General features: G+C 44.1%; 50 protein-coding genes and 7 tRNA genes (2 of these 57 running past the window's edge). 17 read left to right on the top strand and 40 right to left on the bottom strand.

Translation table 11 applies throughout. The annotated features are described in order from the left end of the window. The 4 genes in view from miaA to tsaE are tightly spaced (at most 14 nt apart) and all read right to left on the bottom strand, a layout consistent with a single transcriptional unit that may run on beyond the window. Positions 1 to 586, bottom strand: the 5' portion of a protein-coding gene (gene miaA / locus QS795_RS16085; protein ID WP_286269998.1) for a tRNA (adenosine(37)-N6)-dimethylallyltransferase MiaA. 356 nt of this gene lie to the left of the window's left edge; 586 of the gene's 942 nt are visible here — the first part of the coding sequence; its start codon is at positions 584 to 586; its stop codon lies beyond the left edge, outside the window. Next, positions 579 to 2,543 (bottom strand): DNA mismatch repair endonuclease MutL, encoded by a 1,965-nt coding sequence (gene mutL / locus QS795_RS16090; RefSeq protein WP_318626634.1) that lies wholly within the window; start codon positions 2,541 to 2,543, stop codon positions 579 to 581. The genes miaA and mutL overlap by 8 nt, the downstream gene beginning before the upstream one ends. Before the next feature lie 12 nt (positions 2,544 to 2,555). Then, positions 2,556 to 3,893 (bottom strand): N-acetylmuramoyl-L-alanine amidase AmiB, encoded by a 1,338-nt coding sequence (gene amiB, locus QS795_RS16095; protein WP_286270001.1) that lies wholly within the window; start codon positions 3,891 to 3,893, stop codon positions 2,556 to 2,558. 14 nt (positions 3,894 to 3,907) lie between these two features. Continuing rightward, the gene (gene tsaE / locus QS795_RS16100) at positions 3,908 to 4,372 is read right to left on the bottom strand and encodes a tRNA (adenosine(37)-N6)-threonylcarbamoyltransferase complex ATPase subunit type 1 TsaE (RefSeq protein WP_036948926.1); all 465 of its coding nucleotides are present in this window, start codon (positions 4,370 to 4,372) and stop codon (positions 3,908 to 3,910) included. Between the two features lie 214 nt (positions 4,373 to 4,586). Between tsaE and queG the strand changes: the two genes are divergently transcribed. After that, the gene (queG, locus tag QS795_RS16105; protein WP_286270004.1) at positions 4,587 to 5,744 is read left to right on the top strand and encodes a tRNA epoxyqueuosine(34) reductase QueG; all 1,158 of its coding nucleotides are present in this window, start codon (positions 4,587 to 4,589) and stop codon (positions 5,742 to 5,744) included. Between the two features lie 701 nt (positions 5,745 to 6,445). On the opposite strand, the gene QS795_RS16110 is transcribed toward queG, so the two are convergent. The 6 genes from QS795_RS16110 to orn form a co-directional block, all read right to left on the bottom strand. Then, a tRNA-Gly gene (locus QS795_RS16110) sits at positions 6,446 to 6,521 on the bottom strand. Between the two features lie 40 nt (positions 6,522 to 6,561). Continuing rightward, positions 6,562 to 6,637 (bottom strand) — tRNA-Gly (locus tag QS795_RS16115). Positions 6,638 to 6,677: 40 nt separating this feature from the next. After that, a tRNA-Gly gene (locus QS795_RS16120) sits at positions 6,678 to 6,753 on the bottom strand. 221 nt (positions 6,754 to 6,974) lie between these two features. Next, positions 6,975 to 7,382, bottom strand: coding sequence for a type II toxin-antitoxin system tRNA(fMet)-specific endonuclease VapC (gene vapC, locus QS795_RS16125; RefSeq protein WP_154603060.1), 408 nt, complete (start codon positions 7,380 to 7,382; stop codon positions 6,975 to 6,977). Next, positions 7,375 to 7,617, bottom strand: a complete 243-nt coding sequence (gene vapB, locus QS795_RS16130) for a type II toxin-antitoxin system VapB family antitoxin (RefSeq protein WP_036948919.1) — start codon at positions 7,615 to 7,617, stop codon at positions 7,375 to 7,377. The genes vapC and vapB overlap by 8 nt, the downstream gene beginning before the upstream one ends. 83 nt (positions 7,618 to 7,700) lie before the next feature. Then, positions 7,701 to 8,243 carry an oligoribonuclease gene (gene orn, locus QS795_RS16135; protein WP_036948917.1) on the bottom strand — a complete coding sequence of 181 codons (543 nt, stop codon included), beginning with the start codon at positions 8,241 to 8,243 and terminating at the stop codon, positions 7,701 to 7,703. A 137-nt stretch (positions 8,244 to 8,380) separates the two neighbouring features. Here orn and rsgA point away from each other — a divergent pair, with 137 nt between their 5' ends. The 4 genes from rsgA to QS795_RS16155 all read left to right on the top strand — a co-directional run bounded on the left by rsgA (position 8,381) and on the right by QS795_RS16155 (position 14,246). Further along, positions 8,381 to 9,433 carry a small ribosomal subunit biogenesis GTPase RsgA gene (gene rsgA, locus QS795_RS16140; protein WP_286270007.1) on the top strand — a complete coding sequence of 351 codons (1,053 nt, stop codon included), beginning with the start codon at positions 8,381 to 8,383 and terminating at the stop codon, positions 9,431 to 9,433. A 144-nt stretch (positions 9,434 to 9,577) separates the two neighbouring features. Then, entirely contained in the window at positions 9,578 to 10,471 is an 894-nt protein-coding gene (asd, locus tag QS795_RS16145) for an archaetidylserine decarboxylase (protein ID WP_286270009.1), read from the top strand. 49 nt (positions 10,472 to 10,520) lie between these two features. Next, positions 10,521 to 13,862, top strand: coding sequence for a miniconductance mechanosensitive channel MscM (gene mscM / locus QS795_RS16150; RefSeq protein WP_286270011.1), 3,342 nt, complete (start codon positions 10,521 to 10,523; stop codon positions 13,860 to 13,862). A 54-nt stretch (positions 13,863 to 13,916) separates the two neighbouring features. After that, positions 13,917 to 14,246: a hypothetical protein gene (locus tag QS795_RS16155; protein WP_154603062.1), complete on the top strand. Its 330-nt coding sequence runs from the start codon at positions 13,917 to 13,919 to the stop codon at positions 14,244 to 14,246. Between the two features lie 16 nt (positions 14,247 to 14,262). Here the strand turns inward: QS795_RS16155 and QS795_RS16160 are convergent, their stop codons facing one another. From QS795_RS16160 to pldA, 5 genes are all read right to left on the bottom strand, one after another. Continuing rightward, on the bottom strand, positions 14,263 to 15,060 hold the full coding sequence (locus QS795_RS16160) for a tetratricopeptide repeat protein (RefSeq protein WP_286270013.1): 798 nt from the start codon (positions 15,058 to 15,060) through the stop codon (positions 14,263 to 14,265). A 262-nt stretch (positions 15,061 to 15,322) separates the two neighbouring features. Beyond that, the gene (yigL, locus tag QS795_RS16165; protein ID WP_108478802.1) at positions 15,323 to 16,135 is read right to left on the bottom strand and encodes a sugar/pyridoxal phosphate phosphatase YigL; all 813 of its coding nucleotides are present in this window, start codon (positions 16,133 to 16,135) and stop codon (positions 15,323 to 15,325) included. Between the two features lie 19 nt (positions 16,136 to 16,154). Beyond that, the gene (gene pldB, locus QS795_RS16170) at positions 16,155 to 17,150 is read right to left on the bottom strand and encodes a lysophospholipase L2 (protein ID WP_286270074.1); all 996 of its coding nucleotides are present in this window, start codon (positions 17,148 to 17,150) and stop codon (positions 16,155 to 16,157) included. A 9-nt stretch (positions 17,151 to 17,159) separates the two neighbouring features. Then, entirely contained in the window at positions 17,160 to 18,986 is a 1,827-nt protein-coding gene (gene recQ, locus QS795_RS16175; protein ID WP_132496325.1) for an ATP-dependent DNA helicase RecQ, read from the bottom strand. A gap of 92 nt (positions 18,987 to 19,078) precedes the next feature. After that, positions 19,079 to 19,972 (bottom strand): phospholipase A, encoded by an 894-nt coding sequence (gene pldA, locus QS795_RS16180; protein ID WP_318626640.1) that lies wholly within the window; start codon positions 19,970 to 19,972, stop codon positions 19,079 to 19,081. Positions 19,973 to 20,122: 150 nt separating this feature from the next. Here pldA and QS795_RS16185 point away from each other — a divergent pair, with 150 nt between their 5' ends. From QS795_RS16185 to prfH, 6 genes are all read left to right on the top strand, one after another. After that, a complete protein-coding gene (locus QS795_RS16185) occupies positions 20,123 to 20,593 on the top strand; it encodes a thioesterase family protein (protein WP_154638075.1) in 471 nt (156 codons plus the stop codon). A gap of 167 nt (positions 20,594 to 20,760) precedes the next feature. Next, a complete protein-coding gene (gene rarD / locus QS795_RS16190; RefSeq protein ID WP_286270016.1) occupies positions 20,761 to 21,654 on the top strand; it encodes an EamA family transporter RarD in 894 nt (297 codons plus the stop codon). A gap of 683 nt (positions 21,655 to 22,337) precedes the next feature. Beyond that, positions 22,338 to 23,711, top strand: coding sequence for an APC family permease (locus tag QS795_RS16195; protein ID WP_286270018.1), 1,374 nt, complete (start codon positions 22,338 to 22,340; stop codon positions 23,709 to 23,711). A 95-nt stretch (positions 23,712 to 23,806) separates the two neighbouring features. Then, positions 23,807 to 25,528: an amidohydrolase gene (locus tag QS795_RS16200; protein WP_286270020.1), complete on the top strand. Its 1,722-nt coding sequence runs from the start codon at positions 23,807 to 23,809 to the stop codon at positions 25,526 to 25,528. 780 nt (positions 25,529 to 26,308) lie between these two features. Next, entirely contained in the window at positions 26,309 to 27,442 is a 1,134-nt protein-coding gene (locus tag QS795_RS16205) for an RNA ligase RtcB family protein (RefSeq protein ID WP_286270023.1), read from the top strand. Continuing rightward, positions 27,442 to 28,053 (top strand): peptide chain release factor H, encoded by a 612-nt coding sequence (gene prfH / locus QS795_RS16210; RefSeq protein ID WP_286270024.1) that lies wholly within the window; start codon positions 27,442 to 27,444, stop codon positions 28,051 to 28,053. The genes QS795_RS16205 and prfH overlap by 1 nt, the downstream gene beginning before the upstream one ends. Positions 28,054 to 28,097: 44 nt before the next feature. Here prfH and QS795_RS16215 read toward each other — a convergent pair whose 3' ends face one another. The 9 genes from QS795_RS16215 to lptM form a co-directional block, all read right to left on the bottom strand. Continuing rightward, the gene (locus tag QS795_RS16215; protein WP_286270027.1) at positions 28,098 to 28,352 is read right to left on the bottom strand and encodes a hypothetical protein; all 255 of its coding nucleotides are present in this window, start codon (positions 28,350 to 28,352) and stop codon (positions 28,098 to 28,100) included. Positions 28,353 to 28,543: 191 nt separating this feature from the next. After that, the gene (locus QS795_RS16220; protein WP_286270028.1) at positions 28,544 to 29,128 is read right to left on the bottom strand and encodes a 2OG-Fe(II) oxygenase; all 585 of its coding nucleotides are present in this window, start codon (positions 29,126 to 29,128) and stop codon (positions 28,544 to 28,546) included. Positions 29,129 to 29,382: 254 nt separating this feature from the next. Continuing rightward, a complete protein-coding gene (locus QS795_RS16225) occupies positions 29,383 to 30,171 on the bottom strand; it encodes a hypothetical protein (protein ID WP_286270030.1) in 789 nt (262 codons plus the stop codon). Between the two features lie 213 nt (positions 30,172 to 30,384). Continuing rightward, the gene (gene uvrD, locus QS795_RS16230; protein ID WP_286270032.1) at positions 30,385 to 32,547 is read right to left on the bottom strand and encodes a DNA helicase II; all 2,163 of its coding nucleotides are present in this window, start codon (positions 32,545 to 32,547) and stop codon (positions 30,385 to 30,387) included. A gap of 64 nt (positions 32,548 to 32,611) precedes the next feature. Next, the gene (gene yigB, locus QS795_RS16235; RefSeq protein ID WP_181477687.1) at positions 32,612 to 33,328 is read right to left on the bottom strand and encodes a 5-amino-6-(5-phospho-D-ribitylamino)uracil phosphatase YigB; all 717 of its coding nucleotides are present in this window, start codon (positions 33,326 to 33,328) and stop codon (positions 32,612 to 32,614) included. Continuing rightward, a complete protein-coding gene (xerC, locus tag QS795_RS16240; protein ID WP_286270033.1) occupies positions 33,328 to 34,257 on the bottom strand; it encodes a tyrosine recombinase XerC in 930 nt (309 codons plus the stop codon). The genes yigB and xerC overlap by 1 nt, the downstream gene beginning before the upstream one ends. Continuing rightward, positions 34,239 to 34,943, bottom strand: a complete 705-nt coding sequence (locus QS795_RS16245; RefSeq protein ID WP_154603078.1) for a DUF484 family protein — start codon at positions 34,941 to 34,943, stop codon at positions 34,239 to 34,241. Before QS795_RS16245 ends, xerC begins: the two co-directional genes overlap by 19 nt. A 27-nt stretch (positions 34,944 to 34,970) precedes the next feature. Further along, the gene (dapF, locus tag QS795_RS16250; protein ID WP_181478845.1) at positions 34,971 to 35,795 is read right to left on the bottom strand and encodes a diaminopimelate epimerase; all 825 of its coding nucleotides are present in this window, start codon (positions 35,793 to 35,795) and stop codon (positions 34,971 to 34,973) included. 21 nt (positions 35,796 to 35,816) lie between these two features. Next, positions 35,817 to 35,996, bottom strand: a complete 180-nt coding sequence (lptM, locus tag QS795_RS16255; protein ID WP_036948849.1) for an LPS translocon maturation chaperone LptM — start codon at positions 35,994 to 35,996, stop codon at positions 35,817 to 35,819. 217 nt (positions 35,997 to 36,213) lie between these two features. Here lptM and cyaY point away from each other — a divergent pair, with 217 nt between their 5' ends. After that, positions 36,214 to 36,531, top strand: coding sequence for an iron donor protein CyaY (gene cyaY, locus QS795_RS16260; protein ID WP_006658190.1), 318 nt, complete (start codon positions 36,214 to 36,216; stop codon positions 36,529 to 36,531). 80 nt (positions 36,532 to 36,611) lie between these two features. Here cyaY and QS795_RS16265 read toward each other — a convergent pair whose 3' ends face one another. After that, complete coding sequence (locus QS795_RS16265; RefSeq protein ID WP_286270036.1) at positions 36,612 to 39,203, bottom strand: class I adenylate cyclase; 2,592 nt, start codon at positions 39,201 to 39,203, stop codon at positions 36,612 to 36,614. A 615-nt stretch (positions 39,204 to 39,818) separates the two neighbouring features. Between QS795_RS16265 and hemC the strand changes: the two genes are divergently transcribed. The 5 genes from hemC to QS795_RS16290 all read left to right on the top strand — a co-directional run bounded on the left by hemC (position 39,819) and on the right by QS795_RS16290 (position 44,440). After that, on the top strand, positions 39,819 to 40,763 hold the full coding sequence (hemC, locus tag QS795_RS16270) for a hydroxymethylbilane synthase (protein ID WP_272522583.1): 945 nt from the start codon (positions 39,819 to 39,821) through the stop codon (positions 40,761 to 40,763). Continuing rightward, positions 40,760 to 41,515 carry a uroporphyrinogen-III synthase gene (locus QS795_RS16275; protein WP_286270040.1) on the top strand — a complete coding sequence of 252 codons (756 nt, stop codon included), beginning with the start codon at positions 40,760 to 40,762 and terminating at the stop codon, positions 41,513 to 41,515. The genes hemC and QS795_RS16275 overlap by 4 nt, the downstream gene beginning before the upstream one ends. 3 nt (positions 41,516 to 41,518) lie before the next feature. Next, positions 41,519 to 42,784, top strand: a complete 1,266-nt coding sequence (gene hemX, locus QS795_RS16280; RefSeq protein WP_318626641.1) for a uroporphyrinogen-III C-methyltransferase — start codon at positions 41,519 to 41,521, stop codon at positions 42,782 to 42,784. Between the two features lie 2 nt (positions 42,785 to 42,786). Then, entirely contained in the window at positions 42,787 to 43,986 is a 1,200-nt protein-coding gene (gene hemY / locus QS795_RS16285; protein WP_286270042.1) for a protoheme IX biogenesis protein HemY, read from the top strand. A gap of 223 nt (positions 43,987 to 44,209) precedes the next feature. Beyond that, positions 44,210 to 44,440 (top strand): hypothetical protein, encoded by a 231-nt coding sequence (locus tag QS795_RS16290; RefSeq protein WP_286270044.1) that lies wholly within the window; start codon positions 44,210 to 44,212, stop codon positions 44,438 to 44,440. A 771-nt stretch (positions 44,441 to 45,211) separates the two neighbouring features. On the opposite strand, the gene QS795_RS16295 is transcribed toward QS795_RS16290, so the two are convergent. The 15 genes from QS795_RS16295 to wecB form a co-directional block, all read right to left on the bottom strand. Further along, a tRNA-Pro gene (locus tag QS795_RS16295) sits at positions 45,212 to 45,288 on the bottom strand. A 43-nt stretch (positions 45,289 to 45,331) separates the two neighbouring features. Further along, positions 45,332 to 45,417: transfer RNA gene (locus QS795_RS16300), tRNA-Leu, on the bottom strand. A 16-nt stretch (positions 45,418 to 45,433) separates the two neighbouring features. Further along, positions 45,434 to 45,509 (bottom strand) — tRNA-His (locus QS795_RS16305). Between the two features lie 79 nt (positions 45,510 to 45,588). Continuing rightward, positions 45,589 to 45,665 (bottom strand) — tRNA-Arg (locus tag QS795_RS16310). Positions 45,666 to 45,829: 164 nt separating this feature from the next. Next, positions 45,830 to 47,209, bottom strand: a complete 1,380-nt coding sequence (thrP, locus tag QS795_RS16315) for a bifunctional threonine/serine APC transporter ThrP (protein ID WP_286270076.1) — start codon at positions 47,207 to 47,209, stop codon at positions 45,830 to 45,832. A gap of 233 nt (positions 47,210 to 47,442) precedes the next feature. Continuing rightward, positions 47,443 to 48,180, bottom strand: coding sequence for a lipopolysaccharide N-acetylmannosaminouronosyltransferase (wecG, locus tag QS795_RS16320; protein WP_036948834.1), 738 nt, complete (start codon positions 48,178 to 48,180; stop codon positions 47,443 to 47,445). A 10-nt stretch (positions 48,181 to 48,190) separates the two neighbouring features. After that, complete coding sequence (gene wzyE, locus QS795_RS16325) at positions 48,191 to 49,546, bottom strand: ECA oligosaccharide polymerase (RefSeq protein ID WP_154603085.1); 1,356 nt, start codon at positions 49,544 to 49,546, stop codon at positions 48,191 to 48,193. Further along, positions 49,543 to 50,625 (bottom strand): TDP-N-acetylfucosamine:lipid II N-acetylfucosaminyltransferase, encoded by a 1,083-nt coding sequence (locus QS795_RS16330; protein ID WP_108478783.1) that lies wholly within the window; start codon positions 50,623 to 50,625, stop codon positions 49,543 to 49,545. The genes wzyE and QS795_RS16330 overlap by 4 nt, the downstream gene beginning before the upstream one ends. After that, complete coding sequence (gene wzxE / locus QS795_RS16335) at positions 50,622 to 51,872, bottom strand: lipid III flippase WzxE (protein WP_181477691.1); 1,251 nt, start codon at positions 51,870 to 51,872, stop codon at positions 50,622 to 50,624. Before wzxE ends, QS795_RS16330 begins: the two co-directional genes overlap by 4 nt. Then, positions 51,872 to 53,002: a dTDP-4-amino-4,6-dideoxygalactose transaminase gene (rffA, locus tag QS795_RS16340; RefSeq protein WP_286270048.1), complete on the bottom strand. Its 1,131-nt coding sequence runs from the start codon at positions 53,000 to 53,002 to the stop codon at positions 51,872 to 51,874. The genes wzxE and rffA overlap by 1 nt, the downstream gene beginning before the upstream one ends. Beyond that, a complete protein-coding gene (gene rffC, locus QS795_RS16345; protein ID WP_286270049.1) occupies positions 52,989 to 53,729 on the bottom strand; it encodes a dTDP-4-amino-4,6-dideoxy-D-galactose acyltransferase in 741 nt (246 codons plus the stop codon). Before rffC ends, rffA begins: the two co-directional genes overlap by 14 nt. Then, positions 53,707 to 54,588: a glucose-1-phosphate thymidylyltransferase RfbA gene (gene rfbA / locus QS795_RS16350; RefSeq protein WP_154603089.1), complete on the bottom strand. Its 882-nt coding sequence runs from the start codon at positions 54,586 to 54,588 to the stop codon at positions 53,707 to 53,709. The genes rffC and rfbA overlap by 23 nt, the downstream gene beginning before the upstream one ends. An 8-nt stretch (positions 54,589 to 54,596) precedes the next feature. Then, on the bottom strand, positions 54,597 to 55,670 hold the full coding sequence (gene rffG / locus QS795_RS16355; protein ID WP_181477694.1) for a dTDP-glucose 4,6-dehydratase: 1,074 nt from the start codon (positions 55,668 to 55,670) through the stop codon (positions 54,597 to 54,599). Continuing rightward, positions 55,661 to 56,923, bottom strand: a complete 1,263-nt coding sequence (gene wecC / locus QS795_RS16360) for a UDP-N-acetyl-D-mannosamine dehydrogenase (protein ID WP_036948818.1) — start codon at positions 56,921 to 56,923, stop codon at positions 55,661 to 55,663. The genes rffG and wecC overlap by 10 nt, the downstream gene beginning before the upstream one ends. Then, a protein-coding gene (gene wecB / locus QS795_RS16365) for a non-hydrolyzing UDP-N-acetylglucosamine 2-epimerase (protein ID WP_006658208.1) crosses the window boundary here: on the bottom strand, positions 56,920 to 57,671 show its 3' portion. It continues 379 nt past the right edge of the window; the window shows 752 of its 1,131 coding nt (coding positions 380-1,131); the start codon falls outside the window, past its right edge — the gene reads right to left on this strand; it ends in the stop codon at positions 56,920 to 56,922. The genes wecC and wecB overlap by 4 nt, the downstream gene beginning before the upstream one ends.

Raw genomic sequence — 57,671 nt, forward strand, 5'->3', positions numbered from 1 at the left:
TATAAGGCAATTCTGTGCCTGCTGTTTGAGTCATTTCAGTCAAAGTTTGTCCCGAAATGAGATATACCTCTAAAGCTCGGGATAATCTTTGTGGATCATTAGGATGAATACGTGCCGCAGAGATGGGATCGACCTCAGCCAAACGACGATGTACTTCAGCCCAACCTTGTTCTTTTGCTATGCTCTCAATTGCCTCACGCACTTCAGGAGAGGCCGATGGTAGCGGTGACAAGCCTTCTAATAAGGCTTTAAAATAGAGCATGGTGCCGCCAACCAGTAATGGAATCTTACCTTGAGACGAAATTTCATCCATTACATTTAATGCGTCACGACGAAAATCGGCCGCAGAATAAGGCTGAGATGGATCGAGGATATCTATCAAACGATGCGGGGCTTGGCTCAGCTCTTCTTGATTAGGCTTCGCGGTACCAATATCCATTCCTCGATAAATCAATGCCGAATCGACACTAATGATCTCCACAGGCAAATGCTTGCGTAATTCGATGGCCAATGCCGTTTTGCCCGAAGCCGTTGGCCCCATTAAGAAGATGGCATTAGGTTTTTGTTGAGTTACTAAATCACTCATTTGTCAGTGTAGCTACCACAGGTTGTAAATTAATTAATTGTAATAATGTTGGCGGTGGATTTGCCACCCACTGCGGACAGATCCGCTCAACATCAGCCAGTAATTGAACTGCCTGCGCCAAACTCCAACTTTCCTCGTTTTTTGTCTGAGAAATCGCATTTGCTAGCCATTGCGCGATATTTTCATTCGAGACACTCTCTTTTGCTGACAAAAACACGATTAAATCAGAAAAAAGCTGCGATAAATTTTGCGTTCTTAGCGGTAACGATACCGTATGAATTGTTACTTTTCCATGAAATATCGAGGCATCGATACCAAATAGTGTCAATTGTTCCTTATAACGTTGCAAAACCTCTATTTCGTCACTTTTTAGTGACAATTTTAAGGGAATTAACAACGGTTGAGGTTTTAATCCACCATTTTCTGGCGTTAATTGAGCCAGCTTGAGTAAGTAATTCGCTTCATTCAAGGATAACAGGATTATCCCTAATGAAGACTCAATTAATGCAAAGTTTTTTGCGTAAATTGTCAATACTTTACCGAATTGGTAGTTATCCGCACTTTTCGCTACAGATTGGCTATCTACAGGATTGACACTCAACGGCTTTCTGTCTGGGAATAACGGTTTTTTATCTTCAGGCGCAACGGGAATCGACATCAAACGTTGATACAGCTCTCCCGCTTTGCGCTCATAGCTTGGCTCTGAGCGGTTATAGCTTGATATTGGACTAGACTTGCCTGCGTGGTCTGAAGTAAAAGTGTTATTTTTACCTGCTACTGACGCATTTCGTGGCTCACTATAAGAAAGAGGAGGCTCTTGAGCATGACTCCGTTGAGTGCCTTGTGGTTTCTCTATTTCCGGTGAAGCCGGAGATGCAAAGTAGTTATCTCCTGCAGATGCTCGGTTTTCAACTTCGTTGGATACCGGTTCTATTCCCGGAAGTTCACTTTCAGTTAGCGCATTAAGCAATACAGTGCGTACCGCTTGATAGATAAAATCATGCACTAATCTGGCTTGATGAAAACGCACTTCATGTTTGGCGGGATGGACGTTCACATCCACTTGCTTAGGGTCAATGGTCAAATACAGCACATAAGCGGGTTGTTGATTTTCATCCAGATGGCCTTCATACGCTTGGCGGATCGCATGGTTGATCAGCTTATCGCGCATCATACGACCATTCACATAGCAATACTGAATATCACTGACTCCGCTCGATGTCGTTGATGGTGCAACCACCCAGCCTTTGATCCCTAAATCACTGTGCTCCCATGAAAGCGCTAACGCGCCTTGCATAAAACCCGTTCCGCAAATTGTACCTAAACGGCGCTCTTGCTGATTGGCATCCTGCGCGGCACGATACTGCTTAACTAATTTGCCATTGTGCGACAAATTAATCGCCACATCAGGGCGAGAAAGCGCAATTCGGCGCACGATTTCATCAATATGCCCAAACTCGGTTTTTTCTGTACGCATAAATTTGCGACGAGCGGGCGTATTGTAAAAGAGATCCAGCACTTCGACCGTTGTGCCATTGGGGTGTGCTGCAGGTTTTACCGTCACCTGCATGTCACGACCTTCTGCATAGGATTGCCATGCTTCAGTTTGCTCAGCGGGTTTGGAGGTTAATGTCAGGCGGGAAACAGAGCTAATACTGGCAAGGGCTTCACCGCGGAAACCCATGCTCATGATCGCTTCAAGGTCATCTAATGTGGCAATTTTACTGGTGGCATGGCGCGCTAGAGCAAGGATCAACTCATCTTTGTTGATCCCACAGCCATTATCCCGAATACGGATCAGCTTTTCTCCCCCTCGCTCAATCTCGATATCGATGCGAGTTGCCCCTGAGTCAAGGCTATTTTCGACTAACTCTTTAACCACGGAGGCGGGTCTTTCGACCACTTCACCCGCCGCTATTTGGTTCGCTAATTGAGGAGAAAGGATCTGGATTGCCATAACCTAATTCACTTATTTTGGCGCTGCTTGCAGCGGATTCGCTAAAAAGTACTGACGTAACCCTTGGTGAATACCATCAGCCACTTTTTCTTGATAATCATTGGATTTCAATAGCTGTTCTTCGGATGTATTACTGATAAACCCGGTTTCCACTAAAATGGATGGAATATCGGGAGAACGCAGTACGCCAAGGCTCGCGTGTTCTGGGGTTTTCTTATGAATATTACCAATTTTTCTAAGCTGCTGAATGACATGAACCGCAACATCGTAACCCACACGTTGTGAATGCCCAAACTGTAAATCCAATACCGCTTGGCTTAAATATGGGTCTGCACCACTGAGCGCGTCACCCGCCCCACCAAGAAGTTCAGATTGTTTTTCACGCTGTTCCAACCAGCTACCTAATTCGCTGTTTGCTCGGCGGTTAGATAGCACCCAAACGGATGCCCCGCGAGCGCTACTGTTTGGTGCAGAGTCAGCATGAATAGAAACCAGCATGTTGGCGCCTTTCTTACGCGCAACGTCTGAACGACCACTGACGGAAATAAAATAGTCTCCGTCCCTTGTCATTACAGGCTTAAACATCGGATCAGCATCCAATTTTTGATACAGTTTACGCGCCACACTCAGTGTCACATCTTTTTCTTTATAACCGTTTTTACCAATCGCCCCTGGGTCTTTTCCACCATGACCCGCATCAATCGCAATCACCACCTGCTTGGTGCCTTTTGGCAAGGTTTTGGTTGGTGTTGCTGGGGTTGATGGCGTAGTTGACGTGGTCGATGAAGCCGCCGCTGGTGCATTCATTTTTAATGGTTTTTCTTGTGCCGGCTGAACAGGCTGAGAATTACGTGTGGATGGCGTTGCCGTCGGCTGGGCTGGCATCATGGTATTATTATATGAATTTGATGTTTGTCCTTTGCCTGTAGATACAGTAAAGACAACTTGATATTGGCCTGAAACCTGCTGAACACTCGCTTTAGTCTTCGCGGCTTGGGAAAGTTCAAGGACGATACGTTTGTGCTGGCTATCAGGCGCTTGGCTAGCTCGAACTTGCTTCACCAAGTCCCCTTTCGGAAGCTTGAGTGGCAAACCAATAATTTCACCACGTTGCTGAACATCAATCACTAAGCGTTCAGGTGAGTGCAGCGGGAAGTAGGAATAATCAGGCTTTCCATCAACAAATGTTAATGTCACTTGCGCCTGTGAAGGGCTATTACTAACTTGAATATTAGAGAGAGATGCCGCTTTGGCGGTTGATGTCACCAGAGCCAGAGCAAACATCATCAATAATAAGAAAAGAGAAAAAATACCCTTGGTAGTTATTCTGTTCATCGATGCATTCATCATGAGCTATATGTTCCTTAGAATACCGTTAACGCTTCCAATAACGACTCTCCGGTTGTCGAAAAAGCGACAACCCGAGCCTGACGCCCTTCATCTTGATAGGTTAAATGGATCTCCAGATCCGCTTCAGGTAAGAAGCCTTTGCCCTGCTGTGGCCATTCCACTAAACAGACTGAGTTGTCTGAAAAATAGTCGCGGATCCCCATAAACTCAAGTTCTTCAGGATCGGCTAAACGATACAGATCAAAGTGAAAAACGTGTCTATCTGCTAATTCATAAGGCTCAACAAGTGTATAGGTTGGGCTTTTTACATGGCCTTGATGGCCCAATGCTTGTAAAAATCCACGACTAAATGTCGTTTTCCCTGCACCTAAATCGCCATACAGGTTAATGACCGCGCCTTGTTTACAGGCCATAGCGATCGTGCGCCCAAGCGCGACTGTTTGCTCTTCATTAGCAAGTTGTACTGTGCGTTCTTTCATAGTTAGTGAAGCCAATTATAATGATAAAATTTATTCAATATTGATATTAACGCCTATTTTAACTCAAGCAGATCTATTTGTGTTATTTAACATTGTTGGAACATCGAGATCGGAAATTTCCGAGCAAGATCGAGCCAACGCGACCTGTGGATTTTGATAAATCCAATGATCGTGTTAGAGTGCCTGCGAATCCACTTTTACCTAGATATTTCCCATGTCCACACGCCTCGACCTCGACCTTCTTGCCCAAAATATTAAACAATGGGGCATCGATGCTGGCTTTCAACAAGTCGGTATTTGCGATACGGATCTTACCCTTGAAGAACCCAAGCTCCAAGCATGGCTGGATAAACAATATCATGGCGAAATGGAGTGGATGAAGCGCCATGGTATGATGCGGGCGAGACCCCATGAATTACACCCCGGCACACTGCGCGTCATTAGTGTTCGAATGAACTACCTTCCTGCTAAGGCCGCTTTTGCCAGCACGCTAAACAATCCAGAACTAGGCTATGTCAGCCGCTACGCCCTTGGTCGCGATTATCATAAGCTATTAAAAAAACGCTTAAAAGTGCTTAGTGATCGGATCCTCGAGTATTGCAGCCAGTTTGAATGTTCCGATGATTTGAATTTTCGCCCTTTTGTTGACTCGGCACCTATCCTAGAACGCCCACTTGCTGTCAAAGCGGGTTTAGGCTGGACGGGTAAGCACTCACTGGTGCTCAACCAACATTCAGGCTCATGGTTTTTCCTTGGCGAATTGCTTGTCAATCTTCCTCTACCCGTTGATCAACCCGTTGAAGAGCAGTGTGGGCGCTGCGTTGCTTGTATGACAACTTGCCCAACAGGCGCAATTGTCGAGCCTTATACTGTTGATGCAAGGCGCTGTATTTCCTATCTAACCATTGAACTCGATAGCGCGATCCCCGAAGAGTTTCGCCCTCTAATGGGTAACCGGATTTATGGCTGTGATGACTGCCAACTTATCTGCCCGTGGAATCGCTTTTCTCAATTGACGGATGAAGAAGATTTTAGCCCTAGAGCCGCATTGCATACGCCGGAACTATTGGATCTTTTTTCATGGGACGAAGAGAAATTTCTCCGTATTACGGAAGGCTCGGCGATTCGCCGTATCGGCTATATAAAATGGCTACGTAATATCAGCGTTGCTTTGGGTAATGCGCCCTATCAAGATAATATTGTTCTCGCATTACAGAGCCGTCTTGGGATCAACTCTATGTTAGACGAGCACTTCCAATGGTCGATTGGCCAACAACTCAAGCGTCGAGAAGAAAACCAAGTCACAATTCAAACTTCGCAACAAAAACGTCTTGTTCGGGCAATTACTAAAGGTTTACCTCGAGACGCCTAAAAAAAAACCGGCCTTATATCCTAATCTATCAATTGTCAAACTGATGTGAATAAAATAAAAAAGTGCTTACCCGACAATAGGTAAAGGATTTGCAAGTTGTGCTAAGCACATTTTGAAGAAATAGTTTTTTACTTTAATTTCAATGAATTAAAATTAAAATTAATAATATTCATTTTGTGATAATCAAAAATTAACCAATAACTAACCTGTGGATAACTCTGTGCAGCAAAGTATTTCTATCTAGGATAAAATGAACCTAGACCCACTCAGGTTGTGGATAACTTTCTCATGGAGAGAAGTAATAAAAAAACGCTGAATTTTAGTTAACTAACTAAAGTAAAGTTATCAAAAAGTCAGGTTAATAAGAAATTTTAACTGAACCGGTAAAAATAGGATTTTTTACCTTTCACTCGAACGTTCGCCATTTTGGCTGAAGTTCTTATAGGATGCCCTATTGCTAAGGGGTGGCTATTCTATGGCTCTCCGCCTATGAATGCAAGCAAAAAACTCACTTGGATCCTAAAAAGATCATAAATAATAAAAGGATCGTGAACAAGGAAGATAAAAATTGCTTTTGTGTAAATAATGAACATTAAACGGCTAATAAGTATTAATGCGTAAGCATAGAACTAGCATTTAATAGAATGTTTATTAAGGGGTCATACAGAAAGAAAAATAGAGAAAATTGAGAGGTAAAAATTTGGAGCGGGAAACGAGACTCGAACTCGCGACCCCGACCTTGGCAAGGTCGTGCTCTACCAACTGAGCTATTCCCGCATTTGGTGGGTACTGCTTCTGCTAAAACACTAAGAAAGTTTGGAGCGGGAAACGAGACTCGAACTCGCGACCCCGACCTTGGCAAGGTCGTGCTCTACCAACTGAGCTATTCCCGCATTCCGAAAATAGTGCTCTAGCTAAAACATCAAGAAAGTTTGGAGCGGGAAACGAGACTCGAACTCGCGACCCCGACCTTGGCAAGGTCGTGCTCTACCAACTGAGCTATTCCCGCATAACCAATTCTTGGTGCCTTAATCGTGCCAATAAAATCATAAAAACTTCATCGGTACGGGGAGCGCATTATACGAGAAATTAAGATACTAGCAAGCGTTTGAACTCAAATTTTTTATTTTTTTGTTCGTTTGATGATAAAACAATCATAGTGATGATTTTGTCGTCGCCGTTTGTTAAATAAGCATTTCAAGGTGTTAAGTTTGTTAACCTTAGCCCTTTTTATGATGAAGTGACCCAATCCTCTAATCTTAAACCATCAACCCTTTCAAACTCGCGAGTATTATTTGTAACGACGATAAGCCCTTTGCTTCTAGCGTGAGCCGCTATGTGTAGATCATTTTCCCCGATTTTTTTACCTTGTTTTTCGAGATTTGCTCGAATATCACCGTAATGACAAGCGGCCGCTTCATCATAAGGCAACACGCAAAGCCGAGAAACGAAATCATTAACAACAGCTAAATTTCGTTCTGGATTCATGCTTTTTTCTGCGCCAAAAACCAGCTCTGCTAACGTAATTGTTGAAATTGCCAATTGGTCAGCATGCTGGTTAAACTTTGGTAATAATGCTGCAGGTCGTCGTTTGATGGTGAAAATAATAATATTAGTATCAAGCAAGTATTTAATCATCGAAAGATTCTCTTGGGGTAGGAACTTGCTCTGCTCTCGAAACTAAAAAATCATCCGTGGCCGAAGTTTCCGTTAAAAAGAAGCTATCCCACGTATTTTGCAGTGGTGTAATAATACGCTCTTTACCTTTCATTCTAACGGTGACTTCTTTCACATCATCAGGAAACCGTAACTCTGCGGGTAAACGAACATTTTGAGTCCGATTACTCATAAAAACCTTACTGTGTAGGATCATGATGATTCCTCCCAAATAGTGCCATATAGCTTGAGTATATAGCACCATTAGAGTTGCTGCAATATTGAGCACTTTAGAGCAAGTTATTTAATAAACGTTTCTCGGTAATATACCAGCTCAGCAATTGATTCGCGGATATCATCCAGCGCTTGGTGGGTGTTTTTCTTTGAGAATCCAGCGAGGATCTCAGGCTTCCAGCGGCGAGCTAACTCTTTTAATGTACTCACATCAAGATAGCGGTAATGAAAATAGCTTTCTAACTCTGGCATATAATTAAATAAGAAGCGGCGGTCTTGTCCTACGCTATTTCCACAGATAGGCGATGCACCTTTTGGTACCCATTTTTCTAAAAATTCAATGGTCGCCAGCTCTGCTTCACGCTCACCAATAGAACTTTTACGAATACGCTCGACTAAGCCGCTATTAGTATGGGTGTTTACATTCCACTCATCCATTAATGCCAACTGCTCTTCGGTTTGGTGTACCGCGATAACAGGGCCTTCTGCTAAGATATTCAGGTTACTGTCAGTCACAATCGTAGCGATTTCAATAATACGATCACGAATAGGATCGAGTCCGGTCATTTCTAAATCGATCCAAATTAAATTATTCTCATTCTTTTGCATGATATGCCCTAACTGAATACGGTGGAGTTAAGGTATGATAACACCCTTCGTGCTATCCGTTATAGGTATGTAGTTTTTCAATAATATCCCTATCGGTTATAATATAGACACTAAATTATTTAAGTGAGAGAGGTCAGGTGGCTAAGCAGAAACTTTCGAAAGGCCAACAGCGCCGCGTGCAAGAAAATCATCAAAAAAGACTCAAAAAACAGAAAGCCATTGAGATTGATGATAGCCAATTAGGTGAGGCTCAAGAGGGCTTAGTGATTAGCCGCTTTGGTCAACATGCGGATATTGAAGCCGCAGATGGCACTATACAGCGCTGTAACCTGCGTCGAACCATCTCATCTTTAGTGACTGGGGACAAAGTTGTCTGGCGCCCTGCACTAAACACACAGAGTGATATCAAAGTGAACGGCATTGTCGAAGCCGTTCATGAACGCCACTCCGTCTTAACTCGCCCTGATTATTATGATGGGTTAAAACCTATCGCCGCCAATATCGACCAAATCGTCGTGGTTTCTGCGATTTTACCTGAATTATCGCTCAATATTATCGACCGCTACTTAGTCGCCTGTGAAACGACAGGGATCCAGCCGATTATTGTCTTAAACAAAGTTGACCTACTCGATGAAGAAAATCGCGAGTGGGTCAGTGATTTAATGACAATTTATAGCGACATTGGCTACCAAGTGCTCGAAGTTTCCAGTCATACCGGTGAAGGAATGGAAGCGCTCACTAACACGCTATCAGGCAAAGTGTCAGTCTTTGTTGGCCAATCTGGTGTCGGTAAATCCAGTTTGTTGAATACGCTGTTACCTCAAAATGAGGCCGCGATCTTAGTCAATGATGTTTCTGATACCTCGGGCTTAGGGCAACACACGACGACCGCATCCAGACTGTACCACTTCCCACAGGGTGGTGATGTCATCGATTCACCGGGCGTACGTGAATTTGGTCTTTGGCATCTGACAAAGGAACAAGTGACCAAAGGATTTGTCGAATTTAAAGATTACCTTGGTGGCTGTAAATTCCGCGATTGTAAACACTTAGATGACCCCGGCTGTTTACTGCGAGACGCAATGGAAGACGGCAAAATTGCCGAATCACGCTTTGAAAACTATCACCGTATTTTAGAAAGTATGGAACAAGTTAAACTGCGTGGTAACTTTACCGCTAAAGATAAATAATCCCCGAAATCAGTCTAAAATAAGTTAGTGAGCGCTCACGTTTATCGTTCATTTTATCCGCTTTCTGAAATAATTCGAAAGCGGATGAGTTTCAGTTACAATAGCGCCCTTTCACTAACTTACCTTTAAAATTCAGAGGTTAACGTGCTAGATAAAATCAAAATCCGCCTGCAGTTTATGCTTCCTAAACAAGGACTTACTCAACTTGCAGGATGGTTTGCTAGTCGAAACGTCGGGTTTGTAACCCAATGGGCAATAAAGCTGTTCGCAAAAGCCTACAAAGTGAATATGAATGAAGCTCAAAAAAGTGAGCTTACCGCGTATTCAACTTTTAACGACTTTTTCATCCGTACATTAAAAGATGGCGCGCGCCCAATTGTTGAAGCCGAACATCAACTTGCACAGCCTGCAGACGGTGCCGTTAGCCAATTAGGCCCTATCGATAATGACCTGATTTTTCAGGCAAAAGGCCATAATTATACCGTTGAAGCCCTACTTGCTGGGCAATATCAGTTAGCCGATAAATTTCGTGGTGGTGATTTTATCACAACCTATTTATCCCCAAGTGACTACCACCGTGTACATATGCCATGTGACGGCTTATTAACAGAGATGATTTACGTCCCTGGCGATCTGTTCTCCGTTAATCCATTAACCGCAGCAAATGTGCCGAATTTATTTGCACGTAATGAACGTTTAATCTGCGTGTTTGATACCCCATTTGGCACAATGGTGCAGATTTTAGTTGGTGCAACCATTGTCGGCAGCATTGATACCGTTTGGAGCGGTTGTGTTAACCCACAGCGTGAAGGCGTGATTAAACGTTGGACGTATCCTGCACAAGGTGAAGAAAGCGCTATCTTCCTACAAAAAGGGGAAGAAATGGGTCTATTCAAACTCGGTTCCACTGTCATTAACCTGTTTGAACCTAACAAAATTCGCTTTAATGCCTCATTGATCCCCGGCTATGCAACCCGCATGGGTGAGCTATTAGCAGAATCAATCGATGAGCAGCAACGCACTGAAACTGTTAGCTAATCATTTAAACTATAATTAAGTTATTCTATGTCTGAAGGAGCTCCTCACTGTGCGTTTGATTATCAGTTTTTTACTTAGCCTGTTAATCGTTTTTTCATCCCACGCGGCGCCAGCCTCCGCACAAGATGAAGCACAGATTACACAGGAGCTCAAACAGCTTGATCCAAGCAAAAACCCCAAGGACGCAGAGACCGCTCAAGCGTTGCAAGGGGCATTAAGCTGGATTAACGAAGCCCGCGATTCAGACAATAAGGCAAAGTCTTACCAAGATGCTATCGATAATTTCCCGAGAATTATCAAAACAATCCGTCAAGCCTTACTCAATGAAACCGATACACCGCCCGCTATCCCTACCAGCATTAGCTTAAGTGAACTAGAGCAGCGTATTACCCAAGTCAGCAGCCAGCTACTTGATCAAGGGCGCTTGATGCAGCAAGAGCAAGACAAAGGGCGCGAAATCAGCGAATCCTTGAATCTCTTGCCACAGCAGTTATCTGAGGCACGACGTCAATTAACGGATGCCTCAACGCGATTCCAATCGCTCAATACGCCAACGACTCCGTTAGCTGAAGCCCAATACACCTTAGCTCAAGCCGAAGTAAGTGCTCGCAAGTCCATTGTGAACGAGCTAGAAATGGCGCAATTATCGGCCAATAACCGTCAAGAAATTTCCCGAATGGCGCTGGAGCTTGAGAAAAAGCGTTATCAGCGCCTAGAATTAGAGCTTCAACAGCTCCGAGATTTTCAAAATACTCAACGCCAACAAAAAGCAATATTGGCGTTAGAGCATACCGAAATGTTGGCAGAACAGGGTGAATTGACCCCGTTCTTAAAAGAGCAGCTTGATATCAACCGCAAAATGTCCCAAGAGTTGACTGAGCAAGCGCAGCGCATGAGCGAAATCACCACCAACCAAGCCGAAATCTCCACCAGCATTCGAAATGCACGACAAGCACTATCGACTATCCGTGAACAAGCCCAGTGGATCAGCAGTTCAAGTACTTTAGGAGAAGCGCTTCGTACCCAGCTTTCTCGCCTTCCAGATATCCCTAAAAGCCAGCAACTTGACCGTGAAATGGCGGATTTACGTGTTCAGCGCTTAAATTATGAAGATATGCTTGAGCGCTTGTCCAAGCTTGACGTATCAGTACAAGAAAGCGCCAATGATTTAAACCCTTCGCAGTCACAGGTTTATCAGTCACTGATGAAGACCCGCAAAGAGCTATTAACTTCGCTCATTTCGGGATTTGATGGCGAAATGTTAGAACTGACTAAGCTCAATGTTGCAACGGGGCAATTAACGGATGCGCTGAAAGAGGTAAAAGACGCCTCAAACCGTTATCTGTTCTGGGTCGCTGATGTCCCGCCGATTAGCATTAATTATCCGGTGCTTGTGGTTACTGACATGACCCAGTTGCTTTCACTGGATACTCTCTCCCAGCTCGCAGGTGCCCTGCAAGTGATGGTCACTAGCCAAGACACGTTCTTATACCTGCTGGGTTCCATTATCTTAGTCATTTTCAGTGTCAGCACACGCCGCCATTATCAAGCGTTCTTAGACCGTTCAAGCCTGCGCATTGGTAAAGTGACACAAGACCGTTTCTATTTAACCATCCGCACTATTTTCTGGTCGATTATCGTGGCGCTTCCTCTGCCGATGATGTGGTCTGCCATTGGCTATGGCTTACAAAGTGCATGGCAATATCCGATGGCAGCAGCCATCGGCTACGGCGTTAGCGCAACGACCCCGCTGCTCTGGCTGTTTATGATCAGTGAAACATTCTCACGACCTACCGGGTTGTTCATTTCCCACTTTGGTTGGGATAAAGACGCGGTAAAACGCGCAATGCGCCATTACCGATTAGCCATTTTTGTGATTGTGCCGTTAGTGATGGCGATCATCACTTTTGAACATTACAGCGAGAGAGAGTTCTCTGCGACCTTAGGCCGCTTCTGCTTCTTAGTACTATGTGTCGCATTAAGCTTAATTACCAATAACTTACGCCGTTCTAAAATCCCATTATATTTGGACAGACACGGCTCCGGTGAAAACTTAGTGAACACCGCATTATGGTGGCTCATTTTCATTGCGCCGGTGATTGCCGCATTTTTCTCGGTATTGGGTTATTTCTCCACTTCTCAGGCACTGTTGGCGCGACTCGAGACCTCAGTGGCGATTTGGTTTGTGATTTTAATTATTTATCACACTATCCAGCGCTGGATGTCAATGCAGCGTCGAAAACTTGCCTTCGAGCGAGCAAAACAGCGCCGTGCGGAAATCTTAGCCCAGCGAGCTAAAGGGGAAGAAGATTCTCAATTACCCAATGCCAGCGGTGAAGGGAATATTGATATTGAAGAGCAGGTTCTTGACCTCGATACTATCAGTACCCAATCGGTTGGATTGGTGCGCTCCATTCTGACGATGATAGCGCTGGTCTCGTTAATTTGGCTGTGGTCTGAATTGCATACCGCATTTTCATTCCTTGAAAATATTCGCCTGTGGGATGTGACCTCATCCATCAATGGAGTGGAAACCGTGCAAGCCATCACTATGGGCTCGATTTTTATCGCCATACTGGTGATTATCGTGACCGCGCAGCTCGTTAGAAACTTACCTGCACTATTAGAACTGGCGGTCCTTCAACATCTCGACTTAACACCAGGTACCGGTTATGCCATCAGTACTTTGACCAAGTACAGCATCACCATCATCGGAACCATTGTCGGGTTCTCCATGCTGGGGATCGACTGGTCAAAACTGCAGTGGCTTATCGCAGCAATGGGGGTCGGGCTAGGGTTTGGTTTACAAGAAATTTTCGCCAATATTATCTCTGGTTTAATGATCCTATTTGAAAAACCGATCCGTATCGGCGATACGGTCACTATCCGTAACTTAACCGGTAGCATCACTAAGATTAATACCCGCGCCACTACCTTAACGGACTGGGACAGAAAAGAGATTATTGTGCCGAACAAGGCATTTATTACTGAACAGTTTATTAACTGGTCTCTGACCGACACCATTACCCGTATCGTGATGACCATCCCTGCTCCAGCGGATGCCGATAGCGAAAAAGTGACAGAGATTATCCTGCGTGCGGCAAAACGCTCGTCCATGATTTTGGATAACCCGAATCCTGAAGTTTATCTCGTGGACTTACAGCAAGGGATCCAAATTTTCGAGCTGCGGGTGTATGCAGGTGAAATGGGGCATCGTTTACCGGCTCGCCACGAAATCCATCAGCATATTTTAGAAGCCTTTGCAGAACAAGGAATTACATTGCCATTCCCACCGTTCCAAGCCCGTGTGGATGTGCGCAGTAATTCGATTCAAAGCGCCACAAATAACCTTTCTGGTCGCAATCCACCTCGTGGTACTGGTGAGCTATAAGTTTATCGAGGGAGCTTTTGCTCCTTCGTTTTTCATCATAGAAAAGGCAGAATAATGACCCAAGCAGTAGAAATCCAAGACGAATCTATCAAATTGAAAATTGCACAGTATGAGCGAATAGGCTCCATTCTGTTTTTTCTGATCCCGTTGGTGATTTTGCTGATTGTCGGAAAGGATTTTGCCTTTAATACGCTCTATCTGTGGCAAGGATTCAGCCTGCTGTATTTGGTGGTTTACCGTTTGAAAGTTCATCAATTGTCGACAAAAACGCTGCAACTGAGTGTACGCCGAGGATGGGGATATAATCGATTTTACCGCTTTTGCTGGGGATATTTGATTCTGTCTGTGATTGGATTAACGGGATACCTGCTGATATCCCGTTAAATTAATATTGGACGAATTAGCTTTCTTCGCGATTACCGTAGGTTTTAATGTAGTTGTCAGCCAGTTTTTGCGCTTGTTTCAGCTCTTCTGCGTTCAACTGCTCTGCGATTTTTTTCTGTAAACGTTGGCTCTCTTTATTGCCACTATAAACCGCGGTAGACAGCCATGCATACGCTTGCTGTAGGTTCTTTTTCACCCCTTTCCCTTCAGAGTACATCACCCCTAAACGGTCTTGGGAATTTGCATCACGCTGTTTTGCGGCTTTTCTGAACCAAAACACGGCTTTTTCATTATCTAATGCGACGCCACTACCAATCGAATACATTTGCCCGATTTTGAACTGTGCAATCACATTACCGCCTTGCGCTGCCTTTCTAAACCAGTATGCAGCTTTTTCCAGATCCTGTTTAACCCCTAAGCCCTGTGCATACATAGTGGCCATGTTGGTTTCTGCGCGAGTATCACCATTTTTAGCGGCTTCTTCGTACCACAGCATCGCTTTATCATAATCTCGGCGAACACCAAAACCATTGACATACATAGTACCAAGGCGGAACTGGGCATCTGAATTACCTTGATCCCCGGCTTTGATAAACCATTCTGCAGCCACTTTGGAGTCTTGGGAAACGCCCTGACCTTTAAAATAACGCTCACCTAACAGGAATTGAGACGCGGGATCACCTTTTTCAGCTAACTGCGTAATTTGCTCTATCGTCGTCTGTTCACTGGCGGTCGTTGGTTTCGCCGGTGTAGCCAGTAATAATGAACTATAACAAACAGATCCTAACAACAGCGCTAACGCAATTCTTTTCATCCTAAGTAACCCTCAACAGTGCAGTATGGCAACTGGCGACACAGTAATACCCGTTATTATCGGCTGATTTGGCAGATTATGCAGCCTAAACTCGCTTTTCATCTGAACTAGTTTAAATTTACTCGTCAGAAGACAAAATAGGATAAACACCTTAATTTTGATGAATAGCACTTTTCGTTATCATTCATGGCAAAAGGCAAATAAAAAGCCAGATAGTTTTTTATTCTATCTGGCTTTCTGTTTATACACATAGAAAAAATGGTTATTTGTTGTCTAAATATTTACTTCTCAAATAACGAGCAACCGCATCATCTTGGTTAGACCCGATAACTTCCATCTGAGGTAAAGCATCTTTCAGCAGCTGATGAGCATTCTGCATAATGCAGCCCTTGCCTGCTAACTTCAGCATCTCTTTGTCATTCATGCCATCACCAAACGCGATGCAATCATGGGTTCCATAACCATGCAATGCTGTGACTTGTTTCAATGCTTCCCCTTTAGAAACGGAGCCCGCCATCACTTCAAGGCAACTATGCAAGGAGAAAGTAACATGAACCTTGTCCTGCCAACGACGTTGAATACGCTGTTGCAGATCGACCAGTAAATCGTGATCTTCACTGGTGTAGTACACTTTGCAGACTTCTGAGGTTGGAAAATCGCGGTGGTCAAACAGTTGGTAATTAAACACAGACTCTTTGAAAAACTCTTTCTGCTCAGGGCTTTCACGGTTAATAAACCAATCATCACCATGGTAGTAATTGGTGAGAATTTCTGGGTGATCAAACTCCATTAAGCACAGTTCTTTCGCTATCTGCGAGTCAACGTTGTTCGCAAAAATGAGGTCACCATTGGTATTATGAATACGCGCCCCATTCGAGGTGATCATATAAGCATCAATACCCAGACCATCACGGATCTGTGCAACATCAATATGATGGCGTCCCGTCGCGAACACAAACCGGACTTCTTCGGTCGCTACAAGCTGCTTAAGTGTGTCTTTGGTATACAGAGTTAAATCATGATTGGGAGATAAAAGTGTTCCGTCCAAATCGGAAGCAACAACCGGATATTTCATACAAGATCCCTAATTATGGCTAATGCTGCTCAAAAAAATCACAAATTGCATTGAGTGCCATGGCTCTCAATGCATCTATTTCAAACAGGATTTCGTGGTGAGCCCCTTCGATAATGAGGGGTAATTTTTCTTCTCGTCCTGTTTGCGCTTTTTGCCGACTTTGACAAAAAGCTTGTAGCTCTCGATTACTGACTACCTTCTCTTCACTCGCTTCAAGGAGCATCAGAGGGGTTTCAATCTCTCCCGCTTTCGCAACCAGCTCTTTGCCAATCGCAAAACTTTCTCGTAACCAGTGGTAAGTTGGACCACCGAGACGTAATTCAGGATAATCCGCATAGTAGCGTAAATAACGTCGATAACGCTCTTGGCTATGGGTTAACACATTGATTAAATAAGGTAATGGCTGCCATTTTCCCGTTGAAACCGCATAATCATTTCGCACACTGCGGCGCGGTTCTGCACGCTCAACAATAAAGCTCGCGAGCCAGTGGGGCATTGGTAAATTCACACCAATCATGGGAGCACACAATGCGGCAGCGTCAAATGTCACGCTATCTCGGAGTAAATACCCAGCGAGGATCGCGCCGCCCATCGAATGAGCCAACGCATAGCATTTAGGATAGTGACGATCTCTCACTTCTAAATCAATGAATTTTTCAAAATCATCAATGTAATCTGTGAATTTTTCAACATGCCCTTTTTGGGGATCCGCCAGCATACGGCCTGATCGCCCTTGCCCACGATGATCAATAATAAAAACATCGAATCCTAGATGATAAAAATCGTAGGCGACTTCAGGGTACTTAACGTAACTCTCACTGCGCCCCGGTGAGATAACCACGGCTTTATGGTGCTTTGCATGAATAAAACGTACATAGCGAATAGGAACGTCATCAACACCTAAAAACTCAGCTTCTTCACGTAATTGCCAAAAATCTAAAAGCGGACCGTTGGTAAAGGCCGAAAACTCAGTTTCTCGATTTAACCAACTGGCTTTTAGACTATCTGGCGACATGGGGTTTCCTCATTCATAACCTTCTAGATGATCTTGGATGAGTGTCATAAACGCCTCACCAAAACGCTCTAATTTTTTCTCACCAACCCCATTAATCAGCAATAATTCAACGGGTTTGGTTGGGCAATGCTCTGCCATTTCTATCAACGTTGCATCGTTGAAAACCACAAAAGGCGGGATATTTTCTTCATCCGCAATGGATTTACGTAATTTACGCAATTTGGCAAACAGTTTCTTATCATAATTGCCATGATAAATTTTGTTTTGTTGATTCCGGCTTTTGGTGACTAAAACACGTGGAACCGCTAACTGTAATGGCATTTCACCACGCAGAATGGGCCTAGCCGCTTCCGTTAACTGTAATGCGGAGAAATGCGCGATATTTTGAGTGATCATGCCTAAATGAATTAATTGACGTAAAACGCTCACCCAATGTTCATTAGTCTGCTCTTTACCAATACCATACACCGGTAGTTTATCGTGCCCTAAGTCGCGAATTCGCTGATTGTTAGCGCCTCGTAGCACCTCAACAATATAGCCAATACCAAACCGCTGCCCAACGCGATAAATACAAGAGAGTGCTTTTTGCGCATCCATCAGCCCATCATAACGTTTTGGAGGATCAAGGCAGATATCACAGTTACCACAAGGTTTTTGGCGATTTTCGCCGAAATAGTTCAGTAAAACCAGACGACGACAGGTTTGCGCTTCGGCAAAGGCAGCAATGGCATTTAATTTATGACGTTCAATATCCTGCTGCATTCCCGCTGGTTTTTCTTCTAAACATCGACGGAGCCACGCCATATCAGCAGGATCGTAAAATAGAATGGCTTCGGCTTCGACGCCATCACGCCCTGCTCGTCCCGTTTCTTGGTAATACGCTTCAATGTTACGAGGAATATCAAAGTGCGCCACAAAACGGACGTTGGACTTGTTAATTCCCATTCCAAATGCCACGGTCGCAACCACAATTTGCAGGTTATCTTTCTGGAATGCATCTTGCACCCAGTCACGCTGGGCACTCTCCAAACCAGCATGGTAAGCAGCGACACTCAAGCCACGTTTTTGTAATCTTTCCGCGGTTTCTTCAACTTTACTACGGCTATTACAGTAAACAATCCCTGACTTACCTTTCTGAGCCTTAATAAAAAACCATAATTGATCTAACGGCTTATATTTCTCGACTAAGGTATAGCGGATGTTCGGGCGATCAAAGCTGCTCACATGAACTAATGGGTCATTAAGCTCGAGTAAGCGAATAATATCAGCGCGCGTGGTTTCATCTGCTGTAGCAGTCAGCGCCATCACGGGCACATTCGGTAAGGAATGGCGTAATTGACCTAATGAACGATATTCAGGACGGAAATCATGGCCCCATTGGGAAATACAGTGCGCTTCATCTACCGCTAATAAGGCGATATCCCAGCTACCAATTTGCTGAATGAAATAGTCAGTCAGTAAACGCTCTGGTGCCACATACAGAAGTTTGATTTTCCCTTGAGCGCATAATTCCATAATTTGGCGCTGCTCTAGAGGGGTTTGTGAGGAATTCAAACAAGCCGCTTCAACACCGTGTAACTTGAGTTGATCAACTTGATCCTTCATTAAGGAGATTAAAGGTGACACCACCAGCGTAATGCCTTGTTTAACCAGCGCAGGCACTTGGTAGCAGAGCGATTTTCCGCCCCCTGTTGGCATCAATACTAAGCAGTCACGACCATCGAGAATACCGCCAATGACAGCATCTTGCCCCGGACGAAAGGATTGGTAACCGAACGTGCTATTGAGCACATTTTCAGCCAGTGAAAGTTGATTGATAACGCAAGCGGTAGACACGAATTCCCTCTAGAGGTTGAAACAAATAGCTGCCCGAAAAGAGCAGCTATTGGCAAGATATTACCCTGAAATGACTGGGATGTCTGCCCAGATCACATGATATCGTTAAGCATCACACCGATACCAAAACGTGTTTGGCGATAGTCATAGTCTATCATCGACTCACCATAACCACTAAAAAGTTGGGTATACAAGCGCACGTGCTTTGTCATTGGGTAGCTCCAACCCAACTCGGCATTACCATACCCTGAATTCCAGTTATAGTGTCCGGCAGCTGAAATAACGCTATCCCCAAGTGCATACCCCACTTTTACGCGGTAATAACCGAGATATTTATTAATATCTGGGTTGTCATCGCTGCTTTCACTTTCAGGAATGCGGTACCACGGTTTTAATTCAACTTGCCAGTCACCCTTTTGCGCCATTGCTCGGGCATAAACACGGTTCCAACTACGGGATGTCGGATCGGATCGACCGTTTGATTCATGGTTAAAACCCGTTTCGAATTCACGTAACGTCCAGCCCGCAAATTGGTTATCTAGCGCCCAACCAACAAAAACCTGTGGCTCATAGTTGGTTTCACGAAATGGCGAAGATTCTTTCTTGTTACTTAATTGCCACCAAGAACGCTGAGTATAAGATGCCGCGAGAACGGAGTTTTCCCCCGCGATACCGCGCCAAATAGGAAATGCCAAGCTCAATTGGAATTTCACTTCATCTTTCAGTGCATCATTACCCCAATCATAACTCGCGATGGCTTTCTTATTTATCGAAGACGTATAGGTATAAATGATGTAATTGGGTTCATAAGGATACAGAACGAATGGGTTATCATAATTTTGCAGTAACCCCGAAATAATACTTCCTCGAACGGGTGTATGATTTTCAGTATCCTGCTGTGCCGGTTCGTTGGTATTGTCAGATGCAAAAAGTGAAACAGACCAGAAACAGAGCACAGAACTCAACAACATTTGTAAAGCGCGCATTTGCCATTCCTATTTCAACTGCGGTGAAAAAATTTGTCTCATTTTACACCGAAAAACGATCAACCGTTGAAAGATTATTCATTTGTTTTCTAGATATTAGCACATACATAATGTTAACTTATCATTAACATCATAGACAAGGATCCTAAAATGAATGACCGCATCTATACCTTCGAAGAAGCCAGCAAATTTATGAGTGATGCATTTATCTATAGAATGCCTTTTAATCAATTACTTGGAATTGAGCTTTTACAAATGACGGATGACTTAGTCCAGCTATCTGTGAAAAATCGCCCTGAGCTTATTGGTAATTTCACCCAAAATATTCTGCATGGTGGCGTGATTGCATCCTTATTAGATGTGGCGGGCGGTATGGTGTGTATTAACCGGATCCTGCAACGTATTGAGCCTCTCGTGCATCAAGACATTGCCGAAAAGATGTCCAAAATGGGCACCATTGACTTGCGCGTTGACTATTTGCGCCCTGGCCGCGGAGAGATGTTTATCGCTAGCGCCAGCTTACTACGCGATGGTAATAAAATCGCAGTGACCCGCTGTGAATTACATAATGAGAAAAATCAGCATATTGCTACTGCGACAGCGACCTATTTGATTGGATAATGTGAACAAATTGCATGAAACAATTTGGTAAATAATTAATAACCTCATTAACTAATAGCTTGTAAAAAAACCTGAGCAATGTCACATTAACGACATCACAAATCGAGCCTCTTACATTCTTGGTTTCGATCTCTCAGTTTGACTTTATATCACTTTCAGAGCTATTCATGAGCCAACAAAATACTACCAAAGGCGTACTGTGTGCCTTAGGCGCTTATTTTATTTGGGGTGTCGCTCCCATTTATTTTAAATCCATCAAAGAAGTGCCAGCTGAAGAAATTTTGACTCACCGTATTATTTGGTCATTCTTCTTTATGCTGTTATTACTGACAGTTACGCGCCATTGGAATTATTTCCGCCAAGTCTTAAAACAGCCTAAAAAGATCTTAATTTTAGGTGTAACAGCTGTGACAATTGCGTCTAACTGGCTGATTTATATCTGGGCGGTAAATAACGGGCATATGCTGCAAGCCAGCTTAGGGTATTTTATCAACCCTCTGGTTAACGTCTTGTTTGGCATGATATTTTTACATGAACGCTTCCGCCGAATGCAATGGGTTGCGGTCGGATTAGCGCTCACCGGCGTATTAATTCAACTCTGGCAGTTTGGCTCCGTGCCAATCATTGGATTAAGCCTTGCCGTGACGTTTGCCACCTACGGTTTATTACGTAAAAAATTGGGTGTTGATGCGCAAACTGGTATGACATTTGAAACCTTATGGTTACTCCCTGTCGGTATTATCTTCCTGCTATTCTTTGCAGATAGCCCGACAAGCAACATGACCATGAACAGCTGGCATTTAAACATTCTCCTGATTGCAGCGGGGATTATTACTACGGTGCCATTGTTACTGTTTACTGAAGCCGCTAACCATTTAAGGCTATCAACATTAGGTTTCTTCCAGTATTTAGGCCCAAGCATCATGTTCTTACTTGCCGTCTTTGTGTATGGTGAAGTGATGACCCAAGAATTGTTAATTACATTTGGTTTTATCTGGGTTGCATTAATTTTATTTACTTTAGATGCTTTATATACACAGCAGAAACTCAGAAGAAAATAGAATTTAATTTTCCCTATTATGGGCATTCGTGCCCATAATATCTGACTTAAATTAATATTAACCTGCATATTATATTACCCATTTAATGCACGTTTCATTTAATGGAACTAAAAAGGTTAAATTATTTAATATAATTAGCTTATTTTTATTAAAAATAATTTACCTTTTGGGTATTTTCTTCTTGTTTTAGTTAATTTCAAAATAAAACATTTTATTGTTAAATTTCAATGCATTACAATGCGTTTTATTCCTTGATTTTATCGTAAATTTGATTCATATTTAACTTACATTAAATTCCACCTTATTAATACACCTTTCAAATATCAACCCATTGAAATAAAACAGTATATTTATTTGTTGAAATAAATGATTGCTTAATAGGAACTTGATAATTATATTGTACGCCGCTTGTATTCACCCCAGCGGATGGTAATGGTCCGATTCATTACTGACGTTTCATTAAAGTGCGCACGATGACAGTGATTTATATTCTGTCCTGGTGCGAGGTTTTCTGAAATTGAATACAAGGCGTCTATCCACATACCTAATTAAATGATTTGTGTATGTAAAAAACAAAACATGTAGTGCTATAGCTCAAGTTATATGGCTGCATTTTAGGTTCACTCGGCCTGTGTATTCAGAAAGAGTTAACGTTGTTAAGGGCTTTTGGGAAGGGCTTCAAAATGCAACAGAATACCGTTCAAATGAAACGTGTACTGACCACCCCTGCGTTAGTATTTTTCGGGCTGGCCTATATGGTGCCACTCGGAATTTTTACCACCTATGGACAAGTGACTGTATTAAGTGAAGGGCATCTGCCTATCGCTTATTTAATTACGCTCGCTGCTGTCTTCTTTACTGCCATGAGCTATTGCCGTATGACCAGTGCACTCCCACTTTCTGGGTCTGCTTATTCGTATGTGCAAAAAACCTTTGGTGGCACTCTTGGATTTCTTGTTGGTTGGGCACAACTGCTGGATTATCTATTTCTGCCGATTATTAACTACATTGCGATTGGGATCTTTGTCCACGAAGCTTTCCCGAACATCCCAATGCCAGTGATAATCTGCTCAACCATCGCTGTTGTCAGCATCATGAACATTTTAGGTATCAAATTGGTATCTTGGATGAATATGCTGATTATTTTGATGCAATTTGTCTTCATCGCCATATTCTTGTACATCTGCTTGCAAAACGCGATGGTACTGGATGTTGAAGCACTGATGGCACCGCTCACCGTACTGTCATCACAAGTGTCGGGGTTGTTTGCGGGTGCTGCGGTACTGTGCTTAGCCTTCTTGGGCTTTGATGCCATTTCAACCATGGCCGAAGAGACAAAAGACGCACGTCGTGCTTTACCGAAAGCGATTTTATATACCGTATTTATTGCGGGAGCCTTGTTTATTGCCATCTCTTACGGCGCACATTTAATGTACCCAGTATGGCAAGATTTTCTCCCTAATACGGATGTCGCCAGTATCGCGGTAATGCAGCAAGTAGGCGATAAAATGAAGTGGATCGGCGCCTCCTTAATGGCATCGAGCTTTATTACCGCTTATGTTATCGGTGTATTTGCCTCTGCGATGACCTCGCAAGCCAGTATTGTGCGTATTTTCTATGCAATGGGTCGTGAAGGTGTGCTGCCTCGCTCTATCTTTGCGTATTTGCACCCGCGCCTGAATACACCTGTATATTCCATTATCTTTGTGGCCGTGGCTTCATTAATGTCGCTGGTGTTATCACTCAGCATGGTTGCGTCGATGATTAGCTTTGGTGCGCTGATAGCCTTTACCTTTGTGAACTTATCAGTCATCAAACATTTCTACATTGACCGCAAAGCTTCCTTGGATAATACCAAGTTGCTCACTTGCCTGATCATGCCATCCATTGGGGTTGTTTTAACCTTGTGGTTATGGACAAGCTTAGATGCAGAAGCCTTCACAGTCGGCTTATGCTGGCTAGCGGCAGGGGCAGGCTACCTCACGCTTCTGACTCATGGTTTTACTCGTCGTCCACCTGCTATCTCTGATGCCGAGACTGAGATGATTATCAATTAATCCTCCAGTACCTTTCGTTGATTATGGGGAAGCTTATCTTCCCCATTGTTTTTTGGTTCTGGCTCCGTAGGAGCCCCTGATACAGACGGTTTACGATGAATAATAAAATTGCTGATGTGATTTATTTCAACGGTTATATCTATACCGCAGACAGTCAAGATAGTGTTGTCGACGCTATCGCCTTGAAAGAAGGTTATATTCTTGCAACAGGGACTTCAGATGAATTACACCAATATGTTGGCCCAGAAACCGAGAGCATCGACCTTGAAGGTAAGATGATGATGCCAGGGATCATTGATGGACATATGCACCCATTTTGGGGCGGCATTCAGCTGTTCGGCTGCCATCTTAATTACGAATCCCTGACTATCGACCAAATTTTACAGCGCGTGCAAGATCACCTCGATAAAGATCCTCGCACGGGTGAAAATGACTGGCTAAAAGTCACGGCATGGTTACGCCAAGGCATGTTACCAGCAGGTATTGATATGTACCGTGAAGACATGGACAAGCTCAATACTAAGCGCCCAGTGGTGTTGTTCTCTAATGACTGCCATACCCTCTTAGCCAATAGTCGCGCCCTCGAATTATTCGGGATCACCAAAGAGACCCCTGAGCCACCTGATGGCAAAATCGGTAAATACGAGAATGGCGAACTTAACGGAATTTTAGAAGATGCACCTGCCATGCGTGCTGCGGATAGCATCCCATCTATTCGTGATGAGCAAGCGGTTGAAGTGGCTGAATTAGTCCAAAAAGTATTGAATCAGCAAGGCGTTACCATGGTGATGGATGCCCGTGTTTCTGAACAGCAATTAAGCGCGTTCCACCAACTTCAACAACGTGGTGAACTCACTTTGCGCTTCCAAGCTGCACGCGAAATCACGCCTGATGATACCCCGAATGTGGCTGCCGTTGCGGCTGCTGTCGATAAAGCCGTGGCGTTCGCCAAAAAATGGCACCAAGCGGAGTGGACTCCGACACCGGGTATCGGTCTGCGGAACATCAAAATGTTTGTGGATGGCGTGCTGCAATACCCAACCATGACTGCATCATTATTGCAGCCATACCGCGTGAACAGAGGTACTGATTCAGCGCCAAATTGGGTAGAAACCGATAACTACGGCGACCTCTATTTCACAGCTGAAATCCTAGATGAGCTGCTCGAAAAAATCGCCGCAGCGGGTTACGATCCTCACTTACATACCGTCGGTGAAGGCGCCGTCTCTATCGTGCTGGATGCCATTGAAAAAATGCGTGCGGCTCACCCAGAGAAAGATATCCGCCCAGGCCTTGCTCACAATGAATTGGTTGATGCCAAAGATTATGCCCGTTTTGCGCGCCTGAAAACCATTGCATGCTTATCATTCCAATGGGCAGCACCAACGCCTGAACTGGCTGCTTTCGAGAAAAATATGCTGGGCGAAACCCGTTTCCAACAACTCGAGCCGATCGCTAAGTTTATTGATGCAGGTGCAGTCGTTGCCTTTGGTAGTGACTGGCCAATCGATGATTTTGACGAGTGGTATGACTTGAAAGTCGCCGCAACTCGCCGTGGCCGCGACATTAATGGTCAGCCAGCCCCAAGACTGGATAACGACCGTGATATGACCGTGATCGAGGTTTTACGTTCGGCAACGATTGATTCTGCTTATGCACAACATCGTGAAGATGTTTTAGGATCACTCGAAGCAGGCAAATTCGCGGATATGATCGTGCTGGATCGCAACGTATTTACCATTCCTGCGGATGATATTGAAAATGTGAAAGTGCTCCGTACCATTGTGGGCGGAAAAACGGTTCATATCGCGTCGTAGTTTTTTAATAAGTTAAAATAGTAAAAAGAGCCCCAATTATATTGGGGCTCTTTAGTTTGAGTGCTTGATATCCCAACCGGTAATAAGAAAGAAGAAAGAGTGGGGAATTAGTTGTCATTATCAATATGCAAATAGCTTAATCTATCCTTTATTAAAAATGAGCAACCCAATATTGTTACGCAAATAGAAACTACAGCTATCATTGCATACTTTGTCATTTCTCCTTGACCTCTCTTTTATTAAGAGGCACACTCCCGATTGTTGGGTTGGGAGTGCAGCCTCGTTGGTGAATATCACTAACGGGGCTTTTTCTTTCCCAGACCAAAAATAATGCTTGAACTGAGTAAGATCAAGCACCCAGCAAAGAGTAGCAAAGTTAAAATAGCGAAAATATACCTGTTTGCGCTTATCTTAATGAAATATTTTTATAACATTCAAATCTAGAATTAAATATAAATTTGAGTTTTTCATTTTTATTTATGATGAAAATAATTAATTTCTCATTTATTAATTCCTTTAGGATAAAGATTAATTTCACACCTTTTTTATTTTCCCTCTTGCAAAACAAAAAAGTTCCCGTTAATATCCGCCGCGTTTTCATTCATTCAATCAATTCACTGCAAGGAGGTTCATCATGACAACAATTAATCAAACTCTTTGCGGGCAGACTCAGAAATAGTCTTAGACGTTAAAAATCGTTTTAAACGTTAGTTCAGCTATCTTCTCAAAACTTGCCTGCTAATCACCTTATTTTTCACATTAAAAATGAGTTAATAGCTTATGGGCAATACCCTTCATTCTGTGGGCGAACATATTCGTTATATCGCGACAGAATCTACATGGATTGAAAGTAAAGCAATCCAACAATTACAAACAACCGCTAATTTACCCGACATGGTGTCTGTGGTCGGCATGCCTGACTTACACCCAGGGCGTGGCTATCCAATTGGCGCAGCATTTTTCTCGGCTAAACGCTTCTACCCAGCGTTGGTGGGTAACGATATCGGCTGTGGCATGAGCCTGTTCCAGACGGATATTAAGCGCGCCAAAGTCAACTTGGATAAGCTGGAAAAACAGCTGTCTGAAATGACGGATCATGCCCCGCAAGAGTGGCTAGATGAGCACGTTCCTGAATCCATGAAATCCCATGATTTTATGGCATCACTCAGCTCCATCGGTGGCGGTAACCATTTCGCAGAGTTTCAATCCGTCGATAAAATCATAAACCAAGAACTGTTTGAGCAAAGCGGTCTTGATAAACAAAAATTGTTGTTGCTTGTGCACAGTGGCTCGCGCGGGTTGGGGCAATCCATTCTTCGCAAACATGTTGAGCAACATAACCATAATGGGCTGGATGAGCAATCTGTTGAGGCTGAGATTTACCTCAATGCACACCAAGATGCGCTACAGTTTGCGCAGATCAATCGCCAGTTGATTGGACTGCGCATGATGCAGCAAGTTAAGGCTTCGGGGGAGCAACGTTTAGACCTCAACCATAATCTTGTGGAGCCATGCCGTATCGACGGGATAGATGGCTGGTTACATCGTAAAGGAGCAACACCTTCAGATAGAGGTTTTGTGGTTATTCCCGGCTCTCGCGGTGATTACAGTTATTTGGTGGCACCGGTTGCCAGTGATTTGAGTTTGAATTCCCTTGCTCATGGCGCTGGGCGAAAATGGATGCGAACGGAATGCAAAGGTCGTTTATCACATAAATATACGCCATTACAGCTATCCCGAACCGCATTGGGCAGTCGCGTTATTTGTGCAAACAAACAATTGATTTATGAAGAAGCACCGCAATCCTATAAATCCATTGAGACCGTTATCGAAAGCATGGTAAATGTCGGCATCATTCAGGTTATTGCTCGCTTAGCGCCAGTGATCACTTATAAAACGAGCGGAGATTGCTAATGGCATTATTACAATTTTCCTCAGCTCAAGGGCCTGATGAATGCTGCATTGCTGTCGCAAAAGCGTTTTCCTATTTTTTAAAAGAGGCAGCTTTGCAGAATGTTCAAGTGGATGTGTTGGAATCTTTTCCCTCAAAACAGGGGCTAAAGTCCGTATTAGTCTCCTTAGAGGGGAAACAGAGCGAGCAACTGGTCAACGCGTGGAGTGGCACCGTTCAGTGGCAATGTCAAAGCCCCCTGCGACCACGTCATAAACGTAAAAACTGGTTTATTAGCATAACCACGTTTACGCCTCTCCAGCCTTTAGAAGAGAGTGAAATCGAATATGAATTCACGAAATCTCAAGGAGCTGGCGGTCAGCATGTGAATAAAACCTGTTCTGCAGTGCGTGCCAAGCATGTCGCGACGGGGATCTGCGTGAAAGTCCAATCGGAGCGTAGCCAGCATGCTAATAAGAGACTGGCGAAAGAGTTAATTCAGTGGAAGCTCAGTGAGTTTCAGTCTCAGCAACTGAGCTCTCTAGATAAACAGCGCCATCTTTCTCACTATCAAATTGAACGAGGAAATGCCGCATTAGTTTTTGCTGGGAAAGAGTTTAAGCGGGTTAACTAAGTTATGGGAAGCCACAATAAATCTGTGGCTCCCCAATTTGCTACCTAGTAGCAATACAGGTCACCAAGGATAATTTCACAATTAATAGTTTTTGTCTCAAATGCACTCAACAGATTGTTATCAACCGAGCTAACATCTGTTGAATCTAATACAGCTATTTGCTCAATCATCATCGATTCATTTTCATAGCCATTAAAACAGTCAGAAATTAGCGGTTCATCTATTTCTTGTTTATTATGGAGTGACTTTTCTTCTTGCTGAATAAAGAGATCTAATAATACATCTTTTAAATTAATCATATAATTCATCCTTTATTTATATTTAAATTAATAAAATTCATTATCTTCATACCAACCAAGATAATAAATTTAAAATAAAGGCAGAGTGTTTAAAAAACAAACTTATTATTTATATGTAAGCTCAAGTTTTATTATTAAGGTGATTAATTTACAGCCCGCCCCTTTGCAGAGGCGGCATAGACGAGAAAGGGTTACAGTATTTTTTCAGTCAGGAACCAACCGGCAATACTTTCACGCTTTTTTTGGGTAGGTAGAACTTCATGGGGAAAATCTTCAGACATAAAAAAGACCATGCGGCCCGCTAATGGCTCCAAGGTAAATAGCGCGTTATCCTGCATGTCATACATCACAATTTCACCACCATCCCCCTGCTGCCATGACTCATTCATATACAGTACAGTGGTGACTCGACGACGCCCTTGCCCACGGAAGTTATCCACATGCTTTTTATAGAATCCACCATTAGGATAACGACAAAAATGGGTTTCAAAGTCTCGTAATCCAAGGAATAACTGACAGTTAAGTTCCTGACGCAAGCTTTCCATCTTATCCAGATAATAAAGGACAGGCGCCCCCATTTCTGGTTCAAGCCACACCGTTTGATCGCCGCGGATCGTTTTGTTGTCTTGTAACGTGTTTTGATAGCCAATACGCGCGTCTTGCAGCGTATTGGGGATACAACTTTTAATAGCCTGAGTTTCTGATAGGTTCAGAAAATCGTCCCACACATACCAGCCCTGTGTGGAAAGTGAATCAATAAGTTGATTGATAGACATGATGAATCTATGAATGGTTATTAGGTAAGATTTTATACTTTATTAGCGGAAAAAATTAAAATAAAAAACGTAAATCTTGATGATTCAACAACCGTATCGATGATTAATCCTAAAAGGAGAAGTTTCTAAATATAGGAGTTCAAGTAAAATCTATCGTATTGATACTAAAGAAAATGAAGATCACTATATGAAATTCATTAAGGATGCTCAACATAACCATCGAGCATCCTCAACTAATCGACAAGACGATATCGTTAGTGTGTTATTCCACACATTGCCGTTCTGCCGATGCAACCTTTAATATGACTGATAGGTTTTTGATCTAATATTGGTGTATCAATACTCGACGAAGCATTACTCTCATAAGCGGGTTTAAATCCTGCAATTTGTTCGCTAATCAAGACACTTTCGCTCTGCGCTCCATTCATCAAGCTCTGCTTCTCAAGGAACAGTAGATTTTGTTTTTGCTGGATATAATCATGAGTGAGCTCTTTTTCTAACGCTGCAATCTCAGCTAAAGCGTTATTAATATGCTCTGATTCATTATTCAGCTTCACAATATTTCTGATAATGGATGGAGGCAACGTATGCTTATAATTACTTGAGAGTTTTTTAGATACCTTTGTCACTAAAGCTTGCTCTCTTTTAGCGTCTAGAACCGCCTCACGTTGACTATCATTGATATGCTGATTAAATGCATTATCTCGCACATAAAAAGCATCATTGCGTTCACTATAATTAAATGATTCTTTATCTTTCAAGATGATATTTTTAGTCTCTGAAATAGAGTTCGCAACACGATTATATTTATCCTTGAATAAATATAACTTTGCATCTACCGAAAACATTTTCATATGATAAGCATTTACTATTACATTCGATGATTCAGAATGATTGGACTGATATCCAGATATCTCTTTATTTACCTGCTTTTCTAATGAAAGCTTTATGTTTTTAATCTTATCGATTCGATTTTTTACTGTTTGTAATAAACCTTGTAACCTTTCATATTTAGCACTATTCACGTCAAAATCCATTTTCATCTATCATTTCTCCATCAAATAAAATGAAAATAAATGATATTACAATGATTTTTGAATGACTAATTTTCATTTAATATATTAGAAAGTGAAAATATAGATAAAATAAATTCAAATAAAAATTATTTCCACTCAAATTAATTAATCAATTTTCATGCTGTAAGAAATAGAGTAGAAAGTACAATGCCATTTCTACTCTATTTTAAATGATGGTAATTAAATATTTTCTAACCGCGCATAAGACGCTACCAGCCACTTAATCCCTTGCCCTTGGAAGGCAATTTGTAAACGGCAATGTTCTCCACTACCTTCGAGATTAATAATCGTGCCTTCACCGAATTTAGGGTGCATCACTCGCTGCCCTAGCGCATAACCAGAATCATTTTGGCTAATCGGTGTACCAAGACGTTGATGGCTAACAGGACGTGAAACCGTGGCTCTTAATCGAACTTCCTCCACACACTCCGTCGGCAGTTCTCCAATAAAACGTGAAGGACGATGGTAAACTTCCTTACCATATAAACGGCGGCTTTCTGCATAAGTAATTGTCAATTTCACCATGGCACGGGTGATCCCCACGTAGGCAAGACGGCGCTCCTCTTCTAAGCGCCCACTTTCATCCATCGACATTTGGCTTGGGAACATACCTTCTTCCACGCCCACCATAAATACGACAGGAAATTCCAGACCTTTTGCTGAGTGCAGCGTCATTAATTGCACCGCATCTTGGCTGGCATCCGCTTGACTATCTCCAGATTCCAATGCCGCATGGGATAAAAATGCCTGCAATGGCATCAAATCTTGGTCTTCATCTTGATAGCTAAAATCGCGGGTTGCGTTGACCAACTCTTCCAAGTTTTCAATTCGCGCTTGAGCTTTTTCGCCTTTTTCTTGTTCATACATGGCACGCAAACCAGAATCATTGATCACTCGGTCAGCTTGTACATGCAGTGGCATCTCTTGGGTCTCTTTAGCTAGCGCATCGATTAACTCGAGGAAACGCTCGATAGAGCTTGCCGCGCGTCCACCAAGAACTTGCTCGCGAAGTAAGTACTCACAACTTTCCCATAATGTCAGTTGCTGATCTCGAGCAGTCTGGCGAACGGTATCCAACGTGCGCTCACCAATCCCACGAGTCGGCGTATTCACCACACGCTCAAAAGAGGCGTCGTCGTTACGGTTAGCAATTAATCTTAAATAGGATAAGGCGTCTTTAATTTCTTGGCGTTCAAAGAAGCGTTGACCACCGTAAATACGGTATGCCATCGCCCCTTGAATTAACGCCTCTTCCATTACACGGGATTGGGCGTTACTGCGGTAAAGAATGGCACAATCTTGCAGCGCCCCCCCATTTTCATGCCACTGTTTAATCCGCCCAACCACATAGCGGGCTTCATCCAGCTCATTGAAAGCGCAATAAAGGGAAATTGGCTCACCATCTCCACCTTCCGTCCATAAATTCTTACCTAGACGGTCGCTATTATTGGCGATAAGTGTATTTGCCGCTTTCAAAATATTATTGGTCGAACGGTAGTTTTGCTCGAGTCGGATAGTTTGTGCACCGGGGAAATCATTCAAGAAACGCTGAATGTTTTCAACTTGAGCGCCACGCCAGCCATAGATTGACTGGTCATCATCGCCAACAATCATGACTTTGCCAGTTTCACCCGCTAACACGCGGATCCATGCATATTGAATGCTGTTGGTATCTTGAAACTCATCTACCAAAATATTGGTAAAACGCTCGCGATAATGTTGAAGAACATGAGGTTTATTCAGCCATAGCTCATGAGCACGTAGCAGTAATTCGGCAAAATCCACCAGCCCAGCGCGATCACAGGCTTCTTGATAAGCTTGATAGACTTTCAGCCATGTCGCTTCGACTGGATTACCATAGCTTTCAACATGCTGGGGACGTAGCCCTTCATCTTTTTTGCCGTTGATGTACCACATTCCCTGACGAGGTGGCCATTGCTTCTCATCAAGATTCATGGCTTTAAGCAGACGACGAATCAAGCGGTATTGGTCATCACTGTCTAGAATTTGGAAATCTTGCGGCAGATTCGCATCCAAATAATGCTGGCGAAGTAAACGGTGCGCGAGACCATGGAAAGTACCAATCCACATACCGCCTTCGCTAGTACCCACCAACTGATTGATACGATGACGCATTTCTGCGGCAGCTTTGTTGGTAAACGTCACGGCCATAATTGAAAACGGAGAAGCATTCTCCACTGACATCAGCCACGCAATGCGATGTACCAATACGCGTGTTTTACCACTACCCGCCCCTGCGAGCACCAGTAAATTAGTACGCGGGGCGGCAACCGCTTCGCGCTGTTTGTCATTAAGACCTTCGAGCAGATATGAGACGTCCATAGTTACCATCAAAGCAAGACAGTAGCGGCTATTACCACCACTGTATTTTTATACAGAGAAAGGATTATACCAATGACAAGAGAGAATCCAACCGACAAATTTCCACATGAGGCAATATGCGCCCCTCTTTCTCATCCATTAACGTCATATGATCCACGTTGAACCAGCAAGCTTGCATACCGCTATTAATCGCCCCTTCTACGTCTGTCAGCAGATTATCCCCAACATGTAAAATGGCACTCGGCTCGATATTCAAGCGTGTAGAGGCAAGATGGTACATATCGCAGCATGGCTTAGAACGCCCATCAGGCCCAGCTTTTAATACAAACTGAAAATATTGCCCCAACCCACAGGCTTGCGGCTCTGCGTTTCCATTCGTAATCGCCACCAGCGGTAATTTTTCGGCTAATTTTGCTAGCGTTTCATGGGTGGATTGCGGGACATGAATTTGATTACGCCAGTAGGTAAAGTGCGCCATAATATCGTCTGCACCTTTGAGGGCATCCTCTTTACTATAACCATAGTGGCACAGCATCATTTTCGACGATAACCAGCGCCAGCGGGTAATATCATGGCGAATATCCGGCTCTTGTTCTTCCACAAGATAGCGAAATGCATAAATATCATCGTTCGTAAAATGATCAAAACGCGGGTCATATTCACGAATAAACCGTAAAACTTCTTCTTCCGTTTTATCAATCACGGGATGGTTGTCGTACAACGTATCATCCAAATCAAACGTCATCGCTTTGATGGGTGATAACGGACGGTAAAAGTGCATTAAGATTTCTCCCTCTTCGCTCGCGGATGTGCCACATCATAAACATTAGCGAGATGTTGGAAATCAAGATGGGTATAGATTTGGGTAGTAGAGAGATTAGCATGACCTAATAACTCTTGAACCCCACGTAAATTACCACTTGATTCGAGAATATGAGTTGCAAAAGAGTGACGTAATTTATGGGGATTTATATGGCTATTCACCGCTTGCTTGATACCCCACTGTTCAAACCGCTTTTGCACATTGCGATTCGAGATACGCTTACCACTTTTCGTGGAAATAAATACCGCGCCATCGACAGGCTCGTACAATTCACGCATTTCAAGCCAGCGTTTTAGCCAGCTCACTGCCGTTTTTCCTAGGGGAATTTTGCGTTCTTTGCTGCCTTTCCCCATCACCCAAACCTCACCTAAATTGAGGTCAAGGTGCTTCACATCCAAACCAACCAGTTCAGAAAGACGTAATCCCGCGCCATACATCACTTCCAGCATGGTTCTGTCTCGCACCACGAGCGGGTCGCCACTGTCCATGTTCAACAGTTGGGAAACTTCGTCCACATCCATATTTTTCGGCAGACGTTTTTTTGCTTTAGGGGCATGAATGGTTTTAACTGGATTTGCCGGTAGCTCGCCTTGCTGCACCATCCAATCACAAAAACTACGTAGCGCGGAAAGCCTTAATGCCATGCTCGCTGCTTGCAAGCCTGTTCGACGACTCTTCGCGGCAATATTGCGCCCCACCGTCATATCCAGTTGCTGCCATTGGCTCACTTTCAGTTCACCTAAAATTTGGCAAACCGAACCTAATTGGCGGCGATAATTCGTTATCGTGACCGGACTTAACCGGCGCTCAACGCGGAGATAACGCAAGAAGGCTTCCACTTGAATCATCAGCCCTTCGGGCTGAATGTCTACAGGCGTTCTATCCATTGACATAATAACCTCGGTAGAATTTGAGCCACTTTTTCCAGCATTACTGTGCCCATGCCATGTTGATAGTGTTCACGGTCACGGCTGGTAAATATCACCATACCGGATTCCCCATGATGCCCAAACAGCGAAATCGCCACTGAGCCCACATTTTGGGCATCCGGAAGTAAAAGCTGGAGCTCAGGGCCATTTAGTCGACCAAGATAATTGAGGTTATCCCCAAAACGCTGAATACGTACGGGTTCAAAAACGCGGCGTGGGAGCACCAATTCGTAGGCATCCAATGGTGCAGATAATCGCCAGCTATCACTAAACAGGCGTACAGAAGCCCCCGATAGCCCGAGCTTTTTAGCCCAGCGATTCAACACAAACAGCATCTCCCGCAAGCTATTTGCGGAAGACATTTCAATGACGAGATAAAGAAGCTCATCGAACAGTTGCCCATTTTCATGGGCTTGTTCCACCATAAAGCGGATGTCCTGTTCGAGATTTTTGATTTTTTGACGTTGACGACTCATCACCAATTCAGGAAGCGAGATAGCCTCCTGCACGGCATGAGGAACCTTGATATGTTCAGCAAGAGACACATTGCGAATAAAGAAATAAGGGTTCTGTTTTAAATATTGCACCACATCTTGCTCATCAATTAACTGAGCAATCTCTGGCACTTGTTCACGCTTATCCATTATTCCCCTCTTTACACTCAATCAAGATTAAATTTGGATCACTCCATCATAAACATGGGTCGCGGGCCCTGTCATATACAACGGTGATCCGGGGCCTTCCCAACTAATATCGAGGGAACCGCCCGGTAAATCAACACGAACACGGTTAGCTAATAAGCCCTGTCCTACTCCCACGGCAACCGCGGCACATGCACCACTCCCACACGCTTGAGTTTCCCCCGCACCACGTTCATAAACACGTAAGCGAATATAGTCCGCGCTAACAATTTCCATAAAACCAATGTTGGCACGTTCAGGGAAGCGTTCGTGGCTTTCTAACGCAGGGCCTAAAACCTCCACTTCAGCGGTTTGCACGCTGTCCACTTGTACCACACAATGCGGGTTACCCATGGAAACAACACCCGCAAACACTGTACGTTCTTGTGCTCGAATAATATAGGTCTTTTCCGCTTTCACGGCACGAAACGGGACGTTTTGCGGTTCAAAATCAGGCTCGCCCATATTCACACAAACATCATCATTTTCATTAATTGTGAGAGTCATACGCCCAGATTGGGTGCTCACTTTAATTTTCTGCTTGTTTGTCAGACCTTTTAAACGGACAAAACGTGCAAAACAGCGTGCTCCATTGCCACACTGTGCAACTTCACTGCCATCTGCGTTAAAAATACGGTAATGGAAATCGAGATCAGGATCATAAGGGGCTTCGACCAGTAAAAGCTGGTCAAAACCGACGCCAGTATGCCTATCCGCTAAACGGCAAATCAGTTCAGGTGAAAAATAGACGTTCTGAGTGACGCCATCCACCACCATAAAATCATTGCCTAAGCCATGCATTTTTGAGAACTGCAATTCACGTTCCATAACAGAGGCTTACTGTTTGGTCGCTGCAGGCTCTTGGTTCGAGCTGCTTGGAGCTTTAGGTTGCACGTCAGATTTAGCAGGCGCTGCTGCGTTGTCTTCAGGCGGAAAATACAACGGCCCTTTTAAGCCACAGCCAGAAAGGGTGAATAAAACGAGAAGTGCGCTAAGTCCAAATAAACTTTTTTTCATTATGATGTTTCGCCTGTAAGACTAAATTTTGCAATTTGATATTTCACACAGTAACAGGTGTCGCTTTTCAAATCACGCCTGTTTATCAAACATATTAATATTATATACGTTAAATAATTCAAATGGCATCTCACAAGTAAGATGTGCGCCGTTTGACCCCTGAACACATTCAACCCTATAATTTCGCCTAAATAAAAGTATAAACAGGAAATACATCATGAACGATAGCGAATTTCATCAGTTAGCAGAGCAATTGCTCAGCTCGATTGAAGAGCATTTAGATAATTACGATGGCGATGCGGATATTGATAGTGAAATTAATGGCGGCGTCATGACCTTAAGCTTTGAAGATGGCAGCAAAATCATCATCAACAAACAAGAAGCCTTCCACCAAATCTGGTTAGCAACCAAACAGGGTGGCTATCATTATGATTATAAAGATGGAAAATGGATTTGTGACCGCTCCGGTCAAGAGTTTTTGTCCATGCTGGGCAATGCGATTACCTTCCAAAGCCACTTCCCATTCTCGTTCTAAACACGCGCATCAAAAATCACAGACAGAGTCTATAACTTACTCTGTCTGTTTTTTATCATCAAAAAATCAGCATAATAAAATTAATAGTATTGAGCATGCTGTTTAGAATGGTCTAGCTGTTCAGACTGGTTTAATTGTGGTGCCGAGGGATATTCATCGTCCTCTTCATCTTCAGTAAATGACCAAGAGGCATCAGAGAAGACAATAACTTGTTTTTTACCGTCTTCTTCCACAATTTGATAAAACTGCGGCAAATTGAAATTGATAAAGTTAGCACCGTAGGTAAAACGGTCATGGGAGGAAGAGTAGAATTTACTGACATCGCGCACCAGCTCTTCTTTGGAACCTTCACAATGAGAGTAAATTTCCACGCGATTCGCTTCATCCAATACGTAGATATTAAACCCTGTATTATCGGACGTATTCTCAAAGAAAAACTGCACAATCCCTTCACTGGCATAGCCATCCACAACCGCAGGAAGATGATTATCCCCTTTTGCTTGTAATTTTACCGGCCAACCATGCAGCTTGTTATGGGAGATTGCGCCGTAGAACTCAACGGCATTTTCGAGTTTTTGTACAGAGACGTTTAAACGTTCAAAGAACAGACCCCATGTTTGCCCTGCAATACGTAATGCCTTAAAGCGACCAGGTTCATGGCGATTACTGGATAAGCGCAATTCAATGCATTCAGACACTAATTGCTGTACGCGAGTACGAATAAGCCCACGTAAATGCTCGCTATAACAGAATACTTCAACCGCTTCTGGTGGTGCCGCATCTTGATGCATTTTACCGAGGATAGTTTTCAGCGCTTCTAGCATGCACTGCTCACCACTGAAATGCAGGGTACGAACCTCATTCCATGAATTGCGATACAGAAGATCGATGCTGCTTATCAAACACTGCTGAGATTCACCAAAACTGAAAATATCCAGTTTTCTGAAATCCACATGCACCACCTGCTCAGAATAGACCTGTGTCGGGTCTTTTTCTAAGTTAACGATAATCGCTAAGTGGCGAATTTCACACGGGCTATACAGTGCTTTAGGGGTTGGTGCAGGCAATCTTATTGGAAAATGGCTCGATACATCATGCATTAATTCCAGTAACTTACGTTCATCACATTGGGATTTACCATGATGCATATGGACTTGCGTATTTTCAGTCAGTAACCCATTAAAATAGGCCCATGCCACCAGCTTATTCAAATAGCGGTTATATTCTAACGGTTGATGACCGATAATCGTGTCAATTTGCGGCGCTTGGTTATACAGATACCAGCCACTACGATTTGCGCGCCCTTCTGGCACATAAATAAATGTCAGGTGCTCTTCGCTAAGATCCGGTGAAATTTGTGGATTGACTAACGTCACTTTACCCGGTAAAGCTTCAAACGCAGCATATAACTTACGGGTTAATACCCCAATATCTTGTGGGCTAGCACTAACACTTAAATTATTACGACGGGCAAATCGAATTAAGTTACGGTAGCTTTGCATCATCGTATCGAGCAACTCATTATGCGCTTCACGCACACGCTCAATTTTCCACTGGCTACGCGCATCTAACAACGCCAGACGCTCGGCGCTCCATCCCCACGACTCCACTAACTGGGACAGCACATCACGGCGCCAACCGGAACATTGGTCACCTTCATCTTCAGAAAGTTTTTCACAGACTTTTAAATAGAAACAGCGACGAATTAAATCCAAACGCGTGGAATCATTAATTTCAATCAGATAACGGGTAACGCGCTCCAACATCAAACAGTATGAATCCAATCCATAACAGACGATTTCACCGGCATGTAAATGGCGTTTAAACTCCAACGCTAACAACTTGCCGTGCGGATAATCCCAAGAGTAGGACTCCAGCAAAATACTTTTCAACACCGCTTTATACGGGGAATCGACGCTTTTATATAGCTGCCACAAACTGGCACCAAAGTATTCCGCGGCTGACAATTCACCGAGGCCGCCTAAATCCAGCCATTCGTTCGGTGTCAGTACCCCTTGAGCATACAGCCCCATGACATATTCGTCATAATGTTGCTCTTCTTCAACAGGCACCATTGTCCATAACAGACGTTTCCCAGCCATACGTACCGCTGTACGGTAAAACTCATCCAGCAATAAAATATGTTGTGTGGAACCACAATCTTCACCACCAAGATGCCCACTCGCATTATGGCGAAAACGATTTTCATCGATTAAAAATACGGTGACATCAATGCCCAGCGAGGCTGCCCACTGTTCAATTAGCGTACACTTTTTCTGTAAAGATCGTTTTTCTTCATTATCTAACCAAGAAGGATGACAAACCCACACATCAATATCAGAGCAGTGGCTTTGCCCCACAGAGGAGGTACTGCCCATTGAGTAAATGCCTGTAATTGGCAATTCACCATTAGCTTGGTTGTTTGTGGATAAGAAGCGTTCGAAAGGTTGTAACCATTTGAGTTGTTCTGCATCTGGCGAGAAGAAACAGACGCCATGAGGGACGTTGCCTTCAATATAACCCGGCATCATTGGATGATGATAATGAAACAAGACCGGCAACAAGCTGTAAACCTTCGAAAAGGTTTCACTCATAGAAGCCGTCGCGCGTTCCAACCGTAATTGGTTTATCGCATCAAGTCTTTGCTTTAAAGTTTCAATATAGAGGTACAAAGGTTACGCCTGACTGAAAGAATGTAATGACAAACCTGGGGAATTTTCCCAGCACCCAACAGATAGAGAAAAACTTAAATTACTTTTCAAAGGGATTGTCGGAAACGTGATCAATTTAACACCTTGGAGCAAAAGGGTAAAGTAGATCACATAATTTTTCCCGTCTATTTTTAGTACAAATTATTTTTCAACATATTGTATAAAAAGACTTTTTATTTTTGCATCGCGGAAATATCCCTTGTTTTTCAATGGAATAATATCACCATCATGGATTGTATAACAAAAAAGCAGCCTTAATCTAAATTCAGCCCAGTGCTGGCAGGGTCTACGCTTACACGCTTCAACAAAATTCCTGCAAAATAATGCCTATTGCAATCCTAAAAAAGCACGAATAGCTAAAGAAATTTGTTATGTAGATCCTTTTTTAAGTCATTTTTTTCCAAGAAGCTCACAAAAAAGATGTAAAAAAGCGAACTTAACTTGATACATCTCATTCGTTCTTTCTTCTTATATTGCTCATTCTGCGACCAACTGGAAAAATTACCGCTAACATGTTAAAACTAACGCCAATTGTATGGTTAATCTGCGGCGATATTCGCCTGAGAAAACAGTGAAATGACATCAACAAATATCGTGCGTATCGCAACGCGTAAAAGCCCTCTCGCTCTATGGCAAGCTTATTTCGTAAAAGCAGAATTAGAGCAACGCCATCCCGGCTTACAGGTAGAGTTAGTTCCAATGGTCACCAAAGGGGACATTATTTTAGATACCCCATTAGCGAAAGTCGGTGGAAAAGGTTTATTCGTCAAAGAATTAGAGCTAGCTTTACTTGAAGGTCGCGCGGATATTGCCGTTCACTCGATGAAAGACGTGCCTGTAGAGTTCCCAGAAGGGTTAGGCTTAGTCACCATTTGTGAGCGCGAAGACCCACGAGATGCCTTCGTTTCCAACCATTATGCCAATATTGATGCACTCCCTGCGGGCAGCATCGTCGGTACATCCAGCTTACGCCGTCAGTGCCAGTTACGAGAATTACGTCCAGATTTAGTTATCCGTGACCTACGCGGCAACGTCGGTACCCGCCTGTCTAAACTCGACAATGGCGAATACGATGCCATTATCCTTGCGGTGGCAGGTCTAAAACGCTTAGAACTCGATGAGCGTATCAAAGCCGCACTGGAGCCAGAGCAATCTTTACCCGCTGTTGGACAAGGCGCCGTAGGTATCGAATGTCGATTAGATGATCAACGGACCCGTGACTTACTCGCAGCATTGAATCACGATGAAACCTCCGTGTGTGTCCTTGCTGAACGCGCAATGAACATGCGCCTTGAAGGTGGTTGCCAAGTCCCTATTGGGAGCTATGCTATTTGGCAAGGGGATAAAATCTGGTTACGCGCGCTCGTCGGTGCCCCAGATGGTAGCCAAGTCATTCGTGGAGAACGCTTAATCGCGCCTGCCGACGCAATCCAAGCCGGTATTTCTCTCGCGGAAGAGTTGCTTGATAATGGTGCTCGGGAAATTCTCGCGGAAGTCTATAAAGGCAATGCACCCGCATGAGGGTTCTTGTTACTCGCCCAGAGCCATCAGGCTCCGCGTTGATAACAGCCATTAATGCTACAGGGGGGCAGGCTTATCCGGCTCCCTTAATTACGATTGAAGCAGGTGCACAGCTCAACACTTTGTGCTCTCGCTTAGATGGATTATCGGAAAACGACCTCGTCTTTCTTTTATCTAAAAATGCCGTCTGGTATGCAAATTTAGCATTGGAACAAACAGGACGAGACTGGTCAGATAAGTTATCCTACTATGGTATAGGACAATCTACAGGTCACTATTTTCAGCAACTAACAGGACAAACTATCCGTTGGGCTGAAGCAGGAGAAACCAGCGAGGTGTTACTCACCCACCCTGGCCTGCAAAATTTAGTGGGGAAACGAGCCTTACTCTTGCGAGGTAATGGCGGTCGCGAACTCCTTGCCTCAACACTACGCACCCGAGGTGCAGATGTTGATTACTGCGAATGCTACGCAAGGCGACCTGTACACTATGATAAAACTGAGTTTAACCAAACTTGGTTTAACACGGATATCACCGACATTGTGGTGACAAGCGGTGAAATGTTGACCCTACTTAACGATTTGATTGCTGAAAATCTGCAACAATGGTGGTATTCCCGCCGACTACTGGTTGTCAGCGAACGAATTGCAGAAAAAGCCCGCCAAAGTGGGTGGCGTCGAGTCTGTGTGGCAACTAGCGCAGATAATCACGCTTTACTTGAAGCATTAATTTCAACCGATATGGGATGCTAATTTATGACGGAACAAGACAAAATTACCGATACTGTTAATGATGAAGCGGTGACAGAGAAAAAAGAAACTCGTCAGCCGACGCCTTCATCCAAACAGAAACGCCCTGGTCTTGCAGTCAGTGCGATCGCTATCGCCATTATCGTCGTCATGGGCGGCGGGATGTACTACTTTACTCAGCAAAGCAATGCACAATTGGTTCATGACAATAACCAACTGAAACAACAAGTCAGTGAATTAGTTGAACAACAAAATGCCGATAGGCAACGTGTGGATGCGCTTATCGCGACCAACACAGAGCTGAAAAACCATGCGCGTGATTATGAAGATCAACTCAACCGTCGCATGCAAGAATTACAAGCTCACGTCACGGCACTTTCCAGTTCGGACGTAAAAAACTGGCTGATTGCCCAAGCTGATTTTATGGTGAAAATGGCTGGCCGCAAATTATGGAATGACCATGATCCTGTTACCGCTGCCGTACTACTCAAAAGCGCAGATACCAGTTTAGCGGAAATGAATGACCCGAGTTTGCTGGATATTCGTAAAGCTATCGCCAATGATATGAACAAGCTAGCTGCCATCAACCAAATTGACTATGACGGCATTATTTTGCGTTTGAATCAACTCAGTAATGATGTCGATAACTTACGCCTCGCTGATTTAAATAATGGCGATGCGCCAGAAGATACCGGCACTGATGTCAGTGACGATATTGCAGACTGGAAAGACAACCTCGCACGCAGCTGGAAAAGTTTCACAAGCGATTTTATCACCGTGCGCGCTCGTGATGGATCTGAAGCCCCATTGCTAGCCCCAAACCAAGATATTTATCTGCGTGAAAATATTCGCTCCCAATTGCTCATTGCAGCCCAAGCTGTACCGCGTTATCAAGAAGAGACATATAAACAATCTCTCGAACAAGCTTCTACGTGGGTACGCGCTTACTTCGATGTGGACGCACCAGCCACTAAAGCCTTTTTGACGGAACTCGATGATTTAATCAATCAACCGATTGATGCCGATATGCCTGAAGCTTTAGAAAGCCAAGCGAAGCTGGAAAAAGTGATGCAAACGCGAGTACGTAATTTATTATCTCAAAATCCAGAACCGACTGGCGTTTCCGAGGATGCCGCGCTTGAGGCAGTAAAAGAAGCCGATAAAGCCGCCGACGAGGCAACGGCTCCTGCAGATACGCAAACTAACAAACCGGACGTTGCCGTCAAAGCTCCCGTAACGGATGCGGCAAACGCCCCTGAGCATAAGGGGTGATCATGATTAAAGTCTTTGTTCTCTTTATCGTCCTGATTGCTGGCATTATCTTGGGTCCTCTATTAGCAGGGCACCAAGGCTATGTATTTATTCGTACCGATAGCTACGATATTACGACCAGCGTCACCAGCCTTGTGCTGTGCTTTATCCTGTTGCAATTTGTTCTGTTATTCCTTGGATGGTGCTACCGCCGCTTTATGAGCACCACCTCACGGACAAAAGGCTGGTTCAGTGGCCATAAATATCAGAAAGCACACACTCAAACTCAAAAAGCCTTGCTCAAATTAGCTGAAGGAGATTTAGAGCAAGTTGAGAAATTAATGAGTAAGCACGCTGATTTCTCTCAGCAACCAGTGATTAACTACTTGATGGCCGCAGAAGCCGCCCAGCAACGTGGGGATAGTTATCGTACCCATCAATATTTAGATAGAGCGGCTGAAGCCGCAGGTAAAGATCAACTTCCCGTGGATATTAGCCGTGTTCGCATCCAATTGGCGGAAGGCGAAATTCATGCTGCCCGTAATGGCATCGACAAGCTACTCGACCAAGCACCACGTCACCCAGAGATTTTACGTTTAGCTGAACAAGCATACTTAGGTACTGGAGCATACCAAGCGCTCATTGAGCTGCTGCCGATTATGGCGAAAGTCCAATTACACAATGAAGATGAACTGGAAGCGTTAAAACTCAAATCGTACAAAGGACTCATGAACCAATGTATGGCTGAAGGTGGTAGCGATGGTTTGAAAAATTGGTGGAAAGCTCAGCCGCGTAAAGTTCGCCATGAAGTCCCTTTACAAGCTTTCTTAGCTGAACATTTAATTGAATGTGGTGATACGCGCAGCGCAGAAAAAATGATCATCGATGGATTGAAGCAGCAATATGACGAACGTCTATTGTTGTTGATCCCGAAATTACAGAGCGAGCAGCCTGAAGCGATTGAAAAAATACTGTTAAGCCTCGTCAAACAATCTGGCGCGACGCCATTACTCAATAGCACATTAGGGATCCTTGCACTTCAACATGCCCAATGGGAAAAAGCAGAAACCTACTTTAAAGCCGCATTGGCGCAGCGTTTTGATGCCTATGATGCTGCTTGGTTAGCCGATGCTTATGACAAGCTACACAAACCGAATGAAGCAGCGAAAATTCGCCAAGAGGCGCTCACTCACTCCCTCAAGCAAGAGCGAGCAAAAGGATAAATTTTTAATTCATTCATTAAGCTTTGATCTAAAACGCCTCCTAATCCGAGGCGTTTTTTATGTCTACAGTTTGGATCTTTACTATTTATCTCAAAAAGATAGTCTCTGAGAGCGTCACTTTTAGCGAATCGAGGCAAACCGCATATTGCTATGTTATAAAAGGGTCACATAGTGTATAAATAATCGTATACATTTTCGTTTTGAATGAATTCAGGATAAAGATATGAATGTAGTGAAAACTCTCTGGCGTTGGATTGTAGCGAGCCAAAATCGTTTACAGATCTTTTTTGACCTGCTACTTCTGGTTTTATCCCCGTTTATTTTTATTTCGATCATTGGCTTCAATACTGCCGATCTGAATAAAGATATCTTTATTATTACCTTTATTATTATTGCCTATACCTATGTGACTCGCTGGATCAGCAAGTGGTTAAGCAAAGAGAAAAAAGCGTAAGCGAGAAGATAATGTTTCTTTCCTAATGCTCATCAGGTTAGGAAAGAACATGACAACCCAAGATTGATACAAAAAAAACACCTGCCGAAGCAGGTGTAAATAACAATCAGGTCTACAGACGGATGGTGCCTCACTCAACGTTTCGCCCGTTCGCTGATGGTAAGAGGATTAACTCTTGATCATCTAAATTGGACAATAGGCACCGATAATCGGCTTTGCGTCATCCCTGGGTTTATGAAGCAAGGCTGTCATAATAAGTGGGATGAGCATCTACATAATAGATAATGCAGAATGCGTGCCAACTTTCAAATCACCCAAAATTTTTCTTTTTTCAACCCGCAACTACCCTGCTTTTAAACGATATTTTTATTTCTTACTTATTGTGATTTTTTAATACCTCATTCTGACTAAATTCCATTCTGTTCGATTCAGCTATTTTGTCTCAATTTAGAGACAGCTTAGAATGCCTATTAATTTCCCTATATAAATCAACCATTAAAGTGTCTCTTTTTGACGACATGGAAATAGGGGTTTGTATCGGATCTGCGACAAATATTTTTATTGATTAAAAACATAATGTTATAAACACATTCAGATAAGAACCATTCTTGTTAAAAGCGATACCGGAGATATCAGAATAAAGATAATAAAAAAACAGATTCAAGGATAAAGATAAGAAGATAAGAATACGGAAGGGAAAATAACCAAGTTAAAAATGATTACAGTTTTAAAATGCAAAAACCCCGCTCGATTGAGCGGGGTTCTTTAAATTGGTCGGCGAGAGAGGATTCGAACCTCCGACCCACTGGTCCCAAACCAGTTGCGCTACCAAGCTGCGCTACTCGCCGAAATTTAACTGCTTAAGGCAGTAACTCGACATCATTTTTTTCGTGGTGCGAAAGGGGGGACTTGAACCCCCACGTCCATAGGACACTAACACCTGAAGCTAGCGCGTCTACCAATTCCGCCACCCTCGCAATGTCACAAAAAAAATGGGGTGGCTAATGGGACTCGAACCCACGACAACTGGAATCACAATCCAGGGCTCTACCAACTGAGCTATAGCCACCATAACTTCACTTATTTCAAAGTGTTGTCATACTACTACATACAACTTTATTTTGCCACCGTAGCTTGTCACCTTTTGATGGTGCGCCCGACAGGATTCGAACCTGAGACCTCTGCCTCCGGAGGGCAGCGCTCTATCCAGCTGAGCTACGGGCGCTTAACGCCGTTGCGGGAGAGGATAGTACGGATTTATCCCCCTGCTGTCTAGTCCTTTTTTCAATAAAATTATCGATTGCTTGCCTTTTATCCATTTCGTCGAGAAAGAGAGCATTTTTTCCCTCTTTCTCGTCTATTAGATGAAATTTTACCCACAAAATATTTTTACGATGTGCTTTTATCGTGGCGACTAAAGCTGCGGATCACAAAATAAAGCCCTGAAACCGTCAATAAAAAGATAGCCCCTACAATCAGTGACAAACGCGTTTCTGGGTTAATCGCCATCCCCACTAGCACACAGGCTAAAAACAGCAGTGTGGCGTAGTTCACCCATGGAAACAGAATCGATTTAAACGTATGCCCTGCCATCTGCTGCTGGTTCTGCTTACGAAAACGTAGCTGGCTGGTCAAGATCACTAACCAAGGCACCATTCCTGGCAAGACGCTCGCACTATATACATACACAAACACCTGCTCAGGGTTTGGAATGATGTAGTTCAAGCTCGACCCTGCAACCAAGCATAAGATAGTAAAGCCGACACAACGCGCTGGAACGCCGTTTTTCGTCAGTTTTAATAGTCCACTCGGTAACTGCTTATTCTGTGCCAGCGCGTATAACATACGCCCACCGCTGTACATGCCGCTATTGCAGCCAGATAATGCTGCGGTGAGCACCACAAAGTTAATGACCGCGGCGGCCGAGACAATCCCCACTTTAGCGAATGTCATCACAAACGGGCTGCCTTGTTGCCCGACTTCCGTCCACGGGAACAGCGTCACCACAATAAAAATGGCGCCGACATAGAAAATAAGAATGCGCCACAGAATATTATTGATGGCTTTTTTCAGTGTCACTTGTGGGTTTTTGGCTTCTCCTGCGGTGATCCCGACGAGCTCAACACCTTGATAAGATGCCACCACGATACACAACGCAAATAAGAAACCTTTCCAGCCGCCAGCGAAGAATCCGCCATGCTCGGTCAAATTAGCCAATCCAATCGGTTCGAAATTATTGCCAAGACCAAAGAAAATTAGCCCTAAACCAATCAAAATCATCACGACGATCGTGGTCACTTTGATCATCGCAAACCAAAATTCCAGCTCGCCGTATAGCCTCACTGCGGCGAGGTTTGCCAGTGCCACCAACGCAACGGCAACCATCGCAAATATCCACTGAGGCACATCAGGGAACCAATACTTTGCATATTCCCCGATTGCAGTTATCTCTGAAATTCCAACCGCGACCCACATAAACCAATAACCCCACGCGGTTAAACATCCCCAAAAAGGGCTTAAATATTTATAACCAAATGAAGCAAATGAACCAGTGACTGGCTCCAGAAAGAGCATTTCGCCCATAGAACGCATGATGAAGAAGACAAATAGCCCTGCGATAATATACGCCAGTAGTACGGATGGCCCCGCCCACTTCAACGTACTCGCTGAGCCCATAAATAGCCCAACTCCAATTGTTCCGCCCAAAGCAATCAGCTCAATATGACGGGCTTCTAGCCCTCGCTGAAGACCTTGCTGTGGCTTATCCATAATTTCCCCTGTCGATAATAACCATTCGATATTCGCAGCTCTAATAGCCATAACTTTTTAGTCATCGCGGCTGGTTGTCGAAAATAAAATAAAAAATACAATCCCCCAAGATACCGTGAGATCCCTTAGGTTGCATCTATTTTTGAACAATTGCAGGTATATTTGAAGCGATAATGGGGACGCCAGAAATAAATAAACCCGCATTACGCGGGTCTATTCAGTAAGAAGAAGGCTTAAAGCTTACCACCGTAGTAGTAGCCTAAAAACTTCAGCAATTTAAACTGTCGTTTAATTCGCGTTGGTTGGGAAAGTAAGCGATACAGCCATTCTAGCCCTAAATTTTGCCAAACTTTAGGCGCACGCTTAACGTGACCGGTAAACACGTCATAAGTCCCACCGACGCCCATATACAAAGCATCAGGATGCACGACACGGCAATCACGCATAAAGATTTCTTGTTTAGGTGAGCCCATCGCCACGGTCACAATCTTGGCACCACTCGCGTGAATACGCTCAAACAATGCACTGCGGTCTTCTGCCGTAAAGTAGCCATCTTGGGAATCCACAATGTTGACATTCCATTGTGCGCGTAGCTTCGCTTTAGTTTGCTCAAGAATTTCTGGCTTACCACCGACTAAAAATACTGGCGTGCCTTCTTTTCCTGCGCGCTCCATCAAGCCTTCCCATAAATCGGCACCTGCCACGCGAGAAACCTCGGCTTTCGGGTATTTACGGCGAATAGCACGCACAATGCTGATCCCATCAGCATAAAGGTATTCCGCCTGTCCTAATAAGGTATTCAGGGCGGTATCTTGCTCTGCAATCATCACTTTTTCTGCGTTGATAGCCACAAGTGTGCCGGTTTTGGTCTTACCGTCAGCAAACAGATAGTCCAAGAAATGGGCCATGTTTTTAAAGCCCCAAATATTATGACCTCTGATGCTATATTGAGGAATTGACGACTGTTCCATGATGCTCCTTTTAACGGCTTTCCCGTTGACCACTTTTTAAATATGAAGCGGCTTTAATACGAATAAGACCGGCACTTTCAAATAACCAGTACAGTAATTTAGCTAACACTAAACATAGTCCGAAGACTAAACAGAAAAAGACCACGCGCGAGACAAAGGAATCAACCCCTTCGCGAGCTAATACAATCATGTTGAAGATGGCCCCGAAACAAAATGCCTGCATAATCGCGGCCTTGTAACGATTGGATTCTTTTAGACTTAAACCATAAATCCAGTCAAACCATTTAATGATCATACCCACCACGATCGCGCCCAGCGGGATAAACAGCACTCCCCCCATGACTACCAGAGAGCCAATTAGCGTAGGAGAAATCGCTAACCCAGAATGGTTATTCAGCACTTCCCACGTAAAATAGTTAGCTGAGTTTAATACCGTATCAGGACGTTCAGGCCATACCCATGCAGGAATAAACACATAGAAATCACGGATAATCGGCGCTAAACCTTGAAATTCCATTTGGTCATAATAGCTGAGCAATAATCCTAAGTTTTCCCACGGCGAGAACGTATCACGGGTTAGATACAAGAAAGTGTAAAACGCTTCGGCACCGCTCACATCAAGACCGTAACGCTTGAGAGCTAACCAGAACATCCCAACAATACTTGCCACACCTGCCGCCGCCAGCATCCAAAGCGTGATCCAGCCTCTGACAATCCCGATAAATAGGAACAGAGCAAATGCCAAGATAATATTGGCACGAGTTCCGCCCACAATTACATAGGTTAAGAAACCGAATGAAACCGTGCTGATCAAGAAGAAAATCCAGCGTTTTTGCGTGGGTTTCAAGAAATAGACAATCAGCATTGCAGGGATAAAGAAGTAGAAAAAGCGCTTCAATGCCACGCCCGACACCTGACTGGAAAATATCTGGCTATAGGATTTCAACTTAAACAGCAAGAAGCCGTTATCCATGAAGAAAATACCTACAGTAACCACCGCCACGGCAATTAGTAGCAGACAGGTCAGATTGGTTTCCACCTTATTCATGCTAAATACGGCGCGACGCTGGGTATCCACGCGCTTAGTTAAACGCGTTTTGTACGTCACATAGTAAATGGCATAGAAGCTGGTTGACGCCAACATGGCATACATCAAGTAATCGGCAGGGACTATCGCGACATCAAACTGGAAAACCAATGCGCAAGTCAGTGGGAATCCGAAGTAAAACGTCAGTAAATACAATAAAGTAAAGAAAATATTAAAATTAAAGCGCACACGTAAAAACTCTTTATACATCAGCGTGCCGATAAAGATAATAGAGATTAGGTAGATAAGCGCTAAGCCACCCAATTCAAGCAATGTCATGCTTTCGCCTCCGCGATGCTGAGGATCTGTTTCCAGCCATCAGTAAAGTTAGGCGCAAAGAATTCAATATGCTGTTTATTAAGCGAATTCATTTGGCGTTGTGCTTCATCCACTAATGGCAGAGTTAGCTCATCACCATAGAAAAAGACCGGGACATTCTGCGCCGTTAAATCTTGCCAGAAGGTATTTTGGCGGCTAATGACAAAAGGAATAGAGAACTGAATAAGCAAACAGACCGTTCCAACCCCTTGTTGGCGATTAAAAATAAAGTAGCCAAGGTCGCAGGTTTTCAGCAAATTCAGGTAATCATCGAACGCCATACGCTCTTTAAGGATATCCACCTGCCCTTGAGGGAATTCGCTCTGTGCTGCTTGCTCAACTTCTGCAATGTAGTTTTGGTTATTCGCTGGGTAGCCCATTGGGACTATCACTTTCACCTTGTCGCCAAATTGCTGTTTAATCGCGCTCAGCGCTTCCACATGACGATTGGAGCGGTCACCTGAGTTACCGAGCAGGATAGTTAGCTGCTCGCCCTCACGAGGCTGACGTTCGTTTAGCGTCAATGCCGGATCCATACGTGTCGGGAAATAGAGAACCGACGATGGCACATTAGGATTCGACTGTTGGAAATGGCACAAATCTCCCCGTGTTGCACAAACGTGCCCCACTTTCTTTTGTGCCAGACGACGTAGAATATAAAATAGCTTAAATTTCAGTGAGCTAGATTCTTCATAGAGATCAGCCCCCCAAATATGCCACCAAAATTGATGGGATTTTATCTTGCCAAAAAGCAGTGCTAACCAAATTGGCGCATTAAATTGCCCATGGAAGAAAAAGCGTGTCCGACGCTCCGCTTTCGCGCGACGGATAACGCTATCTGCAATAGATTGTTTACTGTCAAAAACTTCAATTTCAAGCATCGGATAGGCAGCAGCAAGCTGCGCATCCTGGCTCACCACCATAAAATGCGGCTTTTGTGACGGAGCCATCTCTTGGCAAATAACGTTATTAAAAAACGTTAAAACCGTCTGATTATGATGCGGGAGATCAGATCCCAGTACATGTATTAAGGTTGTCATGCTCGCCTACGGTAGATCAAAAATACGCAACAACAGAGAGTAAAATATACGATATAGGTCGCCATATAGGCTTGCGTCGCTCCCACGGCGCCATGTTCAGGAATAAACCAATGGGCAAAGCCCGTTAACAGAACAAATTGGCTCACTTCCGTAAGAACATAAAAACGCAGCGCCGCTTTCGCGATGACCAGATAACCAAAGACGTAAGCACCCACTTTCAATACGTCGCCGACCAGCTGCCAAGCGAACAGGTCTCTCATCCCTGTAAACTCTTTTGAGAATAGCAACCAAATCGCAAAATCACGCAGCAGCCAAACCGTAAAGCTCACGGCGGCAACAGCAGGTAATACAAACTTCAATGCCTTAACAATTTCGGCAGAGATTTCATTTTTATGCTGTAAACGGGATAACGTCGGCAGCAAATAGACCGAAAATGTTGCTGTGATGAATTGTAAATAGGCATCCGAAATCGTGGTGACGCCCGTCCATAATCCCACTTCATCCCAGCTATAGGTTTGTGCCAGTAAATTTCGCATCATGATATAGGCGACTGGCAGCGTAATCGCCGTCAACATCGCCATGATAGTGAATTTACCAAGACTAGTGGCAATGGCTTTATCCCACGCAGGTTTGAGGGATGACAACGCAAACTGTTTACGTCGAATAACCATACCTGCCGCAGGCAACACCACCAACGCAGGAACCAATGCTAACCCTGCAAGTGCGCCATCATAACCACCCATTAGATAGCATAAATAATAGGCGACCACGCCGATTATGCTACCAAAAATGATGGCCGTCGCATTCCCCGCAGCGTCTCGGTAACCTTTCAAAATCGCCAAGAAATAGTTCGCGTACGCGATACCCATTTGAATCAAGGCAACCATGCGGATCACGCCACTGTATTGCTCAGTATCAAATAATGCGGCACTGATCGGGGCACTGCATAGCAAGAAAATAATCGCCAGTAACGTTGAAAATCCGAGGATTATCGTGGAAGACGTTCCCAGCACAGCCCGTAATTTCTGCGGATCTTGATGGTGTTCTGCCACATATTTTGTGACACCATTGAAGATCCCAGCGCCAGACAATACGCCTAGCACCGTAATTAATTGGCGGAAGTTCCCCGCCAGACCCACACCACTCGGGCCAAATGAGACTGCAAATAATTTCACGATCAACAGGCCCACCCCGATTTTAATCAGGGTAGACCCAGCAGTCCAAACCGATGCTTTAGCAAGTGACATTAGGCAAAGAACGCTTTGATTCGCTCAATAACCACTTGCTGCTCGTCGTCTGTCATGTTGTAGAACATAGGCAGACGCACTAAACGGTCACTTTCAACCGAAGTGTATTTGTCTTCACCGTGGAAATAACCGAATTCCATTCCAGCAGGGCTGGTGTGCAGTGGTACATAGTGGAAAACAGTCAAAATGCCATGAGATTTCATATAGTCATTAAACTCTGTGCGCTCTTCCACATCTTTGAGTTTGATATAGAACATATGGGCATTATGTTTCAAATCTTCCGGCACGGTGGCTAACTCTAAACGACCTGCAGCTACCAGCGGTTGTAACGCTTGATAATAGCGATCCCACAGCAGTAAACGGCGTTCGTTGATTTTGTCGGCTTCTTCTAACTGCGCCCATAAATAGGCTGCTTGTAAGTCAGATAACAGGTAGCTTGAGCCGATGTCGCGCCAGGTATATTTGTCCACTTGACCACGGAAGAATTGGCTGCGGTTTGTACCTTTTTCACGGATCACTTCTGCACGGTTAATCAACGCTTTATCATTGATTAAGGTCGCACCACCTTCACCACCTGAAGAGTAGTTTTTGGTTTCATGGAAGCTATAGCAGCCAATATGACCGATGGTACCCAATGCTTTACCTTTGTAGGTAGACATCACGCCTTGCGCCGCGTCTTCAATCACAAATAAATTGTGTTTCTTCGCGATAGCCATGATGGTGTCCATTTCACAAGCCACGCCTGCGTAGTGAACAGGAACAATTGCACGAGTGCGGTCAGTGATTGCCGCTTCAATCTTGGTTTCATCGATATTCATCGTATCTGGACGAATATCCACGAACACAATTTTAGCGCCACGTAACACGAATGCGTTAGAGGTCGATACGAAGGTAAAGCTTGGCATGATGACTTCATCGCCCGGCTTAATATCAATCAGGATCGCTGCCATTTCTAATGAAGCGGTGCAAGACGGCGTTAACTGGACTTTCGGGCAGTTAAAACGTTTCTCCATCCACTCTTCACAACGCTTAGTGAAACCACCATCCCCGCACAGTTTGCCACTAGCCATGGCCTGCTTCATATACTCAACTTCAGTACCTACAACGGGTGGTTTATTAAATGGAATCATGTTGTCCCCTGTATAACCAATATGCTGTGCTGGCGATTGCCGCACCGCTACGTGAATAAAGATTTAACGCCGCAACATTGCTCATTTGCGTGGCAACATTTAACTGTCTTTTTTGGTGTTGCACACACCACTGATACGCTGCTGACATTAATTTCCGACCGATACCGCGTCCTGTTGCATTTGGCGTTGCCGCTAACAGCCCAATTCTAGCTGTATCTGCATCAAGGCTACGTAGGCTAACGAAACCTAAAATATCACCTGCATTATCTCTAAGGAGTAAACAGGTGTGGTCAAAGGTGCCAAGAACGGCTTTTTCTATCCATAATGCATAAAACCGACCGCTGTCCCCTTCATGATACCAAGGGGTTCTAAAGCGGCTGTTACTAAACACAGAGGCGGCGGTGTCGCGCAGAGAAACAATATCCCCTGTTTGTGCAACAACCACATTATCCGTCTCTGATAACGCTGTGTTTAGATAAGCATTTTCTGTGCCAATAGTTAACGCAAAATCAATTTCGCCTTCAACAAAACTGAACCCCATACTGGCTAGCTCATCGATTTTAGCTGTCTCGGATGCCGCAACTTTCGCTTGCACAATCTCAAACTTATCCAATTGATAAGAAAGAATAATTTGTGCATCAGTCGCGGCGAAATCCAGTTTCGCCGTTGAACGTTTGAAAAAATCAGATTCCCAATCTAGGGGATCAATATTGGCGCGGACGGACACGAAGTAAGTCCTCTAAGTATTTGCCATAACCTGTTTTATTTAGGCGAGCGGCGGCTTCTTTAACTTGGTCGTCAGACAACCAGCCATTACGCCATGCAATCTCTTCTAAACAAGCCACTTTAAAGCCTTGGCGTTTCTCAACGGTCTGAACAAATGTTCCGGCTTCAATTAAGCTGTCATGGGTTCCCGTATCTAACCAAGCGAATCCACGACCGAGCAGCTCAACGCTAAGCTCGCCGCGCTCTAAATACATTTGGTTGATGGAGGTAATTTCTAATTCACCACGTTCGGAAGGTTTTACTTGCTTAGCAAAATCAACCACTTGGTTATCATAGAAATATAAACCCGTCACTGCCCAGTTTGATTTCGGTTTTTTTGGCTTTTCTTCGATAGACAACGCTTTGAAATTGTCATCAAACTCCACCACACCAAAACGCTCAGGATCCATCACTTGATAGCCGAATACTGTCGCGCCCTTTTGACGTGCCGCGACTGACATTAATTTAGGGCTGAATGAGTGACCGAAGAAAATATTGTCTCCGAGCACTAAGCAGCAAGAGTCCCCATTAATGAACTCTTCACCAATGATAAACGCTTGAGCCAGTCCATCTGGAGAAGGCTGTTCCGCGTAGCTCAATTCGATCCCAAACTCATGACCATCGCCCAGTAAACGCTGGAACATTGGCAAATCATCTGGCGTCGAAATCACTAGAATTTCGCGGATCCCTGCCAGCATTAACACTGACAGCGGATAATAAATCATTGGCTTATCGTAGATAGGCAGCAGCTGTTTTGAGATGCCGCGAGTGATCGGGTGCAAACGCGTTCCCGAGCCACCAGCCAGAATAATACCTTTCATATTGCCTCCTAGCTGCCTAAGCCTAGACGTTCGCCGGCATAGGAGCCATCTTGCACACGACGCCACCAAGTTTCATTGTTTAAATACCACAGCACCGTTTTACGGATCCCGGATTCAAACGTCTCTTCTGGTGTCCAGCCTAATTCACGCTCAATTTTATCGGCGTCAATGGCGTAGCGCATATCGTGACCAGGACGGTCTTTCACATACGTGATTAAGTCGCGGTAATGAGCAACTCCTTGAGGTTTCTGCGGGTGCAGCTCTTCAAGTAACTCACAAATTGTTTCAACCACTTGAATATTACGGCGCTCGTTATGGCCACCAATATTGTAGGTTGAACCCGGCTGTGCTTGAGTCGCGACTAAATGCAGCGCACGCGCATGGTCTTCCACAAATAGCCAGTCGCGAATTTGTTCGCCTTTGCCATACACTGGCAGTGGCTTACCGGAAATCGCATTCAAAATAATCAATGGGATCAGCTTCTCAGGGAAGTGATAAGGACCATAGTTATTTGAGCAATTGGTGATCATGGTCGGTAAACCATACGTTCTCTGCCACGCACGCACTAAGTGGTCGCTAGACGCTTTTGAGGCTGAATATGGGCTGCTTGGTGCATACGGTGTAGTTTCCGTAAAGAAGCCATCTGGACCTTCCAAGTCGCCATACACTTCATCAGTTGAAATGTGATGGAAACGGAAAGCCGCTTTTTTACTATCTTCAAGTGCAGACCAGTAATGACGCGCCGCTTCTAACAAGGTGTAAGTACCCACGATGTTAGTTTCGATAAATGCCGCAGGGCCATCAATCGAACGGTCTACGTGGCTTTCTGCCGCTAAATGCATCACGACATCAGGTTTGTGTTCAGCAAACACTTTATCCAATGCAGCACGGTCACAAATGTTCACTTGTTCAAAAGCATAGCGCTCGCTATTGGCGACTTCCGCTAATGACTCTAAATTGCCCGCGTAGGTTAAACAGTCAACCACAATCGCGTGGTCTTTTGTGTTTTCAATCACATGACGAACAACAGCTGAGCCGATAAAGCCGGCTCCACCTGTAATTAAAATACGTTTCAACGCCATACTCCTTTTGTATCCACAACCCATTTTTGTGGGATAGCAGAACCTTGGATACCTTTAAACAGGTTATGGTCGACTAACATCAGGATCACATCCGCTTCGCTCACGGCAGTTTCAATAGAAACCAGTTCAGCAATACCTTTCAGTGCCGTTGGTAATTCGTGAATATGCGGTTCCACCGCAAATGTTTTACCTGGGTTCCAGTTCGCAACCATCTTGGTGATGTGCATTGCTGGGCTTTCGCGCAGGTCATCGATGTTTGGTTTGAACGATAAACCGAAACATGCGATTTTGATTTCATTCGCTTTTTTGCCAGTTTCCACTAAGCAATCGGCCACCGCCGCTTTTACTTGATCAACAACCCAAATTGGCTTGCCATCGTTAACTAAACGCGCAGTGTGGATTAAACGAGATTGTTTTGGGCTTTGAGCCACGATAAACCACGGGTCGACCGCGATACAGTGACCACCAACGCCTGGGCCCGGCTGAAGAATGTTCACGCGAGGGTGACGGTTTGCAAGGCTAATCAGTTCCCAAACATTGATATCTTGGTCTGCACAAATCAGCGATAACTCGTTAGCAAATGCGATGTTAACGTCACGGAAGCTGTTTTCCGTTAACTTACACATTTCAGCCGTTCTTGAGTTAGTGATTACACACTCACCTTCTAAGAAGATATTGTACAATTCGCTAGCACGCAGTGAAGATTTCGGTGTCATCCCGCCAACAACACGGTCATTTTTGATCAGTTCAACCATCACTTGACCCGGTAGTACGCGCTCAGGGCAGTATGCCACATCGATATCTGCTTCTTCACCAGCTTGGTGAGGGAAGGTCAAATCAGGGCGAGCGGCGGCTAACCACTGCGCCATTTGCTCAGTCGTACCCACTGGAGACGTAGATTCAAGGATCACTAAGTCGCCTTTTTTCAGGACTGGTGCGATAGATTCAGCCGCTGCTTTCACGTACACCAAATCAGGCTCGTGTTCACCTTTGAATGGTGTAGGAACAGCAATCAGGAATGCGTCTGCGGGTTGTGGCTTGGTGAAGGCTTTTAAGTGACCTTCTTCAACCGCTTTTTTCACCACAACATCCAGCTCAGGTTCCACAATATGGATTTTACCTTGATTGATAGTGTCAACAGCATGCTGGTTGACATCTACGCCGACAACCTGCTTCTTACGAGATGCGAAGGCTGCCGCTGTTGGTAAACCGATATAACCGAGGCCGATAACAGAAATAGTTTCAAAACTCATAATTTCACCTGATTGCTTTTTAATGCTGCAAGAATACGCTGACAAGCATGACCATCACCATACGGGTTATGTGCGCGGCTCATTTCGTGATATTCCGCTTCATCTGTCAGTAACCGATTAACTTCATTTACAATGGTTTGTGTATCTGTTCCCACTAAACGAACTGTCCCTGCATCAACCGCTTCAGGGCGTTCGGTGGTATCTCTCATAACTAAAACAGGCTTGCCTAAAGATGGCGCTTCTTCTTGAATACCACCGGAATCCGTTAAAATCAGATACGCATGGTTCATCAAATAGACGAACGGCAGATATTCTTGAGGACTAATTAAGATAATATTATCAATACCATGCAGAATTCGTTTTACTGGCTCGCTCACATTTGGGTTCAAGTGAACTGGGTAAACCACTTGAACATCAGGGTGCGCTTGAGCGATATCCGCTAATGCATGACAAATACGCTCGAAACCGCCACCAAAACTTTCACGGCGGTGGCCAGTCACAAGCAACATTTTTTTATTTGGATCGATAAATGGGTAATTTCCGGCTAATTCAGCCATCATATTTTGGTTACCCATGACCTTCTCTTTAACCCACAACAGCGCATCAATGACTGTATTGCCAGTCACAGAAATATGGCTATCGGGAATAGATTCATTGAGTAAGTTTTGGCGCGAGTTTTCTGTCGGCGCGAAATGGTACTGAGCAAGGTGCCCCGCAATTTTACGGTTACCTTCTTCTGGCCATGGCG

It is taken from the genome of Providencia zhijiangensis (genome assembly GCF_030315915.2).
Classification (GTDB): Bacteria; Pseudomonadota; Gammaproteobacteria; order Enterobacterales; family Enterobacteriaceae; genus Providencia; species Providencia zhijiangensis.

Bases quoted from the DNA above. Each gene is read 5' to 3' on its own strand.
- QS795_RS16200 (WP_286270020.1), top strand. From the start codon at position 23,807: ATGAATAATAAAATTGCTGATGTGATTTATTTCAACGGTTATATCTAT.
- lptM (WP_036948849.1), bottom strand. From the start codon at position 35,996: ATGAAAAAAAGTTTATTTGGACTTAGCGCACTTCTCGTTTTATTCACC.
- QS795_RS16155 (WP_154603062.1), top strand. From the start codon at position 13,917: ATGACCCAAGCAGTAGAAATCCAAGACGAATCTATCAAATTGAAAATT.
- hemY (WP_286270042.1), top strand. From the start codon at position 42,787: ATGATTAAAGTCTTTGTTCTCTTTATCGTCCTGATTGCTGGCATTATC.
- yigB (WP_181477687.1), bottom strand. From the start codon at position 33,328: ATGCACTTTTACCGTCCGTTATCACCCATCAAAGCGATGACGTTTGAT.
- QS795_RS16160 (WP_286270013.1), bottom strand. From the start codon at position 15,060: ATGAAAAGAATTGCGTTAGCGCTGTTGTTAGGATCTGTTTGTTATAGT.
- prfH (WP_286270024.1), top strand. From the start codon at position 27,442: ATGGCATTATTACAATTTTCCTCAGCTCAAGGGCCTGATGAATGCTGC.
- pldA (WP_318626640.1), bottom strand. From the start codon at position 19,972: ATGCGCGCTTTACAAATGTTGTTGAGTTCTGTGCTCTGTTTCTGGTCT.
- hemX (WP_318626641.1), top strand. From the start codon at position 41,519: ATGACGGAACAAGACAAAATTACCGATACTGTTAATGATGAAGCGGTG.
- xerC (WP_286270033.1), bottom strand. From the start codon at position 34,257: ATGGATAGAACGCCTGTAGACATTCAGCCCGAAGGGCTGATGATTCAA.
- QS795_RS16185 (WP_154638075.1), top strand. From the start codon at position 20,123: ATGAATGACCGCATCTATACCTTCGAAGAAGCCAGCAAATTTATGAGT.
- pldB (WP_286270074.1), bottom strand. From the start codon at position 17,150: ATGTCGCCAGATAGTCTAAAAGCCAGTTGGTTAAATCGAGAAACTGAG.
- rffG (WP_181477694.1), bottom strand. From the start codon at position 55,670: ATGGCGTTGAAACGTATTTTAATTACAGGTGGAGCCGGCTTTATCGGC.
- QS795_RS16220 (WP_286270028.1), bottom strand. From the start codon at position 29,128: ATGTCTATCAATCAACTTATTGATTCACTTTCCACACAGGGCTGGTAT.
- tsaE (WP_036948926.1), bottom strand. From the start codon at position 4,372: ATGAAAGAACGCACAGTACAACTTGCTAATGAAGAGCAAACAGTCGCG.
- rfbA (WP_154603089.1), bottom strand. From the start codon at position 54,588: ATGAAAGGTATTATTCTGGCTGGTGGCTCGGGAACGCGTTTGCACCCG.
- QS795_RS16275 (WP_286270040.1), top strand. From the start codon at position 40,760: ATGAGGGTTCTTGTTACTCGCCCAGAGCCATCAGGCTCCGCGTTGATA.
- vapC (WP_154603060.1), bottom strand. From the start codon at position 7,382: ATGATTAAATACTTGCTTGATACTAATATTATTATTTTCACCATCAAA.
- QS795_RS16195 (WP_286270018.1), top strand. From the start codon at position 22,338: ATGCAACAGAATACCGTTCAAATGAAACGTGTACTGACCACCCCTGCG.
- QS795_RS16205 (WP_286270023.1), top strand. From the start codon at position 26,309: ATGGGCAATACCCTTCATTCTGTGGGCGAACATATTCGTTATATCGCG.
- hemC (WP_272522583.1), top strand. From the start codon at position 39,819: ATGACATCAACAAATATCGTGCGTATCGCAACGCGTAAAAGCCCTCTC.
- mutL (WP_318626634.1), bottom strand. From the start codon at position 2,543: ATGGCAATCCAGATCCTTTCTCCTCAATTAGCGAACCAAATAGCGGCG.
- wecG (WP_036948834.1), bottom strand. From the start codon at position 48,180: ATGGAACAGTCGTCAATTCCTCAATATAGCATCAGAGGTCATAATATT.
- amiB (WP_286270001.1), bottom strand. From the start codon at position 3,893: ATGATGAATGCATCGATGAACAGAATAACTACCAAGGGTATTTTTTCT.
- queG (WP_286270004.1), top strand. From the start codon at position 4,587: ATGTCCACACGCCTCGACCTCGACCTTCTTGCCCAAAATATTAAACAA.
- wecC (WP_036948818.1), bottom strand. From the start codon at position 56,923: ATGAGTTTTGAAACTATTTCTGTTATCGGCCTCGGTTATATCGGTTTA.
- QS795_RS16225 (WP_286270030.1), bottom strand. From the start codon at position 30,171: ATGAAAATGGATTTTGACGTGAATAGTGCTAAATATGAAAGGTTACAA.
- wzyE (WP_154603085.1), bottom strand. From the start codon at position 49,546: ATGACATTGCTTGAATTGGGTGGCTTAGCGCTTATCTACCTAATCTCT.
- yigL (WP_108478802.1), bottom strand. From the start codon at position 16,135: ATGAAATATCCGGTTGTTGCTTCCGATTTGGACGGAACACTTTTATCT.
- uvrD (WP_286270032.1), bottom strand. From the start codon at position 32,547: ATGGACGTCTCATATCTGCTCGAAGGTCTTAATGACAAACAGCGCGAA.
- wzxE (WP_181477691.1), bottom strand. From the start codon at position 51,872: ATGTCACTTGCTAAAGCATCGGTTTGGACTGCTGGGTCTACCCTGATT.
- vapB (WP_036948919.1), bottom strand. From the start codon at position 7,617: ATGATCCTACACAGTAAGGTTTTTATGAGTAATCGGACTCAAAATGTT.
- rarD (WP_286270016.1), top strand. From the start codon at position 20,761: ATGAGCCAACAAAATACTACCAAAGGCGTACTGTGTGCCTTAGGCGCT.
- QS795_RS16290 (WP_286270044.1), top strand. From the start codon at position 44,210: ATGAATGTAGTGAAAACTCTCTGGCGTTGGATTGTAGCGAGCCAAAAT.
- QS795_RS16330 (WP_108478783.1), bottom strand. From the start codon at position 50,625: ATGACAACCTTAATACATGTACTGGGATCTGATCTCCCGCATCATAAT.
- cyaY (WP_006658190.1), top strand. From the start codon at position 36,214: ATGAACGATAGCGAATTTCATCAGTTAGCAGAGCAATTGCTCAGCTCG.
- QS795_RS16245 (WP_154603078.1), bottom strand. From the start codon at position 34,943: ATGGATAAGCGTGAACAAGTGCCAGAGATTGCTCAGTTAATTGATGAG.
- rffA (WP_286270048.1), bottom strand. From the start codon at position 53,002: ATGATTCCATTTAATAAACCACCCGTTGTAGGTACTGAAGTTGAGTAT.
- QS795_RS16215 (WP_286270027.1), bottom strand. From the start codon at position 28,352: ATGATTAATTTAAAAGATGTATTATTAGATCTCTTTATTCAGCAAGAA.
- thrP (WP_286270076.1), bottom strand. From the start codon at position 47,209: ATGGATAAGCCACAGCAAGGTCTTCAGCGAGGGCTAGAAGCCCGTCAT.
- orn (WP_036948917.1), bottom strand. From the start codon at position 8,243: ATGCAAAAGAATGAGAATAATTTAATTTGGATCGATTTAGAAATGACC.